The organism is Weizmannia agrestimuris, from assembly GCF_943193165.1.
GTDB lineage: Bacteria > Bacillota > Bacilli > Bacillales > Bacillaceae_C > Weizmannia > Weizmannia faecalis.
In genome coordinates this window covers 1-56,108 of the sequence record NZ_CALPDC010000014.1, presented here as the reverse complement: position 1 = coordinate 56,108, position 56,108 = coordinate 1, and the positions used below count along the sequence as shown (strand labels likewise).

General features: G+C 47.8%; 51 protein-coding genes, 9 tRNA genes, 1 riboswitch and 1 other annotated feature. Of the genes, 43 read left to right on the top strand and 17 right to left on the bottom strand.

Translation table 11 applies throughout. From position 1 onward, the window contains the following. Positions 1-96 precede the first annotated feature (96 nt). The 9 genes from NFR98_RS07870 to NFR98_RS07830 all read left to right on the top strand — a co-directional run bounded on the left by NFR98_RS07870 (position 97) and on the right by NFR98_RS07830 (position 836). Positions 97-170: transfer RNA gene (locus tag NFR98_RS07870), tRNA-Met, on the top strand. Between the two features lie 2 nt (positions 171-172). Further along, positions 173-245 (top strand) — tRNA-Asp (locus tag NFR98_RS07865). Positions 246-253: 8 nt separating this feature from the next. Continuing rightward, positions 254-329 (top strand) — tRNA-Phe (locus NFR98_RS07860). A 23-nt stretch (positions 330-352) separates the two neighbouring features. Further along, a tRNA-His gene (locus tag NFR98_RS07855) sits at positions 353-425 on the top strand. A 7-nt stretch (positions 426-432) separates the two neighbouring features. Next, positions 433-506, top strand: a tRNA-Gly gene (locus NFR98_RS07850). Between the two features lie 4 nt (positions 507-510). Beyond that, positions 511-584: transfer RNA gene (locus NFR98_RS07845), tRNA-Ile, on the top strand. A 5-nt stretch (positions 585-589) separates the two neighbouring features. After that, positions 590-664 (top strand) — tRNA-Asn (locus NFR98_RS07840). A gap of 3 nt (positions 665-667) precedes the next feature. Next, positions 668-759 (top strand) — tRNA-Ser (locus tag NFR98_RS07835). Between the two features lie 5 nt (positions 760-764). After that, a tRNA-Glu gene (locus NFR98_RS07830) sits at positions 765-836 on the top strand. A gap of 147 nt (positions 837-983) precedes the next feature. Here the strand turns inward: NFR98_RS07830 and NFR98_RS07825 are convergent. Further along, a complete protein-coding gene (locus NFR98_RS07825; RefSeq protein ID WP_014097634.1) occupies positions 984-1,907 on the bottom strand; it encodes a 1,4-dihydroxy-2-naphthoate polyprenyltransferase in 924 nt (307 codons plus the stop codon). Between the two features lie 265 nt (positions 1,908-2,172). Between NFR98_RS07825 and NFR98_RS07820 the strand changes: the two genes are divergently transcribed. From NFR98_RS07820 to menC, 6 genes are all read left to right on the top strand, one after another. After that, the gene (locus tag NFR98_RS07820; RefSeq protein ID WP_017551861.1) at positions 2,173-3,504 is read left to right on the top strand and encodes an isochorismate synthase; all 1,332 of its coding nucleotides are present in this window, start codon (positions 2,173-2,175) and stop codon (positions 3,502-3,504) included. 1 nt (position 3,505) lies between these two features. Continuing rightward, positions 3,506-5,251 carry a 2-succinyl-5-enolpyruvyl-6-hydroxy-3-cyclohexene-1-carboxylic-acid synthase gene (gene menD, locus NFR98_RS07815; RefSeq protein ID WP_014097636.1) on the top strand — a complete coding sequence of 582 codons (1,746 nt, stop codon included), beginning with the start codon at positions 3,506-3,508 and terminating at the stop codon, positions 5,249-5,251. Beyond that, the gene (gene menH, locus NFR98_RS07810; RefSeq protein WP_014097637.1) at positions 5,248-6,051 is read left to right on the top strand and encodes a 2-succinyl-6-hydroxy-2,4-cyclohexadiene-1-carboxylate synthase; all 804 of its coding nucleotides are present in this window, start codon (positions 5,248-5,250) and stop codon (positions 6,049-6,051) included. The genes menD and menH overlap by 4 nt, the downstream gene beginning before the upstream one ends. A gap of 39 nt (positions 6,052-6,090) precedes the next feature. Continuing rightward, the gene (gene menB / locus NFR98_RS07805) at positions 6,091-6,909 is read left to right on the top strand and encodes a 1,4-dihydroxy-2-naphthoyl-CoA synthase (RefSeq protein WP_026684902.1); all 819 of its coding nucleotides are present in this window, start codon (positions 6,091-6,093) and stop codon (positions 6,907-6,909) included. A 1,197-nt stretch (positions 6,910-8,106) separates the two neighbouring features. Further along, positions 8,107-9,561 carry an o-succinylbenzoate--CoA ligase gene (locus tag NFR98_RS07800; protein ID WP_014097639.1) on the top strand — a complete coding sequence of 485 codons (1,455 nt, stop codon included), beginning with the start codon at positions 8,107-8,109 and terminating at the stop codon, positions 9,559-9,561. Beyond that, positions 9,558-10,661: an o-succinylbenzoate synthase gene (gene menC / locus NFR98_RS07795; RefSeq protein ID WP_026683693.1), complete on the top strand. Its 1,104-nt coding sequence runs from the start codon at positions 9,558-9,560 to the stop codon at positions 10,659-10,661. Before NFR98_RS07800 ends, menC begins: the two co-directional genes overlap by 4 nt. 348 nt (positions 10,662-11,009) lie before the next feature. On the opposite strand, the gene NFR98_RS07790 is transcribed toward menC, so the two are convergent. From NFR98_RS07790 to yidD, 4 genes are all read right to left on the bottom strand, one after another. Continuing rightward, positions 11,010-11,168, bottom strand: coding sequence for a DUF1540 domain-containing protein (locus NFR98_RS07790; RefSeq protein WP_014097641.1), 159 nt, complete (start codon positions 11,166-11,168; stop codon positions 11,010-11,012). A gap of 62 nt (positions 11,169-11,230) precedes the next feature. After that, complete coding sequence (locus NFR98_RS07785; protein ID WP_026683694.1) at positions 11,231-12,121, bottom strand: metal ABC transporter solute-binding protein, Zn/Mn family; 891 nt, start codon at positions 12,119-12,121, stop codon at positions 11,231-11,233. A 120-nt stretch (positions 12,122-12,241) separates the two neighbouring features. Beyond that, positions 12,242-12,361: a DUF4021 domain-containing protein gene (locus NFR98_RS07780; RefSeq protein WP_014097643.1), complete on the bottom strand. Its 120-nt coding sequence runs from the start codon at positions 12,359-12,361 to the stop codon at positions 12,242-12,244. Positions 12,362-12,462: 101 nt separating this feature from the next. Beyond that, complete coding sequence (yidD, locus tag NFR98_RS07775; protein WP_013860032.1) at positions 12,463-12,699, bottom strand: membrane protein insertion efficiency factor YidD; 237 nt, start codon at positions 12,697-12,699, stop codon at positions 12,463-12,465. A 116-nt stretch (positions 12,700-12,815) separates the two neighbouring features. On the opposite strand from yidD, the gene NFR98_RS07770 reads away from it, so the two are divergent. Continuing rightward, positions 12,816-13,265, top strand: coding sequence for a Dps family protein (locus NFR98_RS07770; protein ID WP_026683695.1), 450 nt, complete (start codon positions 12,816-12,818; stop codon positions 13,263-13,265). Between the two features lie 71 nt (positions 13,266-13,336). Here NFR98_RS07770 and NFR98_RS07765 read toward each other — a convergent pair whose 3' ends face one another. Continuing rightward, positions 13,337-13,585 carry a DUF6154 family protein gene (locus tag NFR98_RS07765; RefSeq protein WP_013860030.1) on the bottom strand — a complete coding sequence of 83 codons (249 nt, stop codon included), beginning with the start codon at positions 13,583-13,585 and terminating at the stop codon, positions 13,337-13,339. 168 nt (positions 13,586-13,753) lie between these two features. Between NFR98_RS07765 and ytkD the strand changes: the two genes are divergently transcribed. Then, the gene (ytkD, locus tag NFR98_RS07760) at positions 13,754-14,215 is read left to right on the top strand and encodes an RNA deprotection pyrophosphohydrolase (protein WP_026683696.1); all 462 of its coding nucleotides are present in this window, start codon (positions 13,754-13,756) and stop codon (positions 14,213-14,215) included. A gap of 846 nt (positions 14,216-15,061) precedes the next feature. On the opposite strand, the gene NFR98_RS07755 is transcribed toward ytkD, so the two are convergent. From NFR98_RS07755 to gntK, 4 genes are all read right to left on the bottom strand, one after another. Beyond that, positions 15,062-15,868, bottom strand: a complete 807-nt coding sequence (locus NFR98_RS07755; RefSeq protein WP_017551856.1) for an ABC transporter permease — start codon at positions 15,866-15,868, stop codon at positions 15,062-15,064. After that, the gene (locus tag NFR98_RS07750) at positions 15,855-16,625 is read right to left on the bottom strand and encodes an ABC transporter ATP-binding protein (RefSeq protein ID WP_014097647.1); all 771 of its coding nucleotides are present in this window, start codon (positions 16,623-16,625) and stop codon (positions 15,855-15,857) included. The genes NFR98_RS07755 and NFR98_RS07750 overlap by 14 nt, the downstream gene beginning before the upstream one ends. 39 nt (positions 16,626-16,664) lie before the next feature. Beyond that, positions 16,665-17,672 carry an ABC transporter substrate-binding protein gene (locus NFR98_RS07745; RefSeq protein WP_026683697.1) on the bottom strand — a complete coding sequence of 336 codons (1,008 nt, stop codon included), beginning with the start codon at positions 17,670-17,672 and terminating at the stop codon, positions 16,665-16,667. Between the two features lie 770 nt (positions 17,673-18,442). Continuing rightward, positions 18,443-19,978: a gluconokinase gene (gene gntK / locus NFR98_RS07740; RefSeq protein WP_251459904.1), complete on the bottom strand. Its 1,536-nt coding sequence runs from the start codon at positions 19,976-19,978 to the stop codon at positions 18,443-18,445. Between the two features lie 217 nt (positions 19,979-20,195). Between gntK and NFR98_RS07735 the strand changes: the two genes are divergently transcribed. The 3 genes from NFR98_RS07735 (at position 20,196) to NFR98_RS07725 (ending at position 22,670) form a co-directional block, all read left to right on the top strand. Continuing rightward, positions 20,196-20,738: a flavodoxin family protein gene (locus NFR98_RS07735; RefSeq protein WP_251459902.1), complete on the top strand. Its 543-nt coding sequence runs from the start codon at positions 20,196-20,198 to the stop codon at positions 20,736-20,738. Positions 20,739-20,753: 15 nt separating this feature from the next. Continuing rightward, positions 20,754-21,797, top strand: a complete 1,044-nt coding sequence (locus NFR98_RS07730) for a DUF2584 family protein (protein WP_225620990.1) — start codon at positions 20,754-20,756, stop codon at positions 21,795-21,797. A gap of 483 nt (positions 21,798-22,280) precedes the next feature. After that, on the top strand, positions 22,281-22,670 hold the full coding sequence (locus tag NFR98_RS07725; protein WP_014097652.1) for an NUDIX hydrolase: 390 nt from the start codon (positions 22,281-22,283) through the stop codon (positions 22,668-22,670). Between the two features lie 150 nt (positions 22,671-22,820). Here the strand turns inward: NFR98_RS07725 and pckA are convergent, their stop codons facing one another. After that, positions 22,821-24,410, bottom strand: coding sequence for a phosphoenolpyruvate carboxykinase (ATP) (gene pckA, locus NFR98_RS07720; RefSeq protein WP_251459900.1), 1,590 nt, complete (start codon positions 24,408-24,410; stop codon positions 22,821-22,823). Positions 24,411-24,580: 170 nt separating this feature from the next. Next, positions 24,581-24,729: riboswitch (SAM riboswitch) on the top strand. Positions 24,730-24,874: 145 nt separating this feature from the next. Here pckA and metK point away from each other — a divergent pair. Together metK and asnB are read left to right on the top strand one after the other, a co-directional pair. Then, positions 24,875-26,086, top strand: a complete 1,212-nt coding sequence (gene metK / locus NFR98_RS07715) for a methionine adenosyltransferase (RefSeq protein ID WP_251459898.1) — start codon at positions 24,875-24,877, stop codon at positions 26,084-26,086. Between the two features lie 230 nt (positions 26,087-26,316). Beyond that, positions 26,317-28,215, top strand: coding sequence for an asparagine synthase (glutamine-hydrolyzing) (asnB, locus tag NFR98_RS07710; RefSeq protein ID WP_017550245.1), 1,899 nt, complete (start codon positions 26,317-26,319; stop codon positions 28,213-28,215). Positions 28,216-28,585: 370 nt separating this feature from the next. Here the strand turns inward: asnB and NFR98_RS07705 are convergent, their stop codons facing one another. After that, on the bottom strand, positions 28,586-29,101 hold the full coding sequence (locus tag NFR98_RS07705) for a gamma carbonic anhydrase (RefSeq protein WP_014097656.1): 516 nt from the start codon (positions 29,099-29,101) through the stop codon (positions 28,586-28,588). Between the two features lie 158 nt (positions 29,102-29,259). Here NFR98_RS07705 and NFR98_RS07700 point away from each other — a divergent pair, with 158 nt between their 5' ends. After that, positions 29,260-30,066, top strand: a complete 807-nt coding sequence (locus tag NFR98_RS07700) for an alpha/beta hydrolase (protein ID WP_014097657.1) — start codon at positions 29,260-29,262, stop codon at positions 30,064-30,066. A 10-nt stretch (positions 30,067-30,076) separates the two neighbouring features. After that, positions 30,077-31,171, top strand: a complete 1,095-nt coding sequence (gene tbcS / locus NFR98_RS07695) for a tetraprenyl-beta-curcumene synthase (RefSeq protein WP_014097658.1) — start codon at positions 30,077-30,079, stop codon at positions 31,169-31,171. A gap of 429 nt (positions 31,172-31,600) precedes the next feature. Here tbcS and mnmM read toward each other — a convergent pair whose 3' ends face one another. Then, positions 31,601-32,173 (bottom strand): tRNA 5-(aminomethyl)-2-thiouridylate-methyltransferase MnmM, encoded by a 573-nt coding sequence (mnmM, locus tag NFR98_RS07690; RefSeq protein WP_014097660.1) that lies wholly within the window; start codon positions 32,171-32,173, stop codon positions 31,601-31,603. 374 nt (positions 32,174-32,547) lie between these two features. Here mnmM and NFR98_RS07685 point away from each other — a divergent pair, with 374 nt between their 5' ends. The 7 genes from NFR98_RS07685 (at position 32,548) to NFR98_RS07655 (ending at position 40,284) form a co-directional block, all read left to right on the top strand. After that, positions 32,548-32,823, top strand: a complete 276-nt coding sequence (locus tag NFR98_RS07685) for a YtzC family protein (RefSeq protein ID WP_014097661.1) — start codon at positions 32,548-32,550, stop codon at positions 32,821-32,823. Between the two features lie 343 nt (positions 32,824-33,166). Next, entirely contained in the window at positions 33,167-34,354 is a 1,188-nt protein-coding gene (locus NFR98_RS07680; RefSeq protein WP_017550247.1) for an MDR family MFS transporter, read from the top strand. A gap of 54 nt (positions 34,355-34,408) precedes the next feature. Further along, positions 34,409-34,614: a binding site (T-box leader), on the top strand. Positions 34,615-34,682: 68 nt separating this feature from the next. Next, positions 34,683-37,097: a leucine--tRNA ligase gene (gene leuS / locus NFR98_RS07675; protein WP_026683705.1), complete on the top strand. Its 2,415-nt coding sequence runs from the start codon at positions 34,683-34,685 to the stop codon at positions 37,095-37,097. 125 nt (positions 37,098-37,222) lie between these two features. Then, entirely contained in the window at positions 37,223-37,708 is a 486-nt protein-coding gene (locus NFR98_RS07670) for a hypothetical protein (protein ID WP_017550249.1), read from the top strand. Beyond that, entirely contained in the window at positions 37,689-38,192 is a 504-nt protein-coding gene (locus NFR98_RS07665) for a hypothetical protein (protein WP_017550250.1), read from the top strand. Before NFR98_RS07670 ends, NFR98_RS07665 begins: the two co-directional genes overlap by 20 nt. A 52-nt stretch (positions 38,193-38,244) precedes the next feature. Next, a complete protein-coding gene (locus tag NFR98_RS07660; protein WP_017550251.1) occupies positions 38,245-38,430 on the top strand; it encodes a sporulation protein Cse60 in 186 nt (61 codons plus the stop codon). Between the two features lie 228 nt (positions 38,431-38,658). Further along, complete coding sequence (locus NFR98_RS07655) at positions 38,659-40,284, top strand: putative polysaccharide biosynthesis protein (RefSeq protein ID WP_014097667.1); 1,626 nt, start codon at positions 38,659-38,661, stop codon at positions 40,282-40,284. Between the two features lie 711 nt (positions 40,285-40,995). Here NFR98_RS07655 and NFR98_RS07650 read toward each other — a convergent pair. After that, positions 40,996-41,217: a DeoR family transcriptional regulator gene (locus NFR98_RS07650; RefSeq protein WP_014097668.1), complete on the bottom strand. Its 222-nt coding sequence runs from the start codon at positions 41,215-41,217 to the stop codon at positions 40,996-40,998. Between the two features lie 797 nt (positions 41,218-42,014). On the opposite strand from NFR98_RS07650, the gene pepV reads away from it, so the two are divergent. Next, positions 42,015-43,433 carry a dipeptidase PepV gene (gene pepV / locus NFR98_RS07645; protein ID WP_014097669.1) on the top strand — a complete coding sequence of 473 codons (1,419 nt, stop codon included), beginning with the start codon at positions 42,015-42,017 and terminating at the stop codon, positions 43,431-43,433. A gap of 92 nt (positions 43,434-43,525) precedes the next feature. Continuing rightward, on the top strand, positions 43,526-44,392 hold the full coding sequence (gene dat / locus NFR98_RS07640) for a D-amino-acid transaminase (RefSeq protein ID WP_014097670.1): 867 nt from the start codon (positions 43,526-43,528) through the stop codon (positions 44,390-44,392). Positions 44,393-44,442: 50 nt separating this feature from the next. On the opposite strand, the gene NFR98_RS07635 is transcribed toward dat, so the two are convergent. Further along, positions 44,443-44,610 carry a hypothetical protein gene (locus NFR98_RS07635; RefSeq protein ID WP_014097671.1) on the bottom strand — a complete coding sequence of 56 codons (168 nt, stop codon included), beginning with the start codon at positions 44,608-44,610 and terminating at the stop codon, positions 44,443-44,445. Between the two features lie 151 nt (positions 44,611-44,761). On the opposite strand from NFR98_RS07635, the gene thpR reads away from it, so the two are divergent. From thpR to NFR98_RS07620, 3 genes are all read left to right on the top strand, one after another. Continuing rightward, the gene (thpR, locus tag NFR98_RS07630) at positions 44,762-45,331 is read left to right on the top strand and encodes an RNA 2',3'-cyclic phosphodiesterase (RefSeq protein WP_014097672.1); all 570 of its coding nucleotides are present in this window, start codon (positions 44,762-44,764) and stop codon (positions 45,329-45,331) included. A gap of 12 nt (positions 45,332-45,343) precedes the next feature. Then, a complete protein-coding gene (locus tag NFR98_RS07625) occupies positions 45,344-46,291 on the top strand; it encodes an NERD domain-containing protein (protein ID WP_014097673.1) in 948 nt (315 codons plus the stop codon). Between the two features lie 390 nt (positions 46,292-46,681). Then, positions 46,682-47,473, top strand: coding sequence for a phosphotransferase family protein (locus NFR98_RS07620; RefSeq protein ID WP_014097674.1), 792 nt, complete (start codon positions 46,682-46,684; stop codon positions 47,471-47,473). 146 nt (positions 47,474-47,619) lie between these two features. Here NFR98_RS07620 and NFR98_RS07615 read toward each other — a convergent pair whose 3' ends face one another. Beyond that, complete coding sequence (locus NFR98_RS07615) at positions 47,620-47,898, bottom strand: YtzH-like family protein (RefSeq protein ID WP_026104490.1); 279 nt, start codon at positions 47,896-47,898, stop codon at positions 47,620-47,622. Between the two features lie 154 nt (positions 47,899-48,052). On the opposite strand from NFR98_RS07615, the gene trmB reads away from it, so the two are divergent. Both trmB and NFR98_RS07605 read left to right on the top strand, forming a co-directional pair. After that, a complete protein-coding gene (gene trmB / locus NFR98_RS07610; RefSeq protein ID WP_026104491.1) occupies positions 48,053-48,715 on the top strand; it encodes a tRNA (guanosine(46)-N7)-methyltransferase TrmB in 663 nt (220 codons plus the stop codon). Positions 48,716-49,214: 499 nt separating this feature from the next. Continuing rightward, positions 49,215-50,069, top strand: a complete 855-nt coding sequence (locus NFR98_RS07605; protein WP_014097677.1) for a YtnP family quorum-quenching lactonase — start codon at positions 49,215-49,217, stop codon at positions 50,067-50,069. Positions 50,070-51,321: 1,252 nt separating this feature from the next. Here the strand turns inward: NFR98_RS07605 and NFR98_RS07600 are convergent. Then, a complete protein-coding gene (locus NFR98_RS07600; RefSeq protein ID WP_014097678.1) occupies positions 51,322-51,633 on the bottom strand; it encodes a PepSY domain-containing protein in 312 nt (103 codons plus the stop codon). Between the two features lie 204 nt (positions 51,634-51,837). On the opposite strand from NFR98_RS07600, the gene NFR98_RS07595 reads away from it, so the two are divergent. From NFR98_RS07595 to NFR98_RS07575, 5 genes are all read left to right on the top strand, one after another. Continuing rightward, positions 51,838-52,911 carry a M42 family metallopeptidase gene (locus tag NFR98_RS07595; protein ID WP_014097679.1) on the top strand — a complete coding sequence of 358 codons (1,074 nt, stop codon included), beginning with the start codon at positions 51,838-51,840 and terminating at the stop codon, positions 52,909-52,911. Between the two features lie 61 nt (positions 52,912-52,972). Beyond that, on the top strand, positions 52,973-53,497 hold the full coding sequence (locus NFR98_RS07590) for a DUF84 family protein (protein WP_017550256.1): 525 nt from the start codon (positions 52,973-52,975) through the stop codon (positions 53,495-53,497). A 127-nt stretch (positions 53,498-53,624) separates the two neighbouring features. Next, complete coding sequence (locus tag NFR98_RS07585) at positions 53,625-54,218, top strand: hypothetical protein (RefSeq protein ID WP_014097681.1); 594 nt, start codon at positions 53,625-53,627, stop codon at positions 54,216-54,218. Positions 54,219-54,598: 380 nt separating this feature from the next. Continuing rightward, positions 54,599-54,784, top strand: coding sequence for a hypothetical protein (locus NFR98_RS07580; RefSeq protein WP_014097682.1), 186 nt, complete (start codon positions 54,599-54,601; stop codon positions 54,782-54,784). Between the two features lie 227 nt (positions 54,785-55,011). After that, positions 55,012-56,010 (top strand): MFS transporter, encoded by a 999-nt coding sequence (locus NFR98_RS07575; RefSeq protein WP_230090465.1) that lies wholly within the window; start codon positions 55,012-55,014, stop codon positions 56,008-56,010. Positions 56,011-56,108 lie beyond the last annotated feature (98 nt).

Sequence of the window (56,108 nt, the reverse complement as noted above, 5' to 3'; positions counted from 1 at the left end):
GTCTGGCTGAAGGGATCGGTCTTGAAAACCGACAGGCGGGTTACACCGCGCGGGGGTTCGAATCCCTCTTCCTCCGCCATTTCATTATTTTATCATCGCGGGGTGGAGCAGTCTGGTAGCTCGTCGGGCTCATAACCCGAAGGTCGCAGGTTCAAATCCTGCCCCCGCAATTGGTCCCGTGGTGTAGCGGTTATCACGCCTGCCTGTCACGCAGGAGATCGCGGGTTCGATTCCCGTCGGGACCGCTTGTTTTGGCTCGGTAGCTCAGTCGGTAGAGCAAAGGACTGAAAATCCTTGTGTCGGCGGTTCGATTCCGTCCCGAGCCACCATTGGTTTCAATGAAAAATATATGGCGGTTGTGGCGAAGTGGTTAACGCACCGGATTGTGGCTCCGGCATTCATGGGTTCGATTCCCATCATCCGCCCTTTGCTGCGGGTGTAGTTTAGTGGTAAAACCACAGCCTTCCAAGCTGTTGTCGTGGGTTCGATTCCCATCACCCGCTCCACTTTGGGCCTATAGCTCAGCTGGTTAGAGCGCACGCCTGATAAGCGTGAGGTCGATGGTTCAAGTCCATTTAGGCCCATATATTCCGCAGTAGCTCAGTGGTAGAGCAATCGGCTGTTAACCGATCGGTCGTAGGTTCGAATCCTACCTGCGGAGCCATATGGAGAAGTACTCAAGTGGCTGAAGAGGCGCCCCTGCTAAGGGTGTAGGTCGCGATTAGCGGCGCGAGGGTTCAAATCCCTCCTTCTCCGCCATTTCCGGCCCGTTGGTCAAGCGGTTAAGACACCGCCCTTTCACGGCGGTAACACGGGTTCGAATCCCGTACGGGTCATACTGGTCACGAAGCTGTTCCGGAAAATGCCGGAGCAGCTTTTTTTTGCGTTTTTTTTACATCTCAACCCCCTTTACATCTCCCAAGGCGCCGGGACCGAAAAAACGCAAAAACAAACGGCGGAGTGCAACACTCCGCCGTTTGTTTTTAAATAAAATGATCGATCAAAAAGCTGATGGATAAAAGCACCCCGAAAATGGTGTTTGTCTGTGCGGTTGCTTTCATGGCAGGCAGCATTTGCAACGGTTCACTTTTTCCAATAAAGCCTTTAATGGCCCGGACCGGTTTCGGTGTGCTGACAAAAACGAGCAATACCCACGGGGTTACAACACCGAACAAAACGAGCCCGGCCATCCAGAGATAGGAAAGGGCAAACATTGCGGCCAGAAGCAGGATGGCTCCTTTCCGGCCGAGCAGAATGGCGATTGTTTTTCTGCCATTTGCTTTATCGCCGTCCAGATCGCGGATATTATTCGACAGCATAATGGCACCGATTAAAATCATAATCGGAATCGAAATAAATACAATCGGCCATGTGATCGTTTTTGTCTGGATAAAAAACGATATTAATATAATAATTACACCCATAAAAAAGCCGGAAATCAGTTCGCCAAGCGGCGTCGATGAAATTGGAAAAGGCCCTGCAGTGTAAAGATAAGCAACAAGCATGCAGACAGTGCCGATTACAGCGATCCACCAGGAACTTTGCGAGCAAATGTAAACGCCGATCAGCATGGCTGCGCCGAAAAAAGCAAAGGCGAGGTGGAGCACCGTTTTCGGTTTGATGCCGTTTCTGACGATTGCCCCGCCGATCCCGACGGAATGCTCGGTATCAAGGCCGCGTTTGTAATCGTAATATTCATTAAACATATTGGTTGCTGCCTGAATTAACAGGGTTGCAACCAGCATTGCAGCAAACAGCAGCAGATTGATGCGGGCAATGCCTAAAGCCAGTACTGTCCCGAGAATGACAGGCACAAAACCGGCCGTTAAAGTATGGGGCCGTGTTAATTGCCACCAGATCCGCCAGCCTTTGTCAGGGCCGATTGATGGAGAAGATTGCGCATTCATCTTCTTACTCTCCTTTTATGCTATTCTTATATAAATATGGCGAAATTAGTACATTTAAAGTTTAGGGAAATCAGGCCCATGTGTCAATGTATTTGGTTGGCAATCTTATTTTAAGCCGTTTTGCTGAATTTAACCGGCAAATTTTATATAATAGATGAGGTATGTTCATAAAAATGTTAAGTTTTCATATGAAAACTGTGATAGATGGCCCGGCAAAAAGCAAGAGAGGTTTGGAGGAGATCTTTTGGCTAATGAGGATATATTAATGAAAGAAAAAACGGCGCCGGCATTAAAACTGGTAAGCAAAGTCATAAAATGCCGCACTGCACCGGATCCGCTCCGCCTTTTTACAGCGGGTGCCGCGCGTTTTTACGGCAGCCGGTTTTTCTGGCAGGATGCCGATCGCGAAACCGTATTTGTCGGTTTTGGCCGCGTATGGTCCTGTACGGTCACAGCCTCTGACGGTTTTGCCCAAATGGAAGACGAATGGCGAAATTTGAAGGGGGCGGGCGAAGTTTATTCGGATACCGGTGAAACGGGAACAGGGCCTGTGCTTTTCGGCGGTTTTGCGTTTGACGGGACGGTTGCAAAGCAGGAATGGAAAACATTTGGCCAAGGCATTTTCCGCGTGCCGCAAATTCTTTTCACGTTTAAAAAAGATGCCGTCTTTCTTACGGTAAACGGATGCGGCGGAACAGAGAGCGTGCAGGAAGCGGAGGAAACCGCGCGAAGCCTTTTAAACGGCAGTACAGCTTTCCCTGCACTTCCGCTTTTAAAAGCTGTAAAGGAAATCGGTTCGGACGAATGGAAAAAAAGTGTCGCAACAGCCGTGGAGTTTATCCGGGAAGGGAGAATGGACAAAGTTGTCCTGGCAAGAAAACTGGAACTTGCTTTTGACGGTGTGGCGAGCCCGGATGCGGTGCTTGCGGCGCTTTCCGCCCAGCAGCATGACAGCTATTTATTTGTGCTGGAAGAAGGCAGTGAAAGTTTTATCGGGGCTTCGCCGGAAAGGCTGGTGAAAAAAACGGGCCGGCATATTTTATCGACGTGTCTTGCCGGTTCGATCAAACGCGGCCGCAATGAGGCGGAGGATTTGGAACTTGGAAAAGCGCTGCTTTCGGATCAGAAAAATTTAAGCGAGCATGGTTTTGTCGTATCCATGATTCGGCAGGTGCTTGAACCTTTTTGCAACGGGCTGAATGTGCCGGATGCGCCTGTGTTGATGCGGATGCGCGATATCCAGCATCTTTACACCCCGGTTACCGGGACAGTGAAGGACAAGGACACCACCCTTTTTCAATTGGTCAAAGCGCTCCATCCGACGCCAGCACTTGGCGGTATTCCGCGGCAGCCGGCCATGGAAGCAATCCGGCTTCTTGAAAAAATGGACCGCGGTTTATACGGTGCGCCGATCGGCTGGGTGGATTACAGGGGAAGCGGCGAATTTTGCGTCGGCATCCGCTCCGGACTATTAAAGGAGGATCATGCATCCCTTTATGCCGGATGCGGTGTCGTCAAGGAATCGGAACCTGAAGAAGAATATAAAGAAACAAGCGTCAAATTTACCCCAATGCTGCGTGCTTTAGGAGGCAAATAGAGTGGAACACCAGGAGATCATGACAACTTATTTGGCAGCTTTTATCCGGCAGTTGTCCGCGATGGGGATCCGCTATGCGGTGGTAAGCCCCGGGTCAAGGTCGACGCCGATTGCGATGTTGTTAGCGGAACATCCGGATTTTAAAATTTACATGGATATTGATGAACGGTCAGCCGCTTTTTTTGCGCTCGGGCTTGCAAAAGAAAAACGCAAACCGGTTGTGCTTTTATGTACGTCTGGCACAGCTGCCGCCAACTATTATCCGGCGGTTGCGGAAGCCAATATTTCACGCGTGCCGCTTATTGTGCTGACGGCAGACCGGCCGCATGAACTGCGCAATGTCGGTGCCCCGCAGGCCATTGACCAGATCCGGCTGTACGGCACCCATGTCAAATGGTTTGAGGAGATGCCGCTTCCGGAAGCAGGAGAAGAAGTGCTTCAATTTGTCCGGCAGACGGCGGCCAGGGCAGTCGTGACGGCACTACAGCAGCCGGCGGGCCCCGTGCATCTTAATTTTCCGTTGCGCGAGCCGCTTGTTCCGGTTCTTAAGCCGTCTCCTTTTGCCGGCGAAGTACCGGTGCCGGCAATTGAAAATTTTTCCGGCACCCTGCAACTTTCAGAAGAAACGGTTGAAGTCGTGGCAAAAGAGATCCGGGAAAAGAACCGCGGCCTGATCATTTGCGGGCCGATTGATATTCCCGGCTTTGCGGAGGCGGTTGTGGCGCTCAGCGAAAAAACGGGTTACCCGGTGCTGGCCGATCCGCTGTCACAACTGCGAAGCGGCCGGCACGGGAAAGAAAGGATCATTGAAAATTATGATTCCTTACTAAAAGATCCGAAATGGGCCGACCGCCTTGCACCGGATGTTGTGATTCGCTTCGGTGCCATGCCCGTTTCCAAACCGCTGACCCTTTTGCTAAAAAAAGTAAAAACAGCTGCCCATTATATCGTTGACGGCGGAAACGGCTGGCGCGATCCCGTGAAGCGGGGGACAACGGTTGTTTATTCGGATGAAATTGATTTCTGTAAAAAATTGTCAAATATAATTGTAATGAACCCGGTTTCGGAATGGTTCACCATGTGGGAAAAATTGAATCAACAGGCGCGGCAGATTGTTACGGCTTCGCTGGAGGCGGAAGAAACCTTTGATGAAGGAAAAACGGTAACCGAACTTGCTGCTGCTTTGCCGGACGGCAGTACCCTTTTTGTCGGCAACAGCATGCCGATCCGGGATGTCGATACATTTTTTCAGGCAACAGATAAAAAGATCCGCATTCTGGCAAACCGGGGCGCGAACGGCATTGACGGCGTTGTGTCCAGTGCAGCCGGCGTGAGCGCGGGATGCGGCAAAGCCTTTTTGCTGATCGGCGACTTGTCCTTTTTCCATGATTTAAACGGGCTGCTGATGACGAAAATGCACAAGCTCAATCTTTGTGTGATTTTGATCAATAATAATGGCGGGGGCATTTTTTCTTTCCTGCCCCAGGCGGATGAACCGGAGAAATTTGAGCAGCTGTTCGGCACGCCGACGGACCTCGCGTTTGAATATGCGGTTAAAATGTATGGCGGGAGCTACATTCAGCCGCAAAACTGGGATCAATTCCGGGCGGCGCTTTCCGAATATAAAGGCGGGCTGCAAGTGATTGAAGTGCGGACAAACCGGGCGAAAAATGTCGAAACCCACCGGAAAATCTGGTCACAAGTTTCCCGGGAAATGGAACGTTATTTTCAAGGTGAGCAACAATGAGAATCAACGGTTTGGAATATCATGTAGAAACGGCGGGCGACGGAGAACCGTTGCTGCTGCTTCACGGTTTTACCGGAAATGGTAATACCTGGGATGATACGGTTGCCCTGTTGCGGGACGAATTCCGCTGTATTGTGGTGGATATCATCGGCCACGGCAAAACCGAAAAACCGGATGATTCCGACCGCTATGACATTACAAAAGCCGCTGCTGATTTGCGTGCGGTGCTTCTGGCGCTTGGCATCCGGCGGGCGTCTATTCTCGGCTATTCGATGGGCGGGCGGCTGGCGCTTACGTTTGCCGTCCAGTATCCGCAAATGGTGGACAAACTTGTACTGGAAAGCGCATCTCCCGGTTTGAAAACGGAAGCGGAACGGCTGGCGCGACGAGAGCGGGATGAACAGCTAGCGGAACGGATTTTGACCGGAGGCATGGAAGCATTTGTCAGTCATTGGGAAAATCTCCCGCTGTTTGCATCACAAAAACAGCTGCCGGCTGAAGTGCGGGGGAAAATCCGCAAACAGCGCCTTGAAAATGACCCGGCTGGTTTGGCGAACAGCCTGCGCGGCATGGGGACAGGCGCGCAGCCATCATGGTGGGGAAGACTTTCTGAACTTCATTTCCCCGTCTTACTTGCAGCGGGCGAATGGGATGCCAAGTTTTGCCGGATTGCTGGAGAGATGGAGGAGCGGCTCCCGCATGCCAAAAAAATCATTTTTTCGCATGCCGGCCATGCAATTCATGTGGAAGATCCGAAAAAATTTGGTACAATGGTAAAGGGATTTTTAAAAAATTGTTGATAAATTGTCGTAAAATGTACATAAAAAGGAGGAATCATCATGGCAGTTGAATGGAAAACTGAGCATGAGTATGAAGATATTTTATACGAATCCTATAACGGCATTGCCAAGATTACGATTAACCGTCCCCATGTGCGCAATGCTTTCCGGCCGGAAACGGTAACCGAGATGTATGATGCGTTTTCCCGGGCGCGCGATGACGCCAATATCGGGGTCATTATTTTAACCGGTATGGGGGAAAAGGCATTTTGTTCCGGTGGCGACCAAAAAGTGCGCGGCAATGGCGGTTATGTTGGCAGCGACAATATTCCGCGCCTGAACGTGCTTGATTTGCAGCATTTGATCCGTGTGATCCCGAAACCGGTCATCGCCATGGTAGCAGGCTATGCGATCGGCGGCGGGCATGTGCTGCATGTGGTTTGTGATTTGACGATTGCGGCCGACAATGCCATTTTCGGCCAGACCGGTCCTAAAGTTGGCAGCTTCGACGGTGGTTATGGCGCAGGTTATCTTGCAAGGATCGTCGGTCATAAAAAAGCGCGTGAAATCTGGTATCTGTGTCGCCAGTACAATGCGCAGGAAGCGTTAGAAATGGGGCTTGTCAACGCAGTCGTGCCGTACGAAAAATTGGAAGAAGAAACGATCAAATGGGCGGAGGAAATCCTTGAGAAAAGCCCAATGGCGATCCGTTTCCTGAAAGCCGCGTTTAATGCTGATACGGACGGGCTTGCCGGCCTCCAGCAATTTGCGGGCGATGCAACCCTTTTGTATTACACAACGGACGAAGCAAAAGAAGGCCGCGATGCATTCAAGGAAAAACGCAAACCGGACTTCGGTCAATTCCCGCGTTTCCCGTGATTGGAAAATGGGCTGTCTCAACTGAGGCAGCCTGAATTTTTTCACGGGGAAATTTTTGCTATGTGGTCCATGATTCAAAAAGGCAATTCTGCAAGTGGCTGAGATGTTCCTTAGCGTGGTTCAAAGAGACGTTTTGACTAGTGACAAAGCGCAAATTGTCCTTTAGAGGTTCAAAAGGATAATTTAGGGAAAGACGAAGTGCAAATTGTTCTTTTACAGGGGTTCAAAAGGACAATTCAGGGAAAGACAAAGCGCAAATTGTCCTTCAGAGAGGTTCAAAAGGACATTTTGGCAAGTGACAAAGGTAGAACTGTCTTTTAGCGTGTTCCAAAAGGACAATTCCGGGAGAGGCAAAAAGCAAATTGTTCTTTAGAGGGGTTCAAAGGGACTTTTCGGCAAGTGACAAAGGTAGAACTGTCTTTTAGCGTGTTCCAAAAGGACAATTCCGTGAGAGATAAAAAGCAAAATGTCCTTTAGAAGGGTTCAAAAGGACATTTCGACAAGTGACAAAGGTAGAACTGTCTTTTAGTGTGTTCCAAAAGGACAATTCGGGGAAAGACGAAGAGCAAATTGTTCTTTAGAGGGGTTCAAAGGGACATTTCGGCAAGTGACAAAGGTAGAACTGTCTTTTAGCGTGTTCCAAAAGGACAATTCAGGGAGAGACAAAAAGCAAAATGTCCTTTAGAGAGGTTCAAAAGGACATTTCGGCAAATGACAAAGGTAGAACTGTCTTTTAGATTCCAAAAGGACAATTCGGGGAAAGACGAAGAGCAAATTGTTCTTTACAGGGGTTCAAAAGGACATTTCGGCAAGTGACAAAGGTCAAACTGTCTTTTAGCGTGTTCCAAAAGGACAATTCCGGGAGAGACAAAAAGCAAAATGTCCTTTAGAAGGGTTCAAAAGGACATTTCGACAAGTGACAAAGGTAGAACTGTCTTTTAGCATGTTTCAAAAGGACAATTCAGGTAGAAACGAAGCGTAAACTGTCCTTTACAGGGATTCAAAAGGACATTTCAGGGAGAAACAAAGCACAAATTGTCCTTTAAAGAGGTTCAAAAGGACAATTCCGCAAGTAAAGAAGCCCGTAATGTCCTTTAAGGCGCTTTTAAAAGACGATTTTGCATTGGACAGGGATAACCTGTCCTGTTGAAAAAGCAAAAGTGGCATGTTCAAAATAGATTTTTATCAGGTGATGTTATGCTACCCAATTTTTTAAAACAGCGTGCGTATTTAACGCCGAACCGGATTGCGCTCATCAGTCAAGGTACAAGCCTGACGTTTGCCGGGCTGTACGAAAAGGCGAAAGAAACGGCACGGAAGCTGTCCGGCTGCGGCATGCAGGCGGAAGATACGGCAGCGGTCCTTTTAAACAGCCGCGCGGAAACGGTGGTCATTCTCCATGCGCTGCAGCAGCTCCGTGTCCGCACCCTTTTTCTTAACCACCGTTTAACACCGGCGGAAATGCAGTACCAGCTCACCGACAGCGGGGCGAAATGGCTGATTACAGAAAAATCGTTCCGGGAAAAAGCAGAAGTGTTAAACGAAACAGCAACAGTGATCCAAAGCGAAGCGCTTGACGGTTTGCCGGCTGCAGGATACGAAGAACGTGTGGAGTTTGGACTCGAGGATGTTTGCTCGATCATGTACACATCGGGCACAACCGGCAAACCAAAAGGCGTCCTGCAAACATACGGCAACCACTGGTGGAGCGCCGCCGGTTCTGCGCTCAATCTCGGCGTGCGGGAAGACGATACGTGGCTGTGCGCAGTGCCGCTTTTTCATATCAGCGGTTTTTCGATCCTGATGCGCTCTGTTTTTTATGGTATGACGGTTTATTTAATGGAAAAATTCGATGAAAAAGAGACGGCCAAACTGCTGAAGTCCGGCCGCATTACAACGATGTCGGTTGTGACCAACATGCTGCAGCGTTTGCTTCGTGAACTCGGGCAAGAGCGCCTTCATCCGAACTTCCGCTGTCTCCTGCTCGGCGGGGGGCCGGCGCCGCGCCCGCTGCTTGAAGCGTGTGCTGAAAAGAATATCCCGGTTTTCCAGTCATACGGCATGACCGAAACGGCTTCGCAAACCGTGACGCTTGCGCCTGAAGACAGCCTGCGAAAAATCGGGTCAGCGGGGAAACCGTTATTCCCAGCGCAAATCCGGATCGTTTCCGATGGCAAAGTGTGCGGTCCGTTTGAGCACGGAGAAATTGCGGTAAAAGGTCCGAACGTGACAATCGGTTATCTGAACCGCCCGGATGCAAACCAGAAAAGTTTCCGGGACGGCTGGTTTTTCACCGGCGATATTGGTTATCTGGATGATGAAGGCTTTTTATACGTACTGGACCGGCGCTCCGATCTGATCATCTCCGGCGGCGAAAATATTTATCCCGCTGAAATTGAAGAGGTGCTCCTTGCCCATCCGGATATTCTTGAAGCCGGGGTTATCGGCGTGGAGGATGAGAAATGGGGCCAGGTGCCGGCTGCGTTTATTGTCACAAAAAGGGCAGTCCAGGAAAGGGAGCTGCAGGCTTTTTGCGAAACGCGGCTCGCAAAATTTAAAATCCCGAAAAAAGTGTATGCCGTTCCCGCGCTGCCGCGGAATGCATCGAATAAGTTGGTGCGCAGGAAACTGCTGGAGCTGCTGCCGTCATGATCGGGATTGAAAAAGTAACGCTTTCTGTGATCAAAATGCCGCTTAAGTCTCCATTTGAAAATGCGCTCGAAAAAGTAACGGAGCGGGAAGCGATCCTGCTTGAGGTGACAGACAATGACGGGGTGACCGGTTTCGGGGAAGCTGTTGCATTTTCAACCCCCTGGTATACAGAAGAGACGGTGCAGACATGCTTTCACATGCTGAAAGATGTACTCGTCCCGCTTCTTCGGGAAAAGCCGGTTGCACACCCAAAAGAAGTGAGCGGCCGGTTCCAATCCGTCCGGCGCAATCATATGGCAAAAGCAGCAATCGAAACGGCTATATGGGATTTGTATGCGAAAAAAAAGCAAAAGCCGCTTTGGCAGTTAATCGGGGGTGCGCGGGACTATGTAGATGCCGGCGTTGCGGTCGGCAGCCATGATACAGCGGAAGCGCTCCGGCAAATCGCGGCATTTGTTGATGAAGGTTATAAAAGGGTGAAAGTCAAAATCAAGCCCGGCCATGATGAAGCGTTTATCCGCGAAATCCGGCATGCATTTCCTGATCTCGCGCTAATGGCAGATGCGAACTCCGCTTACACGCTGGCGGACGCGCCGGATTTGAAAAGGCTCGACCGGTACGGGCTCCTGATGATTGAACAGCCGCTTGCCGCCGATGATATTGTGGAGCACGCGGCATTGCAAAAGCAGCTGGAGACGCCGGTTTGTCTGGATGAAAGCATCGTAACATACCATGATGCGGAAAGCGCGCTCCGGCTCGGCAGCTTCCGGGTGCTCAATATTAAAATTGGGCGGGTCGGCGGGCTTTATCCGGCGATCCGGCTGCATGACCTTTGTGCTTCCCGTGGCATTCCGGTCTGGTGCGGCGGCATGATCGAATTTGGCGTATCGCGCGCCTTTAACCTCGCGCTCGCCTCTTTGCCGGGCTTTACGATTCCGGGCGATATTTCTTCATCCAGCCGGTTCTGGGAAAAAGATATTATTGAGCCGGAAATCACGGTGGAAAACGGACAAATCCGCCTGCCGGACAGACCGGGAACCGGGTTTGAGATCGACCGCGCCTATGTGGAAAAAATCCGGACATATACCGAAACGATATGAAAAAACTGCCGCACAAGACGGCAGTTTTTTCATGAAAACATCGAATCAAATGTCTTATAAGTGAAATCACGCTCGAGTTTCGATTTCACGCCGGGACAAACGATGTTTTTCGTGAAAACATCAGATCAAACGTCCTATAAGTGAAATCACGCTTGATTCTTCATAAAACATCGATTTTACTAATAAAATCAGCCTTCACGCCTAGACAATCGATGTTTTTTCGTGAAAACATCGATTCAAACGTCACTTGAGTTTCGATTTTACAAATGAAATTAGCCTACACGGCTGACGCTCGAGGCTTTTTTCATTCAAATGTCTTATAAATGAAATTGCCCTTCACGCCAATTTTCATGAAAACATCGATTCAAACGTTTTACAATCGGTTTCCCGCTGGTTTTCAGCCTGGGTTCCTGTATGGCTCACGATGTAAATTTCTTCGGCAGAACAAAGATTGCCTTCCTCCCAGAACACACAGTTCCTGACTTCGCATAACACATCTTTTGCCATGTCGGACACCCTCCCTTAAAACATGTCGTACGTTTCTAGTTTTTGCAGCGTGCGGCAAACCATTACTGTAAAGCTTTTTCCAATGCTTTTAAATTGTCGTCCATCAAAGTAAAGTAATCTTTATGCGCTTTGATTTCTTCGTTCGTTCGGACGCCAAGATGGTGGATGTAAACCGCTTTTGTATTCGTTTCCTGTTGGACCACTTTCGCAATTTTGGAAGGCACATTTTTTTCAAATACGATGTAGGAAATATGGTCTCGTTTTACTTTCTGGATGATGTTTTCCAACTGTTTTTGCGACGGTTCATCCGAAGTGGAGAGCCCAGCAATCGGAATTTGTTTGATGCCATATCGTTTTACCCAGTAGCCGTATGCCGCATGGGAAACGACAAGTTCTTTGTTGTCCGACTTTTCTACCGCCTGTTTGTATGCCGCATTGACCCGGTCCAGTTTCTTTGCCAGCTGATCGTAATTTTTCTTGAAATACGCTTTTTGCTTCGGCATTTTTTTCGAAAGTTGTGTTGTAATCATGCCGGCCATTTGCTTGACGTAAATTGGGTCGAGCCAGACATGCGGATCGGCCTTCGTACTTGTTTTATCCGGAATAGGAAGCCGGTTCCCGAGCGCCATCATTTTCACATTTTGGCCTTCGAGCACTTGCTTTGCCTTGTTCGCAAAACCTTCAAGCCCGAGCCCGATGTAAAAGAAAAAGTCGGAATCAGCGAGCTTCAGGATATCTTTCTGTGACGGTTCGTATGTATGTTCATCCGTGCCCGGCGGATAAATCGTTTTAACCGACACATACTTCCCGCCGATTTGCTGTGTAACATATTCCAGTGGATAGACGGTGGTATAAACCGAAATTTTATGATCCTGCTTGCTTTCCTGTTTGTTTGCACATGCCGTAACAAACAGCATGGTAAAAGCGAGCAGTACGGGAAAAAGTTTTTTCAAAGCGGACGATTCCTTTCTTTTTTTAATTCGTAATGATTACGATTTACTCACAAAAAATATATTACTAAACTCCGCTTCATATGGCAAGAAAAATTTTTAAGGGACAGCAAATGCTGCCCCTTAATCTTTTTTGTCTTCTTCTTCGGTTTCAAGCATACCGTAATCGCCGTTTATGGCCTGTTCGTCGGGATCAGCGCCGAAATCGCCGCTCTTTTTTTGCTGCTCTTTTTTCTCTTCCATAAAAAAACACCTCCACCTGTAGCGTTTTCCGGAAATGGGAAACGTATACGAGGGAGGGGTTGCTTTTTCACCGGTACGGCGGAGTAGCAACCGAATGGTGTTCAATGTTTTTTCACCGGCCACTGGTCCGGAACGGGGTCATACCCGCCGGCGTGGAATGGGTGGCATTTTAAAATTCTTCTGATTGCCAGGTAGCCGCCACGGAGTGCGCCGAACCGTTTTACCGCTTCAAGCCCGTAATTCGAGCAGGTCGGCTGAAACCGGCAGCTTGGCGGAAACAGCGGGGAAATCGCAAGTTGATAAAAACGGATCAGCTTAATAAAAATGAACTTCAGCATCGATCTGCCCCTTTCTTCGTTTATTTTAGCATGTTTTCAAAAAAGATGTGCAACATATGATTGGGTGTTTGAAGGCCCAGGAAAAGGGTACAAACAAAGCAGGAGGTTGATGAAACATGGCAGAAAACGAACAATTGATGGAAATCTTAAATAAGCAGGTTGCCAATTGGACAGTGCTTTATACAAAATTGCACAACTACCATTGGTATGTGAAAGGATCGAACTTTTTAAGCCTTCACGCCAAATTTGAAGAATTGTACAATCTTGCAAATGACTATCTCGATGAACTGGCTGAACGTCTTCTCGCTTTAAACGGCAATCCGGTGGCGACATTGAAAGGAAGCCTTGAATTGTCATCGGTACAGGAAGCAAGCGGCAATGAAAGCACGGAGGAAATGGTACAGGCGACTGCCAACGACTTTGCAATGATCGGGAAAGAACTGGAGGAAGCGATCGGGCTGGCCAACAGGATTGGCGACGATGCAACCGCCGACATGTTTATCAATATCCAAGAAACACTCGATAAAAACATTTGGATGCTGAATGCCTTTCTTGGAAGACGGTAATTAAAAAGCGGGGGCGCGAAATTGGCCTGCCCCTGCCAAAAGGCTGTCCCGCCAAAGCGGAACAGCCTTTATTACTGCAAATATTTTGTTGTCGGGTAAGCGTCAAAGCCTGCATAATCGGAAAATTTATCTTTCAGTGTCTCCAGTATGTATAATCCGATAAAATGTTCCAGTTCGGCCGTGCTCATTTCGCGCACAATCCCAAGCAGGTCTTTCCGGTTGTAATTTTCGACGACCGCTGCAGAAATGGCGTCCAAGTCTTCTTCGTCCCCCGTCAGCCGGTCCCGGTACAGCTCAAACAATTCATCGACTAGCCTCATGCCGTCTCCTCCTTTATTCATTTCTTATTCACTATCCGCAATGGGGCCTTTCTAAACATTTTATGATTATTTTCACGCGATGTACCTCGAAAAATGCAACGGGTTTCAAGAAAAATTTCGCCAATTTTTGCACCCGCTTGCCGTATAATGAAGAACAGGAGGGATTTGATGTATCGGTTTACAGATTTGAACGGCAATCCAGTTACATTTATTTTTGAAAAAAATGCTTTTCCTATAGAGCCGCAGCATGTGCTCGTGCTCGCCCGGTACCGTGGAAACTGGCTTTTGACAAGGCATCCGAAGCGGGGGCTCGAGTTTCCCGGCGGAAAAAGGGAAGCAGGCGAAACGGTCCGGGAAGCGGCTGAACGCGAGCTGTATGAAGAAACGGGCGGCATTCCGGAAAACCTTCAATATATCGGGGAATACTGCGTCGATGATCAGGTGCGCGGGCCGTTTGTGAAGGCGGTTTTTTACGCGGACATCGGCCGGCTTGAATCCAAACAAGACTATTTGGAAACGGATGGGCCTGTACTTATGGAAGGGGATCTTGTTGAAAAATTGCAGTCCCCGTCATTCAGTTTTCTCATGAAAGACGGGGTTGTCGAAACAGCGCTCAGACACGTCGAATAATAAGAAAAAGCAGCAGGGAGTTTCTCGGGTTAAACTGAAACCTCGCAAACGTTAAGATTCCGGGGGGATTGGGGCCTTTTTTAACATAGCGTGAATCTCGGTGAAGGTATCCGTATCTTCACATAAGGCGCGTCTATGTTAAGGAAGCGTGAAAAAAAGAAGATGTTCCTTAACATAGGGCACGTTTATGTTAAGGAAGCGAGCAAAAAAGACGTAGTTCCTTAACATAGAGCGCGTCTACGTTAAGGAAGCATGGAAAAAAGAAGGTGTTTCTTAACATAGGGGGAGTCTATGTTAAGAAAGCATGGAAATAAGAAGGAGTTCCTTAACATAGAGCGCGTCTACGTTAAGGAAGCGTGGAAAAATGAAGGAGTTCCTTAACATAGAGCGCGTCTACATTAAGGAAGCGTGGAAAAATGAAGGCGTATCTTAACATAGAGCGCGTCTACATTAAGGAAGCGTGGAAAAATGAAGGCGTATCTTAACATAGAGTGCATCTACGTTAAGGAAGCATGGAAAAAAGAAGGCGTATCTTAACATAGGATGCGTCTACGTTAAGGAAGCGTGAAAAAAAGAAAATGTTTCTTAACATAGGATGCGTCTACGTTAAGGAAGCGTGAAAAAAAGACGTAGTTCCTTAACATAGAGCACGTCTACATTAAGGAAGCATGGAAAAAAGAAGGCGTATCTTAACATAGGGTGCGTCTACGTTAAGGAAGCAAACAAAAAAGAAGGAGTTCCTTAACATAGAGCGCGTCTACATTAAGATACGTCGGCAAAAATGGCCGCTTCCTTCATATAGAGCGCGTCTACGCTAAGATGCTATACCAGAACAGCTTACCTGCCTCATCTGTCTTTTACCAGCTTTTTCTCCAGCCACCCGACAAGCTGGTACATAATGGTTGCCACAATGGCAATCAGGATCATCGAAAGCATGACGAGCGTAAAATTAAACACCTGGAAACCATAGATGATCATGTAGCCGAGCCCTTTTGAAGATACGAGATACTCGCCGACAATGACTCCAACCCATGCAAGCCCGACATTGACTTTCAGCGTGGAAATGATCACAGGAATCGATGCCGGAAAAATGGCTTCCCGGAACACTTGCAAACGGGAGGCGCCGAACGAGTGCAGCACTTTCGTGTAATTTGGGTCGACATCCCGGAACGCCGTATAAATCACAATTGTCGTCACAATGACGGAGATAATGACGCCCATGGCAACAATAGAAGAAAATCCCGGGCCCATGCTGACAATTAAAATCGGCCCGAGCGCTACTTTCGGCATGGCGTTCAGGACGACGAGATACGGGTCAAGAATCTTCGATAAAAACGGCGACCACCAAAGAACGGCGGCAAGTGCCGCGCCGAGCACAGTCCCGAGGATAAAGCCCATGACGGTTTCAAAAACGGTGATTCCCAAATGGACGTAAAGCGAGCCGTCTTCTAACTTTGCCACCAATAACGCCCACACTTTGGACGGGGAGCTGAAAATCAACGGGTCAATCCAATGCAGGCGGCTCGCCACTTCCCATAGGCAGAAAAAGACAATTAAAATGAAAAGCTGGAAAAAGCGAACCCGGCGTTTTTCTTTGCGCATTGCGGCGAGGTAATCTTCATGCCGGAGCGCCGTATTTTCAGCTGTTTTCAAGGGACTCCAGCTCCTTCCATATGTCATTAAAAAGTTCGGAATAAATTTTTTGGCTTCGCGCTTCAAACGGGCGGAGGCGGCGCAGCTCTGTTGGCACGTCAAAAATTTTATAGAGCCTGCCGGGTTTTGATGCCAACAGCAGGATCCGGTCGCTCATCGCAATCGCTTCGCCGATATCGTGCGTGACAAGCACCGCTGTTTTATGGAATTGCTTCAGTGTGTCAAATACCAGGTCCTCCAGTTTTAACTTCGTCTGAAAATCAAGGGCGGAAAACGGTTCATCCAGCAGCAGGATTTTCGGATCGACCGCGAGCGTCCGCACAAGTGCCGCCCGCTGCCGCATTCCTCCCGAAAGTTGGCGCGGGTATTGCTTTTCGGTGCCGGCAAGGCCAATCGTTTGTAAAAGCCCGAGAGCATGTTTTCTTGACTCCGGATTCAGCCGTTTTTCCAATTTCAGCCCGATCATGATGTTTTCTTCAATTGTTTTCCACGGAAACAAATAGTCCTGCTGCAGCATATAGCCGATGGAAGATTGCCGGGAACCTGGCAATTTGCCGTCAATCTGTACAATCCCCGCAGTCGGTTGCAGAAGCCCTGCAAGAATCGAAAGCAGCGTTGTTTTTCCGCAGCCGCTCGGGCCCAAAAGCGAGACAAACTCGCCTTCTTCCATTTGAAACGAAATGTTTTCAAGCGCCTTTGTGGCCTGTTTTGCCGTAAAATAGGTGTGATTGACGTTTTGTACGGTCAAAAAATGCATATGTGCTGCCCGCCTGAAGAGGGGCGCACCCCCTTTCCGTTATTTTGCCTTTTTCACAATCGATGCGTTGACGAGTTTGTCGTACGGCACAGTATGGTCGAGTTCTCCGGCTTCTTTCATGATGTCCTGGATCGTGTTCCAGCCGCTTTTGGTTAAAATCATATCGCTACTGAACGAGCCCTGGCTGCGGTACCGTTCAATGGAGGAGGCGAGCATATCAGTTTTCGTGTCTTTAAAATAAGGCTGAACCGTTTTTGCGACCGTTTCCGCATCGGTTTCTTGCACCCATTTTCCGGCCTTTAGCAGGGCGCGGACAAATTTCACCGCTGTTTTTTCATGCTCTTTCAAATAGCTTTGTTTTGCCATGAAGGTCGTGTACGGCACTTCGCCGGACTCTTTGCCGAAAGAAGCCACAATATAACCCTTTCCTTCTTTTTCCATTGTGGATGCGGTCGGTTCAAACAGCTGGACAAAATCCCCCGTTCCGGATGCATAAGCATTAGCGACATTGGCAAAATCGATGTTTTGGATCAGCTTCGTGTCTTTGTGCGGGTCAATACCGTGCTTTTTCAGGACAAACTCGCCGACCATTTGCGGCATTCCGCCTTTCCTTTGGCCGAGAAAAGTGGTGCCTTTCAGCATATCCCACGAAAAATGGTCGATTTTTTTGCGCGAGACGAGAAATGTTCCGTCTGTCGCCGTCAGCTGTGCGAAATTGATAACCGGGTCTGCCGCTTTTTGTTTGTATACATAGATGGACGTTTCCGATCCGACAAGCGCAATATCGGTTCCCCCTGAAAGCAGGGCAGTCATCGTTTTATCCCCGCCCCATGTGGTGGTCAGCTTAATATCAAGCCCTTCCTCTTTGAAATATCCTTTTTCAAGCGCGACATAAAGCGGAGTGTAAAAGACGGAGCGTGTCACTTCGGCAACCCGTACTTTCTGCAATGCTTTTTTCTTTGAACCGGTACTGCCGCACGCGCTTAAACTGAATGCAAGCAATGCGGCAAGTAGAAGCGTGCATCCGGATTTGAGCCACTTTTTCATCATGCAACCTCCTCATTGGGCTTTTTTACAGCCTATGCCGCGGGCGCTGATTGTGTGAACGCCTAATCAATTAAAAATTTATTTTGCCGGGTTAGGGGAAGAGAAGAGAGCTTATGATAAAAACGATGACAGTACTGGAGACCAGCCGGATGCCGGGGCATAGAGGGCGTCTAGGTTAAGAAAGCGAGGAAAATTGACATCCTTTCTTCACATAGAGTGCATCTACGTTAAGGAAGCGTGGAAAAATGAAGGTCTTCCGTCACATAGAGAGCGTCTACGTTAAGGAAGCGCGGAAAAATGAAGGCCTTTCTTCACATAGAGAGCGTCTACGTTAAGGAAGAAAGCAAAAACGAGTCTCTTTCTTCACATAGAGCGCGTCTACGTTAAGAAAGTGCGTAAAATTGACGGCCTTCCTTCACATAGGGCGCGTTTCAGGTGCAAGCTTTTCCCTGCATTTTTTATAAATGCCAAAGCTGTCAGCATTCTTGCTAAATCTAGGAATTTTGCTTATTCAGCAATCCCTATTTGCAACCCAGGTCCTTCGCAAATTTTAAAGCGGAATGGTTGTCTTCCATACATTCCCGCACTGTGTCTTTCTAAAGGCAAAGCGGACGAACTGTTTTTGCGAAAACACCACCATTTGCGAATTGGATCTCGCAAAGTGGGCGGCCTAGTTTTACAAAAAACGCCGCCATTTGCAGAATGAACAAAAGCAAATGGCGGCCCTATCAAATCCATGCGTGTCTGTTGTTTTCACCATTACGCGTGCGTTATTTTACCCATTTTCGCTGAAAAGCGGAAATGTTGGTGTATTCCCCTTCAAGCAGGCGGGAGATCCGGATATAAATCGGAAGGATCTCTTCGTATACCGCAGTGTTTTCCGGAATCGGGCGATGGGTGTGTGTGGCGCCGATCCAGTCGGAGACAACCGAGAAGTCATCTATTTCGTCGAGCGCGTACATGCCGAGGACGATCGCCCCGAGGCAGGAGCTTTCAAAACTTTCCGGCACGACGACTTCCTGGTTGAAAATATCAGCGAGCATTTGCCGCCACAAATCGGAGCGGGCAAAGCCACCGGTCGCCTGGATTTTTTTCGGGATGCCGATCATTTCCTGAAGCGCCAGCATGACCGTATAGAGATTATAAATTACGCCTTCCAGCACGGCGCGGACCATATGCTCGCGTTTATGGTGCAGGCCAAGGCCGAAAAACGAGCCCCTTGCATCCGCGTTCCAAATCGGCGCGCGCTCGCCGGCCAGGTACGGATGAAAGATGAGTCCGTCCGATCCCGGGGCAACACGGGCGGCAATTTTCGTCAGCACTTCATACGGATCAATGCCGAGCCGTTTTGCCGTCTCGACTTCGGCTGCGGCCAGTTCATCGCGCACCCACCGGAACGTCATGCCGCCGTTATTGACCGGCCCGCCGACGACCCAGTGGTTTTCCGTTAATGCATAGCAGAAAATCCTTCCCTTTGGATCGGTCACAGGTTTGTCGGTAACGGTCCGGATCGCGCCGCTTGTCCCGATCGTGATCGCGACAACACCGGGGTCGATTGCATTCACACCGAGATTTGAAAGCACCCCGTCACTTGCGCCGACAACAAACGGCGTGTCTTGCGGAATGCCAGTTTCGACCGCATATTCCGGCGCAAGCCCGGTGAGGGAAAAGGTCGTCGGCACAGGTTTTGACAGCTTGTCCGCTGTAATGCCGGCCACATGTAGCGCATCTTTGTCCCAGTCCAGGTCGTGGAGGTTAAAAAGGCCGGTCGCAGAGGCAAGCGAATAATCGATGACATACTGCCCGAAAAAGCGGTAAAAAATATACTCTTTAATGCCGATAAACTTGAACGTTTTTTTGAACAGCTCCTGTTCCTCGTGGCGGAGCCATGTGATTTTGGAAAGGGGGGACATCGGATGGATAGGGGTGCCGGTCCGCCTGTAAATGTCCTGGCCGTGCCATTCATCCTTTATTTTTTTCGCCCATTTTGCCGCGCGTGCGTCCGCCCAAGTAATGCAGTTGGTTAGCGGTTTTCCGTCTTTGTCCACTGCAATCAAGCTGTGCATCGCGGAACTGAACGAAACAAGTTTTATTTCGGAAGGATCAATGTCGCTTTTTACGATCGCTGTTTTCATCGAGTCAATGACAGCACGGAAAATTTCATCCGGATTTTGCTCGGCGACCTGAGGGGATGGGCTGTAAAGCGGATAGCCTGCATGGTGCATGCTGATGACTTTCCCTTTTTCGCCGAATAAAACAGATTTTGTTGTTGTTGTACCGATATCTACGCCTAAATAATAGGTCATTAAAAGTCAATCTCCTTTTTATGAACCTGTTGCTTCAAAATGGTTTACAGTTCAGCGTTTTTTTAATTTTTTCCAATACCTTTATTTTAACTGAAACTGGACGGGTTTTAAAAGTTTTTTGGAAAATCGCTGGAATCCGAATTGCTTGACAGGCGAAGGCTGCGGCCGACATACTAACATAGAAAGTAAAAGTAAATGGATAAAAGAGGGTACAGCCATGACGATTGCAGTGATTTACGGAAGTTCGCGCCCGCGCGGCAATACAGAGATGCTGACAGAGCGGGCAGTGGAAGGCATGCATGTGGAGCGCTTCTATTTGAAAGATGCGCATATTCTTCCAATCGAAGACAAGCGCCATACGGATTCAGGGTTTTCAAAAGTGGAGGATGATTATAGCATTCTCATCCAGCATATTTTCATGTGCGATACGATTATCTTTGCAACGCCGATTTACTGGTACGGGATGTCGGGGCTGATGAAAAACTTCATCGATCGCTGGTCGCAAACGTTGCGGGATCCGCAGTTTCCGGATTTTAAAAAAAGAATGGCGGAGAAAAAAATTTATGTGATTGCAGTCGGCGGGGATATGCCGCGTGTCAAAGGGCTGCCGCTGATTCAGCAGTTTGCATATATTTTTGACTTTTTAGGCATGCGTTTTGACGGTTACATTCTTGGAGAAGGCAATAAACCCGGCGATATTGTACAAGATAAAGAGGCAATCTTTGCAGCGGATCAATTAAACGAAACACTGAAAAGGTGATGCAATTTGAAGACCGTGATCGAAAAGCAGCTTTTTCCGTCCCCAAATCCGCGTGTGCGCATGTATCTTGTGACATACTGGTCGGACGGCTTGAAAGTGAAAGGGTTGCTGGCAGAGCCGGATGACGGGCGCGTTTATGACGGGTTTTTATATTTACGCGGCGGCATCAAAAGCGTCGGGATGGTGCGGCCGGCGCGGATCGGCGAGTTTTCGTCGGAAGGGTTTATCGTTTTCGCGCCTTTTTACCGCGGCAACTGGGGCGGGGAAGGCGATGAAGACTTTGGCGGAGACGATATGCATGATGCGTATTTTGGTTTTGACGTATTGATGGAGAATGAGCGGGTGAGCGGGCGTGTCCACGTTTTCGGATTTTCCCGCGGCGGCATCATGGCACTCGGCACCGCGGAAGCACGGCCGGCCGCGTCTATTGTCACATGGGGCGGCGTTTCGGATGTTGCGCTCTGTTATGCGGAACGGGTCGATTTAAGAAAAATGATGAAGCGCGTGATCGGGGGCACGCCGGAAAAATATCCGGAACGGTACCGGGTGCGGACGCCACTGTATAAGCTCGGGCAAATTGGTTGCCCCGTTCTCGTTATCCACGGGGAGAAGGATCAAAATGTGTCCGTGGAACACGCCATTCGTCTCGAACACGGTCTCAAACAGCTTGGAAAATCGGTTGAAACATGGTATTTCCCGGAACTTGGCCACCATTTCCCGCCGCCTGTAAACCGGCGGGTTGTCCATGCTGCCAGCGTTTGGATGAAAAGGCATTCCGCACATGATACAATAGAAGCAACGACGGAGGTGAGCCGAATGGGAATGCCGATGGAACTCGATACGATGCTCGTGACGAACGGAAAAGAAGAGCGTATTGAGCAAAACCTCTTTTTGCTAAAACAACCGGGATACTGCGTGTATCCGCTTGATACGCCGGTTGAAATCCGGAAAAAGAAGGAACACGGGCCGAGCGGAAGCGCTGTCATCCGCAAACTGGAATGGGAAAACAATACAACGATCGTTCACTATGAATTGGTTTCTTTGAACACGCCGAATTAAACAGGCGCCGCACCATGGTCCGCGGCGCCTGTTTAGTTTATCAGGACGGGCGGAAGGGAATTTTACAAGTGTAATGCCTGGCTGGTCTTGCGGAGAACGCCGGAATTCGGCCAAAGGGCAATGCCTTGTGAACGGAACTGAACCAGCTTGCGGGTAGCGCGGAGAAAGAACGGATCCGGCGGGAGTGGTGCCGGAGTATTGGTGAATGGAACTGCTAAAATTTTTCAACTGGGCCTAGACCGGTGTGGACAGGAATATTGGCGAACGCAACACGTCTTGCAAGTGTGCCGCCAGCCTGGTTCTTCGGGATGAAATGGGCAGGATTGAAAATACTAATCGGAAGAGAGGCCGGCTTCTAAAACTGGAAAAGAGAACTGGTCGCAGCGATTTAAAAAGGCTGGCAGCTACTCCCGCCAGAATCGAATACTTGAGGTAAAGGGCCGGCCTTCCGCATTTGCTTGAAAAAGGAGGAGAAGTCCAAAGATGGAAACGGACTACAAAAAAGCTTGCGGCGCATATGCTGTCATTTTTGATGCGAAAAAAGAAAAAGTCGGGGTGGTGCCATCGGGCAGCGGCTACAGGCTGCCGGGTGGGGAAATCAGCCGCGGGGAGTCTGAACTTGCCTGCCTGATGCGGACAGTCGGCGCGGAACTTGAAATCGCGGGCTTTTTAGGCAAAGCGGCACAGGAAACGGGCGCGCGGTCCATGGATGAAGGCCTGTTTTATTTAGGAAAATGGGAACAGCCCCGCAAAGGAAGCCATAACTTGGAATGGCTCAACCTTCACGAGGCTGTGGAAAAAATGGCCGGTGCCCACCATCAATGGGCAGTGCAGGAAGGAATCAGCGCCGTCCAGACAAGCACCTGGTTTTAACTGGGTTTCCGCTTTTGCTTAAATGAGCAGACCCTTGGTACTCGCCGTAACCTTTTGGGTTGCTGCAGCGTTTCCGCTTTTACAGAAATGAGCATACCACAATTTAATTGGAGTCTCATTTTAATTTAAAATGCGGGCTCCCGTTTATGCTTATATAAGCGGGCCGCCGAGTTTTTCAATGTCATCCGGCACCGAAAATTGCCGGAAATTTTCTTTGAACCGGGCTGCAAGTTCGAACGCTTTTTCACGGTAAGCCTGCTTGTCCGTCCATGTATCTGCCGGATAAAGGACGTCATCTGACACCCCTTCAATATGAACCGGGATGTGTAGCCCGAAAATATCATCCTGCCGTGTTTCGGTATCTTTCAGTTTGCCGTTTATCGCAGCCCGGACCATGGCCCGCGTATCGCTTAATTTCATGCGGGAACCGGTTCCGTACGGGCCGCCTGTCCAGCCGGTATTGACAAGAAATACCTGGACGTTGTGCCTGTCAACTTTCTCGCCGAGCATTTCCGCATAAACGGCGGGCTCAAGCGGCAAGAACGGCGCGCCGAAGCAAGTGGAGAACACGGCTTCCGGGCGCGTGACGCCGCGTTCGGTACCGGCCAGTTTAGAAGTGTAACCGCTTAAGAAATGGTACATGGCCTGCTCTTTTGTCAGCCTGCTGATCGGCGGCAGGACACCGGATGCATCGGCCGTCAGGAATATAATGGTTGACGGATGGCCGGCCATGCCGGAGCGGGCAATATTGCCGATGTTTTCAATCGGGTAAGCAGCCCTTGTATTTTCCGTCAGTGCATTGTTGTCATATTGCGGTTTGCGGGACACCGGATCTACGACCACATTTTCAAGTACGGTCCCAAAACGGATCGCCTGGTAAATTTGTGGTTCTTTTTCTTCCGTAAGCCCGATGCACTTTGCATAGCATCCGCCTTCAATATTGAAGACACCGCTGTCGGACCAGCCGTGCTCATCGTCCCCTATAAGTGCGCGCTCCGGATCGGCGGAAAGCGTCGTTTTCCCGGTCCCGGACAAGCCGAAAAACAGGGCCGTATCGCCGTTTTTCCCAGTATTGGCGGAGCAGTGCATGGGAAGGATGCCTTTTTGCGGCAGCAAGTAATTCATGATGGAAAAAATGCTTTTTTTCATTTCGCCTGCATATTCCGTCCCGCCGATCAAAATTATCCGGCGTTCAAGTGAAATCATGATGAACGCTTCGGAATGCGTGCCGTCAAGCGCCGGGTCTGCCTTAAACAGCGGCGCGGAAAGAATCGTAAATTGCGCATCGTGTTGATAGAGCTCCTCCGCATCCGGCCGGATAAACAATTGATACGCGAATAAATTATGCCAGGCGAACTCATTCACGGTCTGGATCGGAAGGCGGCTTTTTGGATCGGCACCCGCAAAACCTTTAAACACAAAAATTTCGTCTTTCCCTTTTAAATGCCGGACCATTTTTTCATAAAGCCTGTTGAACACGCCGGGAGAAACCGGCTGGTTGATTTTGCCCCAGTCGACACGGTCTTTTGATTCGGAGTCGACGACAATAAATTTATCTTTCGGTGACCTTCCTGTATATTTTCCTGTTGCAGCAGAAATGGCCCCTTCCGTTGTCAGTACAGCTTCTTTCCGTTCGATAATTTTTTCCATTAATTGTGGCACGGAAAGCTGCATGCGTACGTTTTCCCCCGACAACAAAAACTTTAAATCGTCAGAAGCGCCAATCAGATCCATTTTCATAAACCGCCCCTTTGAATAACTTATTTCACTTTAAACGATATCAGTATAACATATTCATCCGTTTATTACATACTTTTTTCCGGGAAAAATGCAGAGGACAAAGGGGAGAAGGGCGAAAAAATCATTGACAGCGCCTGCTAAATTGCGTATGATTTTACTTTGAACGGATACTCTTATCCCGAGCTGGTGGAGGGACGGGCCCGATGAAACCCAGCAACCCGCCTCTGGAACAGGCAATGCGCTCGCAACGCAGCTGCCGCTTGACTTCCAGGCAAAGGTGCTAACCTGCAGCAAGGAATGTTTCCTTGAACGATAAGAGTGAAAGGCGCGATTGATTGAAGTCAAAACCTTTCCACTCATGATGAATGGGGAAGGTTTTTATTTTTGGCTTTGTACATGAAATGAATCGAGTTTAGGGTATGAGTACCGTTTCCAATATGTAACCATATAAGGAGGAAAAGCGGATGTTAAAAGGACGGCATTTGTTCACATCGGAATCGGTGACGGAAGGCCATCCGGACAAAATTTGCGACCAGATTTCCGATGCCATTTTGGATGCCATTTTAGAAAAAGACCCGAATGCCCGCGTTGCCTGTGAAACTTCCGTCACGACAGGGCTTGTGCTCGTCACGGGGGAAATTTCCACCAATACATATGTGGATATTCCGAAAGTGGTGCGCAAGACCATTAAAGAGATCGGCTATACGCGCGCGAAATACGGGTTTGATGCGGAAACCTGCGCGGTGCTGACATCGATTGACGAACAGTCCGAAGATATTGCGCGCGGCGTTAACCAGGCTTTGGAAGCCCGCGAAGGCGGGATGAGCGACGAAGAGATTGAGGCAATCGGAGCCGGCGACCAGGGCCTGATGTTCGGGTTTGCCTGCAATGAGACAGAAGAGCTGATGCCGCTTCCCATTTCGCTTGCCCACAAGCTTGCCCGCCGTCTTGCTGAACTCCGCAAACAAGAAGTGATCCCGTATTTGCGCCCGGATGCAAAGACACAGGTGACAGTTGAATATGACGAGAACAACCAGCCTGCCCGGATTGATACGATTGTCATTTCAACGCAGCATGATCCTGACATCAGCGCCGGACAAATCCAGGAAGATATGAAAAAATACGTCATTGAACCGGTTGTGCCGGCACACTTGCTCGATGCGGATACAAAGTATTTGATTAATCCGACCGGCCGCTTTGTTATCGGCGGCCCTCAAGGGGATGCGGGGCTGACCGGCCGCAAAATCATTGTCGACACGTACGGCGGCTATGCACGTCACGGCGGCGGCGCATTTTCCGGGAAAGACCCGACGAAAGTGGACCGTTCCGCTGCTTATGCCGCCCGCTATGTTGCGAAAAATATTGTTGCGGCAGGCCTTGCGGAAAAATGCGAGGTACAGCTTGCGTATGCGATCGGGGTGGCGAAGCCCGTTTCTATTTCCATCGATACGTTTGGGACCGGAAAAGTGCCGGAAAAAGTGCTGATCGAGGCGGTCGAAGCTCATTTTGACCTGCGCCCGGCCGGCATTATCAAAATGCTCGACTTGCGCCGTCCGATTTACAGGCAGATCGCTGCGTACGGGCATTTCGGCCGCGATGATTTGGATGTGCCTTGGGAAAAAACGGACAAAGCCGGGGCGTTGAACGAATTCGCCCGCAATCATATCGGAAAATAATATGAAAAAGAGCGCGCCTGGTATACAGGCCGCTCTTTTTCATAAAACGGCGGGAATAAGGAATCCTGTTTGCCTCATTTTTAACAAAAACCCTGCAAACTGGCGGAAAACATGCTAAACTATATTACATGTGCAGAATTTGGCCGTCAAATTTTGGCGGAAATGCATTTGTTTTTTAAAGAAATAAATTTACAATAGAGTATATCGAAATGAAGTAGGTGACTTTTTACATGTGCGGATTTATTGGCTGCGTCCATGACCATCCCGTTACATTATCAGACGAAGACAGGCAACAGTTTAAACAGATGAATCATATGATTGAGCACCGCGGCCCGGATGATGAAGGCTTTTATGAAGACGAGCATATCCAGTTCGGTTTCAGGCGCCTGAGCATTATCGATATCGAGGCGGGGCACCAGCCTTTAACATACGAAAACGAACGGTACTGGATTATTTTTAATGGCGAAATTTATAACTATGTGGAATTGCGTGAAGAACTGCTAAAAGAAGGGATGACATTCGAAACGAATTCGGATACGGAAGTCATTCTTGCCATGTACAGCCGTTACGGCGAAAAAGCAATCGGACGTCTGCGCGGGATGTTCGGGTTTGCGATCTGGGATAAGCAGGAACAAACGCTTTGCGGCGCGCGTGACCCGTTCGGCATTAAACCGTTCTTCTATTATGAAGACGGCGATAAAATGTATTTCGGTTCTGAAAAGAAAAGCATTTTGCTTGCCATGGAAAAACCAGAACTGAATTATGATGCTGTCCAATATTATTTAACCTACCAATTTGTGCCCGAACCTTTCACCATGACAAAAGACATCCGGAAACTTGAACCGGGCCATTATTTTGTGAAAAAAATTGGCAAACCGATGGAAATCAAACGATATTGGAAAGCATCCTTCCACCCGGTTCATAAAAGCGAGGACGAATTTATTCAAGAAGTGCGTGACGTAATGATTGATTCGGTGAAAGTCCATATGCGCAGCGATGTACCGGTTGGCGCATTCCTGTCGGGTGGGATCGATTCCTCGATTACGGCATCGATTGCAAAACAGTTCCATCCGGGCATTAAAACATTCTCCGTCGGCTTCGAACGCGACGGCTACAGCGAAATTGATGTGGCCAAAGAAACGGCGGAAAAACTCGGGGTTGAAAATATCAGCTATGTGATCACGCCGGAAGAATACATGAAAGAACTGCCAAAAATCATTTGGCATATGGACGATCCACTCGCAGATCCTGCCTGTGTGCCCCTTTATTTTGTGGCGCGTGAAGCAAGAAAGTACGTGACCGTTGTTCTGTCTGGCGAAGGCGCGGATGAATTGTTCGGCGGCTATAATATTTACCGTGAACCGCAGTCGCTTGAAGTTTTTGATAAAATTCCGGCTGCCGGAAAATCTATTTTGAAAGCTTTGGCGAAAGTGTTGCCGGAAGGGGTAAAAGGAAAAAGCTTTATCGAACGCGGCGTCACGCCAATGGAAGACCGTTATATTGGCAATGCGAAAATGTACACCGAAGAAGAAAAACGCGACTTGCTGTTGACTTATAACAACAGCCTTGACTACCGTGACATCACAAAGCCGCTGTACAATGAAACAAAAGGCTATGATCCGGTTAACCGGATGCAATATATCGATATCCATACGTGGATGCGCGGCGATATTTTGCTGAAGGCGGACCGGATGACGATGGCCCATTCACTTGAACTGCGTGTGCCGTTTTTGGATAAAGAAGTGTTCCGGGTCGCTTCGCAAATTCCGGCGAGCTTAAAAACGTCTCATAACACAACGAAGTATGTTTTGCGCAAAGCGGCAGAGGGCATTGTGCCGGAACATGTGCTGAATCGGAAAAAACTCGGGTTCCCGGTCCCGATCCGCCACTGGCTGAAAGATGAAATGCATGATTGGGCGGCAGAGATCATCAAAACGAGCCCGACCGATGACATCATCAACAAACAATATGTACTGAAGCTCTTGGAAGACCATTGTGCAGGCAAGCTCGATTACAGCCGGAAAATCTGGACCGTGCTCATTTTCATGCTCTGGCATGCCGTGTATATGGAAGACAAGTACGATTTCCAAAAAGGCGCACAAGGGCGGCTTGCCGGCGCTTCGCTGTAATCTCCAAAAAATCGATTCACAATCGGGAAAATAACCGGATAAAGTTGTCCGCAAAATGAGCGGGCAGGAGGTTTTTCCGTCTTCAAAAGGGGATGGAATTGTGAAATGGTCCGATGTTCGTTCAGCGTTTCACAGTAAGAAAGCTGGGACAAAAAAGGGGGGTCTGGCCCCGCTTCCGTGTAATCGGAAACGGGGGCAGGCCCCTTTATCGTATAACGCTTTTTTCGTATATGCCTGGTAAGCTTTGCATTTATCCCGGTTCGCAGCATGGCTTTTTTTGTTCATTTTTTCGCTTGTTTGCGGCTTAAAACAGTGCGGCTGCCGATGCTTTTAAAGAAGGCGTTATTTTTGTCCCCGCCGGTAACCTTTGTCAGCGCCCGACGGAATTTTTATAGTACTGTGCTTTTTCGGCATATTCGCGGACGATGCGGCGCATGTCCTGGATATCTTTTTCGGTAAGTTCACGGATCACTTTTGCCGGGCGGCCGAACGCAAGCGTATGCGGAGGAATCTTTTTCCCGGGCGTTACAAGGCTGCCGGCGCCAATAAAAGCGCCTTCCCCGATTTCGGCGCCGTCAAGAATAATTGAACCCATGCCGATCAAAGCTTTTGTCCGAACATGGCAGCTATGTAAAATTACCTGGTGGCCGACCGTCACTTCATCTTCCAGTATGAGCGGTGTTTGCGGGCTTTCGTGCAGGACGCAGTTATCCTGGACATTTACCTTTTGTCCGATTTTTACCGGTGCGACATCGCCGCGGATAACGGTTCCAAACCAGATGCCGGATTCATCGCCGATTTCAACGTCCCCCGTAACGGTCACATTGTCAGCAATATAAGCAGTTGGCGCAATCAAAGGGGTTTTTCCATTGTAAGCATAAATCATATTCATACCCTCCTATTTTGATCTTTTCTTTTATCTTAAAGAATTGGGAATAAATTGTGAATAAATCGGGTTAAAAATGGCATATGTTTTTCAGAACAGAAGGATTATGGGTAAAATAAAAGCAGGATGGTTTCGCAGGTTTTGAAGGAGGCAGGAACATGTGGAAATGGGAAGCAGATGAAAACCCAAAAGCAGTCATCGTCATAGTTCATGGCGCGATGGAACATCACCGCCGCTACAGCTGGCTAATTGAGATGTGGAGATCAAGCGGCTATCATGTCGTGATGGGCGATCTTCCCGGTCATGGGATGACATCAAGAGCAAAAAGGGGGCATATTGATTCCTTTGATGAATATACAACAGAGATAAAAGAGTGGGTGACGGCAGCCTATCAGTTCGACCTCCCGATTTTTCTCCTCGGTCACAGCATGGGCGGGCTGGCGGTCATCCGGCTGCTTGAGCAGGAACATCTGAAAATCGCGGGGGTTATTCTTTCCTCGCCGTGCCTTGGGCTTGTCCAGTATCCTTCAAAGCTGCTCGGCCTGCTTTCGATCGGGTTAAACCGGATTGCCCCGGGCCTCCGCTTTAACAGCCCGCTGACCGTGCAAATGGCAACGCGGAATAAGGATATTCAAATGCAGGCGGTCAACGATTCATTGATGCTGACAAAAGTATCTGTCCGCTGGTACCGTGAGCTGCTCGCAGCGATGCGGCAGGCACAGATGGATACCGTACGGCTGCCGGACGTCCCGTTTCTTGTCATGCAGGCCGGGAATGACAAAATTGTGGACAAGGGGGCTGTCGTAAATTGGTTTAACCAAACTTCCGTGTCCGAAAAATTATACAAAGAATGGCCGAAATGCTACCATGAAATTTTCAATGAACCGGAAAGGGAAGATGTTTTCCTTTATGCGAAAAATTTTGTGGAAAACCGGCTCCGCACGTTAGGCTATATATTAGAATGAGGTGACGCTTGTGACAATTCCATCCTATCCGATCTCATTAATGGCGCAAGTTTACCGCCGGGTGATGCCGGCTGTCCACCGTGAACTCCATTACTGGCGGGAAAAGGCACGCCAGATTCCCAATGATGAATTAAAGACACAGGCGCTCGCCAGCATTCAACATAAAACGTTTCACTGTGAAGGCGGATCGATCCTCGGCCTTTTGGCAATGGAAGAGCGGACAGCGGCTTTTCGGTTTATTGTCGCTTACCAGACGATCAGCGACTATCTTGATAATCTATGCGACCGCAGCACATCGCTTGACCCGGTTGATTTCCGAGCACTGCACGAGTCCATGTCCGATGCGCTTACAGTCGGCGCACCGTTGAAAAATTATTACCGTTACCGACTGGACCAGGATGACGGTGGTTATTTGCATGAACTCGTGCGGACATGCCAGGTTGTGTTGAGCCGCATCCCTCAATATAAAGCCATTCAACCTTATTTGCTGGAACTTTGCCGTTATTATTCGGATCTGCAAGTACATAAACATGTGCGCGTAGAGGAACGGGTGCCGCGGCTAAAGGAATGGTTTTTGCGCTACAAGCCGGATTTTCCAGATATGGAATGGTATGAGTTTTCCGCCTGTTCCGGCTCGACCCTCGGGATTTTCTGCCTTGTTTCCTACGCGCTCCGGGACGATTTCCGCCCTGAATATGCGACAATCATCCGTGACGGGTATTTTCCTTATATTCAGGGGTTGCATATTCTGCTGGATTATTTTATCGACCAGGACGAAGACAAAAAAGGCGGAGACTTGAATTTTTGTTTTTATTACCCGAGCGAAGAAGAGCTGTTTAAACGGCTGAAGCATTTTTTGCAGGAGGCGGATAAACATACGGCCCGACTCCCAAATGAAAAATTTCATAAACTGATTAACCGGGGGCTTTTGGCTGTTTATTTGTCAGATGAAAAGGTGAAGAAGCAGCGGAGCGTTCAGAAATTGTCGCGGAAAATGATCAAATTTGCCGGCTCGATCAGTTTATTCTTTTATTTTAACGGAAAAATGTACCGCGCCATCAAAAACATGATCCCGGCCAGCCTGGCAAAAACAATAGTAAAATGAGCCGGCTGGTGGCAACGGGAAAGGGCAGATTTTATCGGCCCCTTTGTTGCCGTTTTTAGAAAAGGCGGATGGTTGTCTGGTTGAGGAAACCGGAGCAATGTGGCTTTTTCCGGCCGGACTTTTTGCATCATTCAAGAGCCGGCCGTGTTCATATACGATTAAAAAAGGCGGGCTTTCGTACCCGGCCCCGTTGTTACCGTTTTTCAAAGGCAATGAGAAAAGGCGTGCTTTTCGTACCCGGCCCTTTTGTTATCGCTTTTTGAATGGCATGAAAAAAGGCGGGCTTTGCATAATCCAGAACCCGGTCAGATTCATATGCGATTGAAAAAGGCAGCTGTTCGTAGCCGGCGCATATGTTATCGCTTTTGGGAATGACATGAAAAAGCCAGGTTCCCGTTATGTTTTGAATCCGAACCAATCGATCCTTCGTTATCGTTTTTCAATAGCAATAAGAAAAGGCGGATGGTTTGCCTGGTTGAGAAATTCATACCGGAGCACATGCGCCTTTTTCTGATCGAGCTGTTTTACATAATCCAGGAGCCGGTCACGTTCATACGCGCCGCCTTCATGGCCGTGGTAAACCACAACTGCGATGATCCCGCCGGTTTCAAGCATGGAAAAAATCTGCTCGAGTGCGGCAATGGTTGACTCCGGCCGGGTAATGACCGTTTTGTCGCTGTCCGGCAAATAGCCCAAATTGAAAACCGCTCCGCTGATCTTGCCATGCAGCGCTGCCGGGATGCATTCGCTGGCATGTTCATGGCCGGTGCAGAAAAGTTCGGCGCGCGTAACGAGGCCTTCTTTCTCCAGGCGTTCCTTTGTCCGCCTCACCGCTTCCGGCTGGATATCAAAAGCAAACACTTTTCCACCTTCTCCAACCCGTTTGGCGAGAAATACAGTATCATGCCCGTTCCCGGCTGTTGCGTCAATGGCAAAACCGCCGCTCTTTACAGCTTTTTCTAAAAGTAAATGAGCAAATGAGAGAACAGGAAGCATATTCATCTTTGCAGCATCTCCATTTATTGATTGGTCTACAGGCGAAAGTTGAACGCCTGTTTTTTTACTGTGAAAAGGCAAATGTGCCCCATGTAAATCATATTTTTCAGCGCTTTCCATTCGAATACCGGAATGGACACGGCAAAATCGTTCTTATTCTTCAGACATACAGGCTCGCGCCCCAAAATGGTAAAAAACCGTCTTTATGCAGCGCACTCCTTTTGCATTTTACCATGAACGGGTGCGGGTGCAAAGGCGGCTCGGATTCTAAATCGAGCTGTCGGGAAGAAACTCCCAATGCGCTGGGGAAACATTTTTTCTGCACGGGGCATTATACAAATGAAGCCTGCACGCTTCAAAGCATAAAGGGGGGAATCGTGATGGCCACACGGGAAGCAGTCGAAAATTGTATCAACCGTTGCGAGCAAGCCGTTCAATCGGCGCGTGAGCAATTTGCGGAAGGCAACCGCCAGGAAAACTACGGCTATTATGATTTTTCGGAACCGTTAACAGAGCTGGAAGAAGCCTATAATGAACTTTGCAAATTGGCGATCAGTGCCAACTCCCAGCAGCGTGAGCGCCTCCACCGTATGCGCCTTGTGATTCAGCAGCTGCAAAACGAGATGATTTTACAGGAACATGAACCGACCATGTAATTGGAAAAACGTAAGCCGGAAACTTGCTGGGGCAAAATGCTCAATAAGCAAATGGGGAAAACGGAAAAGCCAGGCAAGTAACCCAGCGAAAAATCCGGCGGGAACAACGGGAATATGGGAGCAGTTTCGGCACGTTAAAATTAGGAAAAACAACAAGAAAAGCCGGCCGGATTCATGAAAGCGGGATAGGGCACGGGCCTTATCCCGCTTTTAATGCAAATGTTGGATCAAGTAGAGGACGGGGAATTGCCATAATATTTATATTTTGCAAGAATGCTTGTAACTGTCGGGAAAAACCCCTACAATTTCCTTTGATCGATTCATTAGCAGGGGGGCATTCATTTTGCCAAAAACTGTGTGGCTGCTTGTCATTGGCATGGCTGTCAACATGACTGGCGCTTCTTTTTTATGGCCGTTAAATTCAATCTATATCCACGATCATCTCGGTAAATCGCTGTTTATCGCCGGGCTTGTGCTCATGCTGAATAATTTTACAAGCGTCATCGGCAGTCTTTTGGGTGGATATTTGCATGATAAAATCGGAGGTTACCGTTCCGTAATACTGGGTGGCTTGATCTCTGCCGCGGCGCTTGCCGGCTTGACATGGAACCACGCTTGGCCGGATTATGTATTTTTCCTCGGTGCCATCGGGCTCGGTTCCGGCATGATCGGCCCGGCGATCCTTGCAATGGCGGGCGCGGCTTGGAAAGGCGGAGGGAGAAAAGCGTTCAATGCCATCTATGTCGCCAACAACATCGGGGTTGCACTCGGTGCCGCGCTGGGCGGTGTGATTGCTTCCTATTCCATTGACCTTATTTTTGCAGCGAATCTTGCACTTTTTCTTGTTTTTATGGCGATTGCTATCTTCGGCTACCGGAATATTGCCGAAAAACATGCCGGATATGCGGGAACAGCCGCTGCTTCTGCCAAACGTGCAGGACGGGCGCAAGTGGCATCACTCATCCTGTTATGCTTTGCTTATTTCCTGGCATGGACGGCGTACACGCAATGGACGGCCACGATTTCCACTTATACGCAGACGCTTCATATATCGCTGAACAAATACAGCTTTCTTTGGACATTGAATGGCGCGATCATCGTGCTCGGCCAGCCGCTCCTTTTGCCGTTTTTAAAGCGGTTCTTGCCGGAAGTCAAACAGCAAATTGTTGTTGGGACGGCCATTTTTATGCTGTCATTCGCTGTCGTTGCCTTTGCCGGGCATTTTGCCGGTTTTTTAGTGGCAATGGGCATTTTAACGGTTGGGGAAATGCTTGTCTGGCCGGCCGTGCCCGCCGTTGCCAATACACTTTCGCCGAAAGGGCGGGAAGGGTTTTACCAGGGCATCATCAACAGTGTCGCAACATGCGGCAGAATGATTGGCCCTGTTGTTGGCGGGTTTGTCGCAGATGCATTCGGCATGAAGGCATTGTTCGGGTTGCTCATTATTTTTCTCGCTATTTCCCTTTTATTGGCCTTGTTATATGACCGCCCACTCGTGGAAAAATCACATTCTGGGGCAACAGGAAAATAATATTGAAACTGGGAATGAATTTCTGTAAAATAGGTTATAAATTGAATAAACGATAGAAGAACGTTGACAAGGAGTAGTAACGGCGGCGCTGAAACAAGAGAATTGGCGGAAGGTGCAAGCCAATCAGAGAGCCCCGTGAACTCGCCTTTGAGTTGCAAATATGACCCGTTTTAGTATTTGCCGTATTCCGCGTTAAGGACTTAAAGTGAGTGCTTGCACTAATTTGGGTGGTACCGCGGGAGAACCCTCTCGTCCCTTTTTCTTGGGATGGGAGGTTTTTTGCGTCCTATATTGTCAATGTCGATACATAAAAAAGGAGGAGTCTGTCATGAGTTTTGACCACCGGAAAATCGAAAAGAAATGGCAGCAGTACTGGGAAGAGCATCACACGTTCCGTACCGGTGAAGACGAAAATAAACCGAAATTTTATTGCCTGGATATGTTTCCGTATCCGTCGGGGGCAGGCCTTCACGTCGGGCACCCGGAAGGCTATACGGCGACCGACATCGTGTCGCGGACGAAACGGATGCAAGGATATAATGTCCTCCATCCGATGGGGTGGGATGCATTCGGGCTTCCGGCTGAGCAGTATGCGATTGATACCGGCAATGATCCGGCTGTTTTCACGATTCAAAATATCAATACGTTCCGCCGCCAGATGAAATCGATCGGGTTTTCTTATGATTGGGATAGGGAAATCAACACATCTGATCCGGAATATTATAAATGGACGCAGTGGATTTTTCTGCAGCTGTGGAAAAAGGGACTGGCTTATATTGATGAAGTGCCAGTCAACTGGTGCCCTGCGCTCGGAACCGTGCTGGCAAACGAAGAAGTCATTGACGGCAAGAGCGAACGCGGCGGGCATCCGGTCATCCGCAAACCGATGCGCCAGTGGATGTTGAAAATTACCGCCTATGCAGACCGCCTTCTTGAAGACCTTGAGGAGCTGGATTGGCCGGAAAACATTAAGGATATGCAGCGCAACTGGATTGGCCGTTCGGAAGGGGCGGAAGTGACATTCCAGGTTGAAGGCACAAATGAAACGTTTACCGTTTTCACGACCCGCCCGGATACGCTGTTCGGGGCGACCTATGCCGTGCTTGCGCCGGAACACCCGCTTGTGGATAAAATCAAAACAGATGAGCAGGCCGATGCAGTTCAGGCTTACATTGCCGAGGTGCAATTAAAAAGCGACCTTGAACGGACGGACCTTGCGAAAGACAAAACCGGCGTATTTACGGGGGCGTATGCCGTGAACCCGGCGAACGGCGAAAAAATGCCAATCTGGATTGCCGATTATGTATTAATGAGCTACGGGACAGGCGCAATCATGGCGGTGCCGGCCCATGACGAACGCGACTATGAATTTGCCCGCAAATTCGATTTGCCGATTAAAGAAGTCGTCGCAGGCGGCAACGTTGAAAAAGAAGCCTATACCGGTGACGGCGAACACGTCCATTCCGGATTTTTAAACGGGCTGGATAAACAGGCAGCGATTAAACGCATGATCGAGTGGCTCGAAGAAAAAGGGATCGGACAGAAGAAAGTGACATACCGCCTGCGTGACTGGCTGTTCAGCCGCCAACGTTACTGGGGCGAGCCGATCCCGGTTATCCACTGGGAAGACGGGACCATAACGGCCGTGCCGGAAGAAGAGCTGCCACTCATGCTTCCGAAAATGAAGGAAATCAAACCGAGCGGAACAGGTGAATCACCGCTTGCGAATGTGGAAGACTGGGTCAATGTTGTCGATCCGAAAACAGGGAAAAAAGGCCGGCGCGAAACAAACACAATGCCGCAATGGGCGGGAAGCTGCTGGTACTTCCTCCGTTTCATCGATCCGAAAAATCATAAAGCGATTGCCGATCCGGAAAAGCTGAAAAAATGGCTGCCGGTTGACCTGTACATCGGCGGAACCGAGCATGCGGTGCTGCACTTGCTGTATGCCCGTTTCTGGCATAAATTTTTGTACGATATCGGGGTGGTGTCAACGAAAGAACCATTCCAAAGATTGTTCAACCAAGGCATGATCCTGGGCGCGAACCATGAAAAGATGAGCAAATCGCGCGGCAATGTCGTTAATCCGGATGACATTCTTGAGTCACACGGGGCCGATACGCTCCGGCTGTACGAAATGTTCATGGGCCCTTTGGATGCATCGATCCCGTGGTCGACGAACGGCCTTGACGGTTCCCGCCGCTTCCTTGACCGGATTTGGCGCCTGTTTGTGAATGAAGACGGCAGCCTGTCAGAAAAAATCCAGGACAAGGCCAATCCGGCACTGGAAAAAACGTATCATCTGACGGTCAAAAAAGTGACAGAAGATATCGATGCCCTTCATTTTAACACGGCCATTTCGCAATTAATGGTGTTTATCAACGATGCCTATAAAGTGGAAGTGATACCGAAAACGTATGTGGAAGGCTTCGTCAAACTGCTGTCGCCGTTTTGCCCGCATATTGCCGAAGAACTGTGGGAAAAACTTGGCCACAGCGGGACGATCACATATGAAGCATGGCCTGCTTTTGATGCTTCAAAACTCATCGAAAATGAAGTGGAAATTGTCCTTCAGGTAAATGGCAAAGTGCGCAACAAAGTAAAGATCGACCGCAATATGAGCCGCGAGGACATGGAAAAACTCGCGCTTGCGGATGAAAAAATCAAGGAATTTACGGAAGGAAAAACGATTCGCAAAATCATTGCCGTACCGGGCAAACTCGTCAACATTGTGGCAAACTGATGGATTTCCGGAAAACGGGGTTTTACGGTGAAATGGCCGTAAGCCCCGTTTTTTATGCGTGAAATTCATAATTTGTTTGTGAAATGGCAAACTAGGACTATCAACCACAAAAAAGGGGAAAAAAGATGGTTCTTTTATTTTCACTTTTGGCAGGGGCAGGGCTGGCCTATTTGTCCCGCGCGCTGTTTGAGGCAGAAAAAATGAAATCATTGCTGCTTTACTTATGGCTATACTACTGGACAATCAATTTTTTAAGGATACTGGAAATGAACCTGCACTTTGTTCATGATCACCATACCCCGATTTTTTATATTTCCAGACAGCTTGTGTTGTTTGAGGTGCCCCTTTTGTTTCTGCTGTATTTGCACGTGTTTCACCTGTCACGGACGTCGGGCTGGAAAACATTGGCTGCAGTGTGCTTTTTCCTTGTTTTTACAGGTTATGTCGCCATCCTCCATTTTTTGCAAATTTTGTATACCTACGGATGGTCATGGCGGTATGTCCTTGCTTTCTTCTTCACTGATCTTGCGGTTTTACACGTAGGCGATGCGCTCTATAGATGGTTGGACAGGAAAAAGGAGGTACACCGGCATGCTTCCGAAAAAATTTGACGAGAATGAAATCTTTACCCTTGCCGCTTTGGCAGGGTTGATACTGGCGCTGTATCTCCTGCCAAAAGCTGTTTCATGGAAAGCAGGGCTTGCGAACGGGCTGTTTTTTACAGCAATGGCCTGCTTTGCGGATGAAGTGCTTAGCGCGATGCACCCTTTAAACTTATACAACACGTTTGATTCGCCTGATCTCGAGCTTTTTGACTTCATTATTTATATACCTGTCTTTACCTTGTATGGCTATTTGTTTATTACGGTGCAGCGTTTATCCTGGGCGCGGATCCGCTCTGTACGCCACGTGCTTTTTTATTTACTCATCTGGATCGCATTCACGTCTCTGATGGAAATGATGGCTGTTAAGTTCAGGGTGTTCCACTATTTGGAAGGATGGGACAATCTCCATTCGCTTGTTGCCTATTGCGTCCTTTTCCCGATATTTTATACTTATGCCAATTGGATTTTAAAAATTGATGCGTCTGATTAAAATGTTCTGAAATTGGAGATAATAGAAATAAATAAAACGGGGAGGGTTACAAATGGTACAGGTCAAACTTTTTGATTGTGAACATGAAAAGGATCTTGAGGAAAGCATGAATACGTTTTTGGAAAAAATCGGAGAGGACCAACTCATTGATATCAAATATAATATTGCCGCCATGGTGGAGCCCGAGGAAGATGACCAGATTTACTGTTTTTCGGCGATGATTTTGTACCATAAATAAAGCGGGGGTTGCCCGGCCCGACTTTTTCTGTCCACACGATTGTAAAAGATGATCCAGGGTAGCTGCAGCCTCAACTGCCATCCATCCCGCCGTCTATCCGCGAAAAAAATTCTTCATAAAAAAATTGTCAAGCGGGTATGTTCGCGGTACACTACATTATAGTGTGTGAAAAAAGGCCCGTCCGCATCAGGGGCGGCCGGAAGATCATTTCGGGCGGGAAGGGATTTTATGTCTTCAAAATTATTGCGCGGCACGTTTATTTTAACACTTGGGACGATCATCTCGAAAATTCTCGGGGTGTTCTATGTGATTCCGTTTGATGCGATTATCGGCGGATCAGGACCGGAGGCACTCTACCAGTTCGGGTATGTCCCTTACAATATTTTTATTAGCATTTCCACGGCAGGCGTCCCGCTTGCTGTCGCAAAATATGTGGCAAAATATAATGCGCTGGAAGAATATGCGGTCAGCCGGAAGCTGTTCAGGTCGAGCATGTATTTAATGATTGGGACAGGTATTGCCGGCTTTCTTGTGATGTATGTTTTTGCCCCGTATTTTACGGATTTGGCGATGGCCGGCAAGCAGGAAGCCCAGGTTTTCTCAAAAGCCGACGTGACAGTGGTGATCCGGGCGGTCAGTTTTGCGCTGATCATCATTCCGGTGATGAGCCTGATTCGCGGTTTTTTCCAGGGGCACCAGTCAATGGGGCCTTCTGCTGTTTCCCAGGTTGTGGAGCAGGTTGTCCGGATTTTATTTATGCTGATCGGTGCTTACGTGATTTTACATATGCTCCACGGCAGCATCGTGTCCGCCATCAGCGCGGCGACATTTGCCGCATTTGTCGGTGGGATGGCGAGCCTGTTTGTGCTCATTTGGTACTGGTTCAAACGAAAACCGCATCTTGACCGGCTGCTTGAACAGGATAAAGGCACAATGCATGTTTCGATTCCCACGTTGTATAAAGAAATCATCCTTTCTGCTTTGCCGTTTGTATTTGTTGGGATCGCCAATTCGCTTTACCAGATGGTTGACCAGCTGACAGTGAAGCGCGGTATGGAAGCGGTCGGGCTCGGGAAAATGTGGCAGACGCAGCTCGGGATATTGAATTTCCAGTCGCACAAGCTTGTCATTATTCCGGTCTCCCTTGCGACCGCCTTCTCCATGACGCTTGTTCCAATGATTACGGAAGCTTTCGCGAAAAGGGAGCGCGATATGCTCGTCCGATCTGTTGACCAGACATTGCAGGTGCTGCTTTTTATTACGGTGCCGGCTGCGCTTGGGATGTCGCTTTTGGCCAAGCCTATTTTTGCGATTTTTTATAATACGGATAACGCCGTCTCGGTCAGCGTGCTGATGCATTATGCACCGGTTGCCATTTTGTTCTCGCTTTATTCCGTGACAGCGGCGATCATGCAGGGGGTCAATGAGCAGCGCTGGACGATTTTAAGCTTGCTCGTCGGGCTATTGTTAAAATTAAGCCTGAATATCCCGCTGATCAAAATGTTTGGGATTCTCGGCGCAGTCTACGCCACGGCAATCGGGTATACAGCGTCGATTCTGATCAGCTTTATTGTGATCAAAATTTTCGCAGCCTATCCGTATCGGACGGTGATCCGGCGCACGATCCTGATTTTGATTTTTAATGCTGTAATGCTGGCGGTGGTCGGTGCTGTTTATAAAGGGCTCACACTTGTGCTTTCGCCTTCTTCAAGGTGGCAGGCATTGCTGATTGTTGTGATTTGCGCCGCGGCCGGTGCGGTTGTTTATGCCTACCTTGGCCTGAAATCGAAACTTGCGGACAAGCTGTTCGGCGTAAGGATTCAACGCGTGAAGGCGAGGCTGCATATGCGGTAAGAAGACGGGATGATTTGTGCGGCAGGAAGGCTTGCGGGCAAGACGCGTAATAAATGTTGTGTATGGCTGGCGGGATTGCAAGTGGGGGTAAAACGCTGAACTTCCTGGCGTTTTCGGTTGTTCAACCGTTTAGCCGTGGGTTGTAAGCGGGAGTAAAAAGCCGAACCCCATTTAACGGATAAACTGTCTGGTGTAGCGGTCAACACCTGGAGGCGGGTTGCATATTTGGGTAAAAAGTTGAACCCACCTTAAGCGGATAGTTGTCCGGTGTCAGGTTTCAACGCGTGAAAGCAGGGATTGCAATCGGGGGTAAAAAGCTGAGCTTCATTTTAGCGGATAAACTGTCCGGTGTAGTGGCCATCACATAGAGGCGGGGTTGCATATTTGGATAAAAAGTTGAACCCACCTTAAGCGGATAGTTGTCCGGTGTCAGGGTTCAGCGTGTGGAAGCAGGGATTGCAAGCGGGAGTAAAAAGCTTAACTTCATTTTAGCGGATAAACTGTCCGGTGTAGTGGTCATCACATGGAGGCGGGGTTTGCATATTTGGGTAAAAAGTTGGTGCAGGATAGGCGAAACTGATGTACGGGTGAGGAGTATTGAACCTGCGGGAATAGGTTGTAAATGGCAGGGATAAACGGCCCTTAAACATGCCAAAAGCGGCACTGCATGTCTCCGCTGCCGCTTTCCAAAAAAACAATTTGTTTCTTTCTCTAAGATGACATCTTAACTTTTTTGCTTGTTGTTGTCCAAATCCCCCTGTGTGTGCTTTTGACCAAGTCGTTGTATGCCAGCACATTCAAATCTCTTTGAATGGTGCGAGGAGTGATGCCGAACTCATCTACCAGTTCCTGGGTTGTCACAGTCCCTTTCTCTTTAATAAACACATAAATTGACTTAATACGAGTAAGCATACGGTCTGTTGATGGTTTCAAAATACCACTCCCTCATCTTTTTTCCAAAGACAAAGACGACAAACAGCTTTACAACATGTTTAGCTTACAGGAATATGCGTGCCGTTCGGACAACTCCTTTTTCTAAAATTTTTTTCTAAGATGTCAGACAATTATATTGTACATCTTTTTGCCTGAATTGACAAATATATCAGCTCTTGTTTACACCATATGTTGTGCCCGTTAAGTTTATAACCACTATTGGTAGCGCTTTCTTTTTACCGGCCTTTTCCTGGGTTGCCGCTATTCGGCTGAGGGGATGGCCTTTACCAGCCCGATGAAGGACATTTCGACGGTCCCGGCATCACGTTCTGTCTTTCATCACCCTGATGAAGAACATTTAGCTGTTTCCCGGCATCCGTTTTGTCCTTCATCATGCCGATGAAAGACATTTAGCTATTTGCTGGGAGGTGATTTGTCCTTCATCATAGTTATGAAGGACAATTCGCCGTTTGCGGGCCCATGTTTTGTCCTTCATCATAGTTATGAAGGACAATTCGCCGTTTGCCGGCCCGTGTTTTGTCTTTCATCACGCCTATGAAGGACAATATTCCGCTTGTCGACCTTTGATTTGTCTTTCATCCCGCCGATGAAAGACAATATGCCGCTTCCCCGACCTATGTTTTGTCCTTCATCCTTCCAAAGAAAGACCATATGCTGTTTCCCGTCTCCCTTTTTGTCTTTCATTCCCCGGCCGGCAAAAAATATCAATTCATTTTATAATCAATGGAAAAAGAAGTAAAATAAAGAACGAATGACAACGTAAAGGAGCGACAAAAATGGCCGATATCCACTGGATGGAAGAAGTATTAAAAAGGAAAGAGGATTTGATCCGCGACCTTCAAGGGATTTTGCAGATCAGAAGTGTCCTCGATGAAGCAAATGCAACAGAAGAAGCACCACTCGGGCAAGGCGTCAGGGAGGCACTCCAATATATGCTCGATCTCGGTGAAAAAGACGGTTTCAAAACGAAAAATGTGCAAAATCTCGCCGGGCACCTTGAAATGGGGGAAGGAGAAGACATTCTCGGGATCCTCGGGCATGTCGATGTGGTGCCGGAGGGGGACGGCTGGACAGTTGATCCGTACAGCGGCATAGTCAAAGACGGGAAAATTTATGCACGCGGCTCAAGCGACGACAAAGGCCCGACAATGGCGGCTTATTACGGCATGAAAATTGTAAAAGAACTCGGGGTGCCGCTTGAAAAAAGGGTGCGCCTCATTGTCGGCACAGATGAAGAAAGCAACTGGAGATGCATGGACGCCTATTTTGCAAACGAGGAAATGCCGGCCATCGGGTTTTCGCCGGATGCCGACTTCCCAATTATTTACGCAGAAAAAGGAATTGCCGATTTTGACATCATCCAGGATCCGGAAAAAACGGAAAATACGGGGCAGGCGGAACTGCTTTCTTTTGAATCGGGGCGCCGCTACAATATGGTGCCAGATTATGCGGAGGCACGCATTGTCACGCACGGCGAGCAGACGGAACTTTTGCAAAAATTCCAGGATTTTCAAAAGGAAACCGGACTTCGCGGGCAGGATTTTGTGGACGACGGCGTTTTGATTTTAAAACTGGAAGGCGTTTCGGCCCATGGTGCGGAACCGGAAAACGGAAAAAGCGCGGGGCTTTATTTGGCAAAATTTTTAAATAATGTGGCGCTTGACCGTGCCGGGGCAAAATTTATCAAAACGCTCAACCAGTTCTTCGGCCGTTCACGCGGTGAATATTTCGGCATCGGGTACAAAGATGAAGTTTCAGGGGAATTGACGATCAATATCGGGATCATGTCCTATCATCAGGAAAAAGGCGGCCGCATAGGATTAAATATGCGTTATCCCGTTACTTTCGATCTCGAAGCAGGAAAAACAAAAATTGTGTCGAAATTAAAAGAAGACGGCTTGCGTTTTGATCATTTTTCCGATCAGAAACCGCATTATGTTGACAAAAATGACCCGCTGATTACGACGCTTGCGAAAGTGTATGAGGAGCAGACCGGAGAGGAAGCGAAGCTGTTGGCAATCGGCGGCGGTACATATGCACGTACCCTTAAAAAAGGTGTGGCATTTGGGGCGCTTTTCCCGGGCCGCGAAGATGTCATGCACCAGAAAGATGAGTACATGTATGTGGAAGATTTGCTTAAAGCAACGGCTATTTATGCACAGTCCATTTATGAACTGGCCGGGAAGCACGCGTGACTTTAGCTGCGTCAATGCCGGCGGGCCGCAAGCAAGCAGAAGAACGAGCGGGAAAGCCGCAATAAAATGAAAAAAGGCAAAGGGGTTGCATCATGGAGAAACTGGTTTTAAACGGCACCCTGATCGACAGGGGAGAAGCAAGCGTTGATATTGAAGACCGTGGTTATCAGTTCGGGGATGGCATTTACGAAGTGGTCCGCGTATACGGGGGCAGGCTTTTTACAAGCGAAATGCATTTAAAGCGGCTCTATCAAAGCGCGGAAAAACTTTCGCTCCACATTCCGTATACAATGGAGCAGCTCACGGCACAACTGGAAGCACTGGTTGCAGCAAACCGCCTCGATACAGGCATTGTCTATTTGCAATTTACGCGCGGCGTTGCCAAGCGGAAACACCATTTTCCGGAAACAAGCGAAACGACGTTTGTTGCATACACGAGTGAAATGGAACGGCCGCTTGAAAAAATGAGAAAAGGCGTAAAAGCGGTGCTTGCGGAAGACATCCGCTGGCTGCGCTGCGACATCAAAAGCCTGAACCTGCTCGGCAATGTGCTCGCCAAACAAAAAGCTGTGGAAAACGGCGCTTATGAGGCAATCCAGCACCGCGGCGAAACAGTGACAGAAGGCTCGTCGTCGAATGTATTTATCGTAAAAGACGGCGTGCTCTTGACACATCCGGCAACGAACCTCATTTTAAACGGGATTACAAGACAAGTGGTCTTTGGCATTTGCGGGAAAATAGGCATTCCTTTCCGGGAAGAGCCGTTTACGGTAGCGGATTTGCGCGCGGCGGATGAAGTCTTGATGACAAGCACGACATCCGAAATCATGCCGATTGTGGACATTGACGGTAAACCCGTTGCAGACGGCACACCAGGCGCAATAACGTTAAAACTGCAGCAAGCTTTTGACAGGGAGATTCATGCTCTTTCGGCAGCGGTGCCGGGCGCGCCAAAATAAAAGAAGGGGCATTCCTTTAGCCGGAGGAACGGTTAAAGGAATGCCCCTTGCTATTTTTGGAGCCTGGCTTCTTCTTCTCCTGCCGGTTCAAGCTCCGACATGTGGGCAAGCACAATTTGATGAAGAAATGGCTTCTTCAGTTCACAATACCCGCTTTTGTAAATAAATACGATTTCACAATTCTCACCTTTGTACATGACATGGTCGCCAATCTTCACTCCAGCTCTCCCCCCTTAACATATTTATATACCCTATTCGGAAAAATGAAAACATCGGAAATGCCGGAAACCAGATTTTGCACAGTATACCTGCAGGGCAGTTTTTGTTAAAATAAACACAAAACCACGATGGACAGGGGCGAAAAAAGCGATGGCAAACCATTATTTTTATGCCGTCTTGCTGCCGGAAGCGTTCAAACAAAAATTGCAGCAGGCAACGGCCGGCTTGAAAGGGAGCCTGCCGTTTAAGCGATGGGTGCACCGCGATGATCTTCATATTACCCTTGCCTTTTTGGGAGCGGCAGAAGAGGCGCAATTGGAAAAAGCGAACCGGCTGATTGCAGATCAAATCGGTGCATTCCACGTGCTGCCGCTTGTGTTCGACCACTTCGGTACTTTTGGGAAAAAAGACGAACCGCGTGTACTCTTTGCAGGCATACAGGAATCACCGCCGCTTTCTGATCTTGAGACAATGGTGGCCGGCTGCTGCCTTGAAGCAGGTTTTTCACTTGATCGAAGACCGTTTCACCCGCATATGACGCTGGCGCGGAAATGGGACGGTGACAGACCTTTTGCTGACGGCATGCTGGATGCGTTTTCGCCTGAACCGGTGCCTTTTTCGGCAGACCGGATCGTGCTCTACCGGACGAATCTCCATCAAACGCCAAAATACGAAATCGTGCAGTCTTTCAGGCTAGCTGATGCACAGAATTTGAAGTAAGGGAAAAGGAAAATGGGACAGTTATTAAAAATGCAAGACTTTGTATCACGTTATGAAACAGACTTAATCCGCTACACCAACCAGTTTATCCGGCTGAAAAAACAACAGTGGGAAAAATTCCGGGAAAACTGGGAAAACGGGCCGGAGGAAGAAGAGGAAGCGCCTGCGCAGGAAGAATCGCGCCAGGTCCTTTCCCGCATGAAACACTGGTTAAAAAGAAAAGATACGGCCGAAATAGAGGAGCCGGACGCGCCGGTTTTCCACGCGCCACCCGGGGAATTGGATTTTGCCCCGCAGCTTGCCTTTTTGCCGGAGACGGAAGACCAGTTAAAAAAATTATTTCTCGACCAGCTGTTCCGGTTCCAGCTGAAATGGGCCAGTTCCACTTTGCTGCAACAGTCCGAAATCCCAGCCGTCCTTTATTTTGACCCGGACTTAAAATATTTTTTGCAAAGATTTCCGGATACATTTTTATTGATGTACCGGCCGGTTTTTTCATTCAAAAAAGCCGTTTTGGAAATGGAACATCTTTTGATTTCGCCAATGGCGGTATGGTGTATTGCCTTTGTGGAAAAAGAAAAGGATGCCGTCTTTTTCGGGTCGAACGGCCGTTTCTGGAAGAAGCGGACAGCCGGGAACGAAGAAAATATTTTAAATCCGGCCATTGCCCTCGCGCGGACGGAAAAAATCGTGCGCAGCATTCTGAAACGGCATGATATCACCTTTCCGGTCGAAAGGGCGCTCATTTGCCGGAACGGGTTTATTCAATGGCCGGATGCGCCGGATGGCCTCCATATTCTTGACAAACGCCCGCATGTCGAATGGTTCCGGCAACAGCGAAATTTGCGCTCACCGTTTAAATATATGCAACTGAAGTCGGCCCAAGTGCTGCTTAACGAATGCCTGGACAAAAAAAGTGCCGGAACGAACGAGGCTGCCCGTGACGGCGCCGGGGAATAGAGCGGGAATTTTTCCTGCAAACATTGGAAAATTTTCGGTACAAACAGCCGCCTTACCGGTATTTCAATATTTCTGGGAAATCCGGCCCCGGGTTAAACCAAAATTACGCTTGACGAAAAAAGTCAAAAAGCGATAAAATTTACTGAAAGGTGGCTATTGTGAATGATACTTGCCAATAGCTGTCTTTTTTTGTTTTTGTCTCCGTTTGCCGAGTGAAAAAACCGGCAGCTGCGGATTTTTCAGCAAACAGGAAGAATCCGCGTCAATGTTTTGTGTAAAATGGAATGGCATTTTTACTTTTTTACAAATCCTACTTTTCCTGGCTTTATAACAGGGATATCGCTGTTTTTTCATCGGTGTGAGGTTGACTTACTGAATTTGAAGGTGAACATGTTGGAAGATATATTAGGAAAAGGCTGGGAGATCATGCCGGCAGGGGGGGCGACAGGAGAAGCCTTCTATGCCAAATACCAGGAACAATCCCTCTTTTTAAAACGGAATTCATCGCCGTTTCTGGCCGTGTTATCCGCTGAAGGCATTGTCCCGAAGCTTGTCTGGACGAAAAGGCTAGAAAACGGCGACACCATCACGGCCCAGCAGTGGGTGGAGGGCAGGGAACTAAAGCCTTACGAAATGGAAGAAGAACGCGTTGCCAAGATGCTGAAAAAAATTCACGATTCAAAACCGCTTTTAACGATGCTGCAAAGGCTCGGGCTGGAATCGATGAAGCCTGAAAACATGCTGCATGATCTTAAATCCGGCGCAAAAGGGGAATGGCCCGATGCACCAGGTGTTCTGGATGCCCTTGAATTTCTCGAACGTGAACAGCCGAACGTTGCATACGGGGATTGTGTCGTCTGCCACGGCGATATCAATCATAACAACTGGCTTTTATCAAACGAAAATGAATTGTTTCTGATCGATTGGGACGGCCCGCTGATCGGCGATCCGGCGATGGACATCGGCATGCTCCTGTACGCCTACATTCCGCCCGAAAATTGGGAAAGGTGGTTGCTGCAATACGGCACGAAAATGACCGCAAGCCTTTCGCTCCGGATGAAATGGCACACCATTTACCAAGCGATTGTGATGATTTGCTGGCATAAAGAAAAAGGCCGGTACGAAGAAATGCAACGCTGGCTTGATTTTTTGCAGAACGTGCATGGCGGCGTGAAAAAATAAAAGAAGGCTGCATCGCGTTTGCCTGGGTCTTCTTTTTTAGAGAAACTGCCAGTTGAGGGCTTGCAGCGAAAAAAGTGTACCGGTTTCGAACGAAAAAGAAGAGAAACCGGGTGATGGTTCCTCTTCTTTTTGCCGCTCTTCATTCTTTAAAAATAGGTGTTCAGCTGGTCAACCCATTCCCCGAGCTTGTTTTGGTGGGCTTCAATATGGTCGTCCAAATGCTGGGCATATTTTCCCGCCTGGCTGTAGCTGTACACATCTGTCAGCGTTTGTTTCATATCATTTGCGACAGCCGGATTGACGAGCAATGATTTGACCAGCCTTTCCAATTGTTCACATTCCGAAACAGATCCGCAGCAGTCTGTTTGATGATCGTACAAAATATCCGTTAATAAGGTTAACTGGTCGCGATGGCTGAGTGCCAAGTGGAACACATCCTTCACTAGAGATATGCAGCTGTTGACATGTGCATGAAGGCCTTGCACCGGTACCTCCATACATACTCTATTGTTTAACCTGTCTCTTTTTTTATGCAGATAGGCCAGGCTTTTGCCAAAAAATATAAGTTGGGGTGTTTTTATGAGATTACGGAATAAGCCGTGGGCGGAAGAAAAATTAAAAAAGTACCCGCAATTCGTCGTACCTGACCCGGAAAAATGGCGCGGCCATTGGCAGGCGCTGTTTGGAAACGGCAACCCGCTCCATATTGAAATCGGAACAGGGAAAGGCCGGTTTATTTCTGAAATGGCGGAACAGCATCCCGAAATCAATTTTCTCGGGATCGAAAAACAGCCGAGCGTGATCGTGTCTGCACTCGATAAACTGATTGAAAAAAACCGCCCGAATGTAAAATTGTTAAATGTGGACGGTGCAAAGCTGCGGGAATTTTTTGCAAAAGGCGATGTCGAACAGATTTATTTGAATTTTTCCGACCCGTGGCCAAAAAAACGCCATGAAAAACGGCGACTCACATACCGCACTTTTTTGCAGCTGTATGAAGACATTTTGGCGGACGGCGGGGAAATTCATTTAAAAACGGACAACCAAGGTCTGTTTGAATACTCGCTGCAAAGTTTTTCGGAATATGGCCTGCAGTTAAAAAATATCAGCCTTGATTTGCATCGCAGTGATTTTTCCGGCAATGTCATGACAGAATATGAAGAAAAGTTTTCCGCACAAGGGCAGCGCATTTACCGCTGTGAGGCAAAATACCGCAACGCGCCCGGCGCACTGCAAGGATAATGGCAGTGCGGGGCGCTTTTTTTTGCATCGTGCACCAGACATGGAAAAACGGGAACGGGATTTCTAATTTTTTGCTACGCAGAACAGTTGGGAAAAACAGGACCGGTATTTTCGATTTTTGCAAAGCGAAGCAGGCAGGGAAAATGGGAGTGGCATTTTCCTTTTTTGCAAGTCGGAACAGCTGGGAAAAAAGGGGTCAGCATTTTCAATTTTTGCAAAGCGGAACAGGCTGAGAAAAACGGGACCGGTATTTTCGATTTTTTGCAAGGAGGGACAGGCTGGGGAAAACGCAACAGCATTTTCAGTTTTTTACATTACGGAACAGGCTGGGGAAAAAGGGAACGGCATTTTCAATTTTTTGCATTACAGAATTGGCGGGGAAACACCACAGGGCAAAGCGGACAGGCAGGATCGCCTTTTTTACAACGCGACACAGGCAGGAAAAATGGGAAATGGTGGCGAATATAATGAATTGAAACCGATTACAGGAGGGAGAAGAATGGAACATTTAACAGTCGGTGAAATGACACTTTACTGGCTCGATGGTGGCGTCACGCATCTGGATGGCGGTGCCATGTTTGGCGTTGTTCCGAAACCGCTCTGGTCGCGGAAATATCCATATAATGAAAAAAACCAGATTGAACTTCGGACAGACCCGATCTTTTTTCAGCTGTACGGGAAAAACATTCTCATTGAGTCCGGGATTGGCAACGGAAAACTGACAGACAAGCAGAAGCGGAATTACGGCGTCACAGAGGAGTCGCAGATCGACCGTTCATTAAGCGCATTCGGGTTGACACGGGAGGATATCGACATTGTGCTCATGACGCATTTGCATTTTGACCATGCATGCGGCTTGACCATGCCAGATGATACAAATGGATATGTCCCTTCATTTCCAAATGCCGCCATCTATGTATCTGAAACGGAATGGGACGAAATGCGTCACCCGAATATCCGTTCAAAAAGCACGTATTGGAAGGAAAACTGGGAAGCAATCCAGCATCAGGTGCAAACGTTTAAAGAAGAGGTTACCATTGAAGGCAAAGTCCGGATGGTACATACAGGCGGGCACAGTGACGGGCATGCGATTGTAATGGCGGAGTCCGGCGGCGAGAAATGGATCCATATGGCAGATCTTTTGCCGACGCACGCGCACCGCAACCCGCTTTGGGTGATGGCTTATGATGATTACCCGATGACCTCCATTTTTCAAAAACAGAAATGGATTGAAGAGGCGATCCGGGACAATGCCTGGTTTGTATTTTACCACGACGCTGTCTACCGGGCGCTGAAGTGGGATACGGACGGGAATATGATAGAAAAAGTGGAACGTGAAAAAATGCCCGTATAAAGTGGTAAAAAACGGTGAACAAAAGGTCCACCGTTTTTTACTGCCGCGTATGGGAAAAGATCCGTGCCGATTTTTGCATGGCATAAACCCCTGCGGCTTTCCTGCTAAACCGACCCGGTAACGAGAACGCGCCGTTTTAAATTTCACATCGAAATGCATCTTATCCTGTTAAATGAACAACCATCCAGCAAAGGGCCGGCTTAAAAATGTGAGGAAGCGCGGGATTTACATGGAGTGCGTCTACGTTAAGGAAGCACGGAAAAAAGATGGGCCTTTCTTCACCTAGAGCCTGTCTACATTAAGAAAGCAAGCAAAAACAAGGCGCTTTCTTAATCTAGAGCCTGTCTACGCTAAGGAAACGCGAAAAATTGAGGATCTTCCTTAACCTAGAGTGCGTCTACGTTAAGAAAGCGCGGAAAAAAGACGGCCTTTCTTTACATAGAGGGCGTTTACGTTAAGGAAGCAAGCAAAAACGAGGCTCTTGCTTTACATAGAGGGCGTCTACATTAAGGAAGGATGGAAAAACGAAGGCCTTTCTTAACATAGAACCCGTCTATGTTAAGGAAGCGCGGAAAAACGAAGGTCTTTCTTCACATAGAGTGCGTCTACGTTAAGGAAGCATGGAAAAAAGATGGCCTTTCTTTACATAGATCCTGTCTACATTAAGAAAGCAAGCAAAAACAAGGCGCTTTCTTAATCTAGAGCCCGTCTACGTTAAGGAAGCACGGAAAAACGAAGGTCTTTCTTCACATAGAGCCCGTCTACGTTAAGGAAGCGCGGAAAATTGAGGGTCTTCCTTAACCTAGAGGGCGTCTACGTTAAGAAAGCGCGGAAAAAAGACGGCCTTCCTTCACATAGGGCGCGTCTACGTGAAGGAAGCACGCAAAAATGAGGTTCTTCCTTCACCTAGAGGGCGTCTACGTGAAGGAAGCGCGCAAAAACGAAAGCCTTTTTTCACCTAGAGCCCGTCTACGTTAAGGAAGCGCGAAAAATTGAGGATCTCCCTTCACATAGGGCGCGTCTGCTTTCCAATAAAATATTCCGAAGGGTGCCAGTTTAAAAATAGCAGTAGCTTATCCTGCTTTCCCGCATAGAGCCGGCAAGAAAAGCCAGCCCTAAGCCGGGATCTCCGAAACAGAGCCGGTTACCATTCAGCAAAATCCTGTAGAGCTGGCGAGAAAAGCCAGCCTTAAAGGATTCTGCTTTTCCAGCCATCCGGCACAAGCCGGTTTAAAACGGATTTGCTTTTCTGTTAAATCGGATAGACATCGAGGACGGTACCGGTTTTGGCGTCGGCAATAAATTCGTACTGCTTCTTCTCTCCGTCTTTTGTAAGCGAAACCCCGCCCTTATAGACCCTCGTTTTAAACGGGTACTTTTCATAATCTTCCTCTGTCATTTGAATCCAGGAACCGTCAATCGGACCGTTTTCTTTAAACGCTTTCTTAACTTTTGCAAGAACGGTTTCGGCGGATACGCTAACAGTACGGTGCAATGTTTCATTGACGGCATACCCGGCGGCTGCACCCACAGCGATACCGGCGATAAAAGTTTTCCAATTCATCTTTCTCCTATCCTTTCCTCTGCAATTAATCAGAATAAATCGGTGCTCCCCCTCATTATATACTTTCAAGGCGGTAACCGAAAATGAATTCACTTACAAAAGTACAAAATGAAGTGAAAATCTGGCAAGAAAACCACCCATTATGTAAAATAAACCTTGTACATACGGTATGATAAAAAAATACAGAAACGAGGAGTAAAAAGCATGGAACAAGAAACGCTCGATTTATTTAAAACGCTGACTGAACTGCCAGGCGCACCGGGTAACGAGTCGGCCGTCCGCCAGTTTATGAAGCAGGAGTTGCAAAAATATTCGGATGAAATCATACAAGATCATCTCGGCAGCGTCTTTGGCGTAAGACGTGATCAGGAAGACGGGCCAACCGTGATGGTGGCAGGGCATATGGATGAAGTTGGATTTATGGTTACATCCATCACTGAAAATGGCATGATCCGCTTTCAAACACTAGGGGGCTGGTGGAGCCAGGTGTTGCTGGCTCAACGCGTACAAATTTATACGGATAACGGTCCTGTCATCGGTGTTGTTGGTTCAATTCCGCCACATTTATTGGATGAAAATCAGAAATCCAAACCAATGGACATTAAAAATATGCTGATTGATATCGGCGCAGATGACCGTGAAGATGCTGAAAAAATCGGGATTCGCCCGGGCCAGCCCATCTTGCCGGTTTGCCCGTTCACCCCAATGGCCAATCAAAAGAAAATTCTTGCTAAAGCTTGGGATAACCGCTACGGCTGCGGCCTCTCCATCGAATTGTTAAAAGAACTGCAGGGTGTAAAACTTCCGAACACGCTTTATTCGGGCGCTACGGTTATGGAGGAAGTCGGGACGCGCGGTGCACAGACAGCAGCCAATATGATTAAGCCGGATATTTTCTTTGCCCTGGATGCTAGTCCCGCCAATGATGCGTCCGGCGATAAAGAACAATTCGGGCAGCTTGGAAAAGGCGCATTGCTGCGGATTTACGACCGGACGATGGTGACACATAAAGGCATGCGCGAGTTTGTTCTCGACACAGCCGAGAGCAATGATATCCGCTACCAGTATTTCGTAGCCCCGAATGGCGGGACAGATGCCGGCCGCGTTCATACTACCAATGAAGGGATCCCGAGTGCTGTGATTGGGGTTTGCGCCCGCTATATCCATACGCATGCCGCGATCCTTCATGTCGATGACTATGCGGCAGCCAAGGCCTTGATCGTGAAATTGGTACAGGCCTGTGACCGTTCAACCGTTGATGCGATCCGCAGTAAATAATAAAGAAATATTCGATTTTCCTGAGGCAAAAATGCCCGAAATACAGAGGTGAAAGAATTTGATGATTGCAATTGGTTCGACCAATCCGGCAAAAGTGTCGGCTGTCCGGAAAGCCTTTGAAGTGCTTGACGGGCAGAAAATGGAATTTGTGGCTGCAGGTGTGCCATCCGGCGTAAAAGAACAGCCTTTTTCCGACGAAGAAACGCTGCAAGGGGCCATTAACCGCTCGAGGGCGGTCCTGGCAGCAAAAAATGCGGATATTGGTATTGGTCTTGAAGGTGGCGTGGTGGAAACCCCGCATGGCTTGTTTCTCTGCAACTGGGGTGCACTTGTCGTGGAAGGAGAAGAACCCTTCATCGCCGGCGGAGCAAGGATTCCGCTTCCGGAAGAAATCGCGGTTCGTTTGCGGGCAGGCGAAGAACTCGGACCTGTAATGGAAAACTATGCAAAAAAAGAAAACGTCCGCAAAAAAGAAGGCGCAATCGGTGTCTTCACCAATGAACTCGTCACGCGCGGCGACATGTTCACCCATATTACAAAGATGCTTTTGGGACAGTTTCTGTATCAGAAAAGAGTTGAAAAATAAGTAAATATTTCAATATCCAAAAGATATCTCAAGGCTTTTAAATTCAGTAACGAAAATCTTTGCTGGTCAAGTACTGGCGATTTAAAATTGTAGAAGCGTGTTAATATGGAAGGGAGGAGGCATTGAAATGAAAAAAGTTAGTTTGCTCGTATTGGTTGTTGTTCTGATTGTGATTGGTGGGTTCTTTATATTTCATCACAATCAAAGTCAAAACGTATCAAGTGATCGAAGTCATCCTGAAACAAACTCCTCCACGCAGCCTAAAGATAAAGCACAAAAAAGGGACACAAGTAAGAATGAAGCAGATAATTCAGCTTCCGGTTCAACCACAACGGGAAGTGATGATCAGAAAAGTTCTGCAGGTCAGGTAGAAGAAAACAGCTCCTCATCAGCATCAAACCAGTCTGACAATTCAAAATCAGACCAACCAACATCAGGAAATTCATCGGCATCGGAAAATACAACAAAGAATCATGAAGGAACATCGAACAAAGGCACAAGTTCCAATTCCAATACCGATAAGACCAATCAGGCTGTAAACCGGCCGAACGGCGCCTGGGTAACAACGTTCGAGAAAGAATTATATAAAGGTTATCACGTCACGCCCAGTCACTATAAGTATATTGGCAACGGTAATTGGGAAGTTTGGGTAAAAGAAGTGAATACCGGTGAATACCCCTATGTAACGGTGAATCAAAAGACAGGGGATTTTCATGGCTAATCGTTCCAGATGGCCTTATTGGTTAAGAGTCCTTCAAATTAAAACTATATTTCATTTCATCGGAATATTTAGAAGCATGGTTATAAAGTCAATGATTGAAGAATCAAGATGCAGCGTATCATTCATGGGAGTCCCCCCTTGGGTATCGATTAAGAGTCCGTTTTTGCTCTGAAGCTTTGGACACCCTATCATACCAGGGGGCTCTTTTTGTGCAAACACCAAATTTCTTTGATTACAGGAATGCTTATTATTGTTTAACTTCCCGCTACTGTGTGATTTGAGTCTTTTTAATGTTAAAAAAGATGTGGATATTAGAAGGAAAATGGGAATCTCTGGCGAATATGATGATTCGTATCCTACTTTAAAGAGGAGATTTAACTATGGATTTATTAGTCTTTTTTAAAGTAATTACGGGGATTATTCTATTGGTTCTTACAATCTTTATAATTAGAAAATTACAAAACAATCGAGTGGATGATTATGACAAATATGATAGTTTACTATTATTTTTACTCGTATTCGATTTAATTGTGTTGCCTATTTGGGGATATTTCTTATCTAAATAATTCATTCACTTCAACATTTAGCAGGACTAAAAATCCAGCAACATACGAGAATTTTCAAAGATAAGCTTTTAAGGAGGGCTATCTATTGAATACTTCACCTTCGCTAGTTAAATCAAATAAAAATTTCTTATTATTTTGGTCAGGACAAACTGTTTCGATGTTTGGTTCTCAAGTTACAATTGTCGGACTACCTTTAACTGCAGTCTATTTATTAAAGGCTAATTCATTTGAAATGGGGTTATTCCAAGCCTGTGCAACCATTCCATTTTTTTTTATTTAGTTTAATTGCCGGGGCTTGGATTGATCAAAGTAATAAACGTTCGATATTGCTCGTTACAAATTTATTAACTGGACTTTGTCTTTTAGTTATTCCCATTTTTGCCTTTCTTAATGCCCTCAATTTTTACGTTTTTTACATCGTTGTTTTTTTATCTGCTACGTTCTCCATGATGTTTGAACTTGCCTATCTTTCTTTTGTTCCCATTATTGTTTCAAGGGAAGATTTGTACAGAGCAAATAGGAATTTAGAAGTTAGCCGTTCTTTATCCCAAATTTTTGGTCAAAGCATTGCAGGATTTTTAATCAATATTTTATCTGCTCCCATTTCTATCATGATCGATTCAATATCTTATTTTATTTCATTATTTTTTATGTGGAAAATAAAAATGAATGAAAAGAGAGAGACAGTTACAGAAAACATAAATATATTTAAAAGAATTTTAAAGGGACTAAAAGTATTAATAAATAGCCGAATTCTTTTATCTATCTCCATATCTACGGCTATTTTAAATTTTTGCAGAACTGCTTTTGAAACCATTTACATACTATACATAGTAAGGAATGTTGGAATGCACGCATCGCAAATTGGATTAATCTATGGGTTAGGAAGTATTGGAGGGATAATAGGGGCTTACTTTTCTGAATTTATTTCAAAAAAGATGGGTATTGGGATATCGATCATTGGTGCTACCGTTTTAATCGGAGTTGGGGGAATCATTGTTTTTACACCCTACTTTCACTCTAAAACCATCGCTTTAATCTTACTTACTTTAGGACAGATGCTATCCGGATTTGGAAACATGCTCTATTTTGTAAGCCAGGTCAGTTTAAGACAGGCTATTACGCCATTAAAAATTTTAGGTAGCGTAAATGCAAGTAATCGGTTTATAACAAGGGGAGCGATGCCACTGGGGGCGTCATTGGAGGCGTTCTTGGCTCGTATTTAGGGCTTGCTGAATAAGCAAAAGTTCCAGATTTGACAAGGATTTTGGCTACTTTTGTCGAATATAAAGTGTAAGGATTTCAAAGGAAACACGTAAAAAAC

Excerpts from the sequence above, each read along its gene's own strand:
- NFR98_RS07725 (WP_014097652.1), top strand. The coding sequence starts at position 22,281 with ATGGAAACGGACTACAAAAAAGCTTGCGGCGCATATGCTGTCATTTTT.
- NFR98_RS07790 (WP_014097641.1), bottom strand. The coding sequence starts at position 11,168 with ATGGCAAAAGATGTGTTATGCGAAGTCAGGAACTGTGTGTTCTGGGAG.
- NFR98_RS07590 (WP_017550256.1), top strand. The coding sequence starts at position 52,973 with ATGATTGCAATTGGTTCGACCAATCCGGCAAAAGTGTCGGCTGTCCGG.
- ytkD (WP_026683696.1), top strand. The coding sequence starts at position 13,754 with ATGTATCGGTTTACAGATTTGAACGGCAATCCAGTTACATTTATTTTT.
- NFR98_RS07665 (WP_017550250.1), top strand. The coding sequence starts at position 37,689 with ATGCTTCCGAAAAAATTTGACGAGAATGAAATCTTTACCCTTGCCGCT.
- NFR98_RS07745 (WP_026683697.1), bottom strand. The coding sequence starts at position 17,672 with ATGAAAAAGTGGCTCAAATCCGGATGCACGCTTCTACTTGCCGCATTG.
- NFR98_RS07800 (WP_014097639.1), top strand. The coding sequence starts at position 8,107 with ATGCTACCCAATTTTTTAAAACAGCGTGCGTATTTAACGCCGAACCGG.
- mnmM (WP_014097660.1), bottom strand. The coding sequence starts at position 32,173 with ATGAATATGCTTCCTGTTCTCTCATTTGCTCATTTACTTTTAGAAAAA.
- NFR98_RS07580 (WP_014097682.1), top strand. The coding sequence starts at position 54,599 with ATGGATTTATTAGTCTTTTTTAAAGTAATTACGGGGATTATTCTATTG.
- dat (WP_014097670.1), top strand. The coding sequence starts at position 43,526 with ATGGAGAAACTGGTTTTAAACGGCACCCTGATCGACAGGGGAGAAGCA.
- NFR98_RS07660 (WP_017550251.1), top strand. The coding sequence starts at position 38,245 with ATGGTACAGGTCAAACTTTTTGATTGTGAACATGAAAAGGATCTTGAG.
- yidD (WP_013860032.1), bottom strand. The coding sequence starts at position 12,699 with ATGCTGAAGTTCATTTTTATTAAGCTGATCCGTTTTTATCAACTTGCG.
- thpR (WP_014097672.1), top strand. The coding sequence starts at position 44,762 with ATGGCAAACCATTATTTTTATGCCGTCTTGCTGCCGGAAGCGTTCAAA.
- NFR98_RS07750 (WP_014097647.1), bottom strand. The coding sequence starts at position 16,625 with ATGCATTTTTTGACCGTACAAAACGTCAATCACACCTATTTTACGGCA.
- asnB (WP_017550245.1), top strand. The coding sequence starts at position 26,317 with ATGTGCGGATTTATTGGCTGCGTCCATGACCATCCCGTTACATTATCA.
- trmB (WP_026104491.1), top strand. The coding sequence starts at position 48,053 with ATGAGATTACGGAATAAGCCGTGGGCGGAAGAAAAATTAAAAAAGTAC.
- NFR98_RS07655 (WP_014097667.1), top strand. The coding sequence starts at position 38,659 with ATGTCTTCAAAATTATTGCGCGGCACGTTTATTTTAACACTTGGGACG.
- gntK (WP_251459904.1), bottom strand. The coding sequence starts at position 19,978 with ATGACCTATTATTTAGGCGTAGATATCGGTACAACAACAACAAAATCT.
- NFR98_RS07620 (WP_014097674.1), top strand. The coding sequence starts at position 46,682 with ATGTTGGAAGATATATTAGGAAAAGGCTGGGAGATCATGCCGGCAGGG.
- NFR98_RS07780 (WP_014097643.1), bottom strand. The coding sequence starts at position 12,361 with ATGGAAGAGAAAAAAGAGCAGCAAAAAAAGAGCGGCGATTTCGGCGCT.
- NFR98_RS07625 (WP_014097673.1), top strand. The coding sequence starts at position 45,344 with ATGGGACAGTTATTAAAAATGCAAGACTTTGTATCACGTTATGAAACA.
- NFR98_RS07770 (WP_026683695.1), top strand. The coding sequence starts at position 12,816 with ATGGCAGAAAACGAACAATTGATGGAAATCTTAAATAAGCAGGTTGCC.
- menC (WP_026683693.1), top strand. The coding sequence starts at position 9,558 with ATGATCGGGATTGAAAAAGTAACGCTTTCTGTGATCAAAATGCCGCTT.
- menB (WP_026684902.1), top strand. The coding sequence starts at position 6,091 with ATGGCAGTTGAATGGAAAACTGAGCATGAGTATGAAGATATTTTATAC.
- NFR98_RS07605 (WP_014097677.1), top strand. The coding sequence starts at position 49,215 with ATGGAACATTTAACAGTCGGTGAAATGACACTTTACTGGCTCGATGGT.
- NFR98_RS07765 (WP_013860030.1), bottom strand. The coding sequence starts at position 13,585 with ATGAGGCTAGTCGATGAATTGTTTGAGCTGTACCGGGACCGGCTGACG.
- NFR98_RS07705 (WP_014097656.1), bottom strand. The coding sequence starts at position 29,101 with ATGATTTATGCTTACAATGGAAAAACCCCTTTGATTGCGCCAACTGCT.
- metK (WP_251459898.1), top strand. The coding sequence starts at position 24,875 with ATGTTAAAAGGACGGCATTTGTTCACATCGGAATCGGTGACGGAAGGC.
- NFR98_RS07820 (WP_017551861.1), top strand. The coding sequence starts at position 2,173 with ATGAAAGAAAAAACGGCGCCGGCATTAAAACTGGTAAGCAAAGTCATA.
- NFR98_RS07585 (WP_014097681.1), top strand. The coding sequence starts at position 53,625 with ATGAAAAAAGTTAGTTTGCTCGTATTGGTTGTTGTTCTGATTGTGATT.
- NFR98_RS07600 (WP_014097678.1), bottom strand. The coding sequence starts at position 51,633 with ATGAATTGGAAAACTTTTATCGCCGGTATCGCTGTGGGTGCAGCCGCC.
- NFR98_RS07825 (WP_014097634.1), bottom strand. The coding sequence starts at position 1,907 with ATGAATGCGCAATCTTCTCCATCAATCGGCCCTGACAAAGGCTGGCGG.
- NFR98_RS07670 (WP_017550249.1), top strand. The coding sequence starts at position 37,223 with ATGGTTCTTTTATTTTCACTTTTGGCAGGGGCAGGGCTGGCCTATTTG.
- NFR98_RS07735 (WP_251459902.1), top strand. The coding sequence starts at position 20,196 with ATGACGATTGCAGTGATTTACGGAAGTTCGCGCCCGCGCGGCAATACA.
- pckA (WP_251459900.1), bottom strand. The coding sequence starts at position 24,410 with ATGAAAATGGATCTGATTGGCGCTTCTGACGATTTAAAGTTTTTGTTG.
- NFR98_RS07685 (WP_014097661.1), top strand. The coding sequence starts at position 32,548 with ATGGCCACACGGGAAGCAGTCGAAAATTGTATCAACCGTTGCGAGCAA.
- leuS (WP_026683705.1), top strand. The coding sequence starts at position 34,683 with ATGAGTTTTGACCACCGGAAAATCGAAAAGAAATGGCAGCAGTACTGG.
- menH (WP_014097637.1), top strand. The coding sequence starts at position 5,248 with ATGAGAATCAACGGTTTGGAATATCATGTAGAAACGGCGGGCGACGGA.
- pepV (WP_014097669.1), top strand. The coding sequence starts at position 42,015 with ATGGCCGATATCCACTGGATGGAAGAAGTATTAAAAAGGAAAGAGGAT.
- NFR98_RS07595 (WP_014097679.1), top strand. The coding sequence starts at position 51,838 with ATGGAACAAGAAACGCTCGATTTATTTAAAACGCTGACTGAACTGCCA.
- NFR98_RS07700 (WP_014097657.1), top strand. The coding sequence starts at position 29,260 with ATGTGGAAATGGGAAGCAGATGAAAACCCAAAAGCAGTCATCGTCATA.